This is a genomic window from Halalkalicoccus tibetensis, assembly GCF_037996645.1.
Classification (GTDB): domain Archaea; phylum Halobacteriota; class Halobacteria; order Halobacteriales; family Halalkalicoccaceae; genus Halalkalicoccus; species Halalkalicoccus tibetensis.
This window is the reverse complement of sequence record NZ_JBBMXV010000001.1, coordinates 853,991-908,500: the sequence shown is the minus strand read 5'-3', so window position 1 is coordinate 908,500 and position 54,510 is coordinate 853,991. Positions and strand designations below refer to the sequence as shown.

The 54,510-nt window shown below is 67.4% G+C and carries 59 protein-coding genes and 1 tRNA gene (1 of these 60 running past the window's edge); 33 read left to right on the top strand and 27 right to left on the bottom strand.

From position 1 onward, the window contains the following. Nucleotides 1–71 precede the first annotated feature (71 nt). The 3 genes from WOA58_RS05165 (at nt 72) to WOA58_RS05155 (ending at nt 1,424) form a co-directional block, all read left to right on the top strand. Nucleotides 72–941: a DUF5794 domain-containing protein gene (locus tag WOA58_RS05165; RefSeq protein ID WP_340603094.1), complete on the top strand. Its 870-nt coding sequence runs from the start codon at nt 72–74 to the stop codon at nt 939–941. Nucleotides 942–977: 36 nt separating this feature from the next. Next, on the top strand, nt 978–1,205 hold the full coding sequence (locus WOA58_RS05160) for a DUF5795 family protein (protein WP_340603093.1): 228 nt from the start codon (nt 978–980) through the stop codon (nt 1,203–1,205). 40 nt (nt 1,206–1,245) lie between these two features. Further along, a tRNA-Trp gene (locus tag WOA58_RS05155) sits at nt 1,246–1,424 on the top strand. A 170-nt stretch (nt 1,425–1,594) separates the two neighbouring features. Here WOA58_RS05155 and WOA58_RS05150 read toward each other — a convergent pair. The 3 genes from WOA58_RS05150 to WOA58_RS05140 all read right to left on the bottom strand — a co-directional run bounded on the left by WOA58_RS05150 (nt 1,595) and on the right by WOA58_RS05140 (nt 2,917). Then, nucleotides 1,595–1,816, bottom strand: coding sequence for a hypothetical protein (locus WOA58_RS05150; RefSeq protein WP_340603092.1), 222 nt, complete (start codon nt 1,814–1,816; stop codon nt 1,595–1,597). Continuing rightward, complete coding sequence (locus tag WOA58_RS05145) at nt 1,813–2,208, bottom strand: HalOD1 output domain-containing protein (RefSeq protein WP_340603091.1); 396 nt, start codon at nt 2,206–2,208, stop codon at nt 1,813–1,815. The genes WOA58_RS05150 and WOA58_RS05145 overlap by 4 nt, the downstream gene beginning before the upstream one ends. 64 nt (nt 2,209–2,272) lie before the next feature. Beyond that, nucleotides 2,273–2,917, bottom strand: coding sequence for a helix-turn-helix domain-containing protein (locus WOA58_RS05140; RefSeq protein WP_340603090.1), 645 nt, complete (start codon nt 2,915–2,917; stop codon nt 2,273–2,275). Between the two features lie 527 nt (nt 2,918–3,444). On the opposite strand from WOA58_RS05140, the gene WOA58_RS05135 reads away from it, so the two are divergent. Continuing rightward, nucleotides 3,445–4,470 (top strand): hypothetical protein, encoded by a 1,026-nt coding sequence (locus tag WOA58_RS05135; protein ID WP_340603089.1) that lies wholly within the window; start codon nt 3,445–3,447, stop codon nt 4,468–4,470. 2 nt (nt 4,471–4,472) lie between these two features. On the opposite strand, the gene WOA58_RS05130 is transcribed toward WOA58_RS05135, so the two are convergent. Then, nucleotides 4,473–5,141, bottom strand: a complete 669-nt coding sequence (locus WOA58_RS05130) for a hypothetical protein (protein WP_340603088.1) — start codon at nt 5,139–5,141, stop codon at nt 4,473–4,475. 121 nt (nt 5,142–5,262) lie between these two features. Between WOA58_RS05130 and WOA58_RS05125 the strand changes: the two genes are divergently transcribed. Then, nucleotides 5,263–6,300, top strand: a complete 1,038-nt coding sequence (locus tag WOA58_RS05125; RefSeq protein ID WP_340603087.1) for an LLM class flavin-dependent oxidoreductase — start codon at nt 5,263–5,265, stop codon at nt 6,298–6,300. A gap of 13 nt (nt 6,301–6,313) precedes the next feature. On the opposite strand, the gene WOA58_RS05120 is transcribed toward WOA58_RS05125, so the two are convergent. From WOA58_RS05120 to WOA58_RS05105, 4 genes are all read right to left on the bottom strand, one after another. After that, complete coding sequence (locus WOA58_RS05120; protein ID WP_340603086.1) at nt 6,314–7,330, bottom strand: PAS domain-containing sensor histidine kinase; 1,017 nt, start codon at nt 7,328–7,330, stop codon at nt 6,314–6,316. Between the two features lies 1 nt (nt 7,331). Further along, nucleotides 7,332–8,054 (bottom strand): hypothetical protein, encoded by a 723-nt coding sequence (locus tag WOA58_RS05115; protein WP_340603085.1) that lies wholly within the window; start codon nt 8,052–8,054, stop codon nt 7,332–7,334. A gap of 108 nt (nt 8,055–8,162) precedes the next feature. Beyond that, complete coding sequence (locus WOA58_RS05110; RefSeq protein WP_340603084.1) at nt 8,163–9,326, bottom strand: hypothetical protein; 1,164 nt, start codon at nt 9,324–9,326, stop codon at nt 8,163–8,165. Nucleotides 9,327–9,417: 91 nt separating this feature from the next. Beyond that, nucleotides 9,418–10,815 (bottom strand): bacterio-opsin activator domain-containing protein, encoded by a 1,398-nt coding sequence (locus WOA58_RS05105; RefSeq protein WP_340603083.1) that lies wholly within the window; start codon nt 10,813–10,815, stop codon nt 9,418–9,420. Between the two features lie 230 nt (nt 10,816–11,045). On the opposite strand from WOA58_RS05105, the gene WOA58_RS05100 reads away from it, so the two are divergent. Continuing rightward, a complete protein-coding gene (locus WOA58_RS05100; protein WP_340603082.1) occupies nt 11,046–11,285 on the top strand; it encodes a hypothetical protein in 240 nt (79 codons plus the stop codon). A gap of 29 nt (nt 11,286–11,314) precedes the next feature. Here WOA58_RS05100 and WOA58_RS05095 read toward each other — a convergent pair whose 3' ends face one another. Next, on the bottom strand, nt 11,315–11,974 hold the full coding sequence (locus WOA58_RS05095; RefSeq protein ID WP_340603081.1) for a 2,5-diamino-6-(ribosylamino)-4(3H)-pyrimidinone 5'-phosphate reductase: 660 nt from the start codon (nt 11,972–11,974) through the stop codon (nt 11,315–11,317). Between the two features lie 82 nt (nt 11,975–12,056). Here WOA58_RS05095 and WOA58_RS05090 point away from each other — a divergent pair, with 82 nt between their 5' ends. The 3 genes from WOA58_RS05090 to WOA58_RS05080 are packed head-to-tail and all read left to right on the top strand — an operon-like array spanning nt 12,057 to nt 15,771. Then, complete coding sequence (locus WOA58_RS05090) at nt 12,057–13,325, top strand: Single-stranded DNA binding protein (protein ID WP_340603079.1); 1,269 nt, start codon at nt 12,057–12,059, stop codon at nt 13,323–13,325. Beyond that, the gene (locus WOA58_RS05085; protein WP_340603078.1) at nt 13,322–15,001 is read left to right on the top strand and encodes a hypothetical protein; all 1,680 of its coding nucleotides are present in this window, start codon (nt 13,322–13,324) and stop codon (nt 14,999–15,001) included. The genes WOA58_RS05090 and WOA58_RS05085 overlap by 4 nt, the downstream gene beginning before the upstream one ends. Next, nucleotides 15,001–15,771 (top strand): metallophosphoesterase, encoded by a 771-nt coding sequence (locus tag WOA58_RS05080; protein WP_340603077.1) that lies wholly within the window; start codon nt 15,001–15,003, stop codon nt 15,769–15,771. The genes WOA58_RS05085 and WOA58_RS05080 overlap by 1 nt, the downstream gene beginning before the upstream one ends. 71 nt (nt 15,772–15,842) lie before the next feature. Here WOA58_RS05080 and WOA58_RS05075 read toward each other — a convergent pair whose 3' ends face one another. After that, entirely contained in the window at nt 15,843–16,178 is a 336-nt protein-coding gene (locus WOA58_RS05075; protein ID WP_340603076.1) for a hypothetical protein, read from the bottom strand. A gap of 47 nt (nt 16,179–16,225) precedes the next feature. Continuing rightward, nucleotides 16,226–17,215, bottom strand: a complete 990-nt coding sequence (locus tag WOA58_RS05070; RefSeq protein ID WP_340603075.1) for a hypothetical protein — start codon at nt 17,213–17,215, stop codon at nt 16,226–16,228. A gap of 186 nt (nt 17,216–17,401) precedes the next feature. Here WOA58_RS05070 and WOA58_RS05065 point away from each other — a divergent pair, with 186 nt between their 5' ends. From WOA58_RS05065 to WOA58_RS05055, 3 genes are read left to right on the top strand one after another with little or no spacing between them, the layout of a single operon-like run. Then, nucleotides 17,402–18,175, top strand: coding sequence for a helix-turn-helix transcriptional regulator (locus WOA58_RS05065; protein ID WP_340603074.1), 774 nt, complete (start codon nt 17,402–17,404; stop codon nt 18,173–18,175). Nucleotides 18,176–18,223: 48 nt separating this feature from the next. Continuing rightward, complete coding sequence (locus WOA58_RS05060; protein ID WP_340603073.1) at nt 18,224–21,067, top strand: DEAD/DEAH box helicase; 2,844 nt, start codon at nt 18,224–18,226, stop codon at nt 21,065–21,067. Nucleotides 21,068–21,112: 45 nt separating this feature from the next. Continuing rightward, on the top strand, nt 21,113–21,733 hold the full coding sequence (locus tag WOA58_RS05055) for a protein sorting system archaetidylserine decarboxylase (protein WP_340603072.1): 621 nt from the start codon (nt 21,113–21,115) through the stop codon (nt 21,731–21,733). Here the strand turns inward: WOA58_RS05055 and WOA58_RS05050 are convergent. Further along, complete coding sequence (locus WOA58_RS05050) at nt 21,730–23,835, bottom strand: CDC48 family AAA ATPase (protein WP_340603071.1); 2,106 nt, start codon at nt 23,833–23,835, stop codon at nt 21,730–21,732. The genes WOA58_RS05055 and WOA58_RS05050 overlap by 4 nt on opposite strands. A 56-nt stretch (nt 23,836–23,891) precedes the next feature. Further along, on the bottom strand, nt 23,892–25,277 hold the full coding sequence (locus tag WOA58_RS05045; protein ID WP_340603070.1) for an alpha/beta fold hydrolase: 1,386 nt from the start codon (nt 25,275–25,277) through the stop codon (nt 23,892–23,894). A gap of 139 nt (nt 25,278–25,416) precedes the next feature. Between WOA58_RS05045 and WOA58_RS05040 the strand changes: the two genes are divergently transcribed. Continuing rightward, complete coding sequence (locus tag WOA58_RS05040) at nt 25,417–25,551, top strand: DUF7128 family protein (protein ID WP_340603069.1); 135 nt, start codon at nt 25,417–25,419, stop codon at nt 25,549–25,551. A gap of 4 nt (nt 25,552–25,555) precedes the next feature. Here the strand turns inward: WOA58_RS05040 and WOA58_RS05035 are convergent, their stop codons facing one another. Beyond that, nucleotides 25,556–25,984, bottom strand: a complete 429-nt coding sequence (locus WOA58_RS05035) for a DUF5796 family protein (RefSeq protein ID WP_340603068.1) — start codon at nt 25,982–25,984, stop codon at nt 25,556–25,558. A gap of 73 nt (nt 25,985–26,057) precedes the next feature. On the opposite strand from WOA58_RS05035, the gene WOA58_RS05030 reads away from it, so the two are divergent. The 5 genes from WOA58_RS05030 (at nt 26,058) to WOA58_RS05010 (ending at nt 30,903) form a co-directional block, all read left to right on the top strand. Beyond that, complete coding sequence (locus WOA58_RS05030; protein ID WP_340603067.1) at nt 26,058–26,918, top strand: shikimate kinase; 861 nt, start codon at nt 26,058–26,060, stop codon at nt 26,916–26,918. Continuing rightward, a complete protein-coding gene (locus WOA58_RS05025; protein ID WP_340603066.1) occupies nt 26,915–27,181 on the top strand; it encodes a chorismate mutase in 267 nt (88 codons plus the stop codon). The genes WOA58_RS05030 and WOA58_RS05025 overlap by 4 nt, the downstream gene beginning before the upstream one ends. Nucleotides 27,182–27,255: 74 nt before the next feature. Beyond that, entirely contained in the window at nt 27,256–28,533 is a 1,278-nt protein-coding gene (locus tag WOA58_RS05020) for a glycosyl hydrolase (RefSeq protein WP_340603065.1), read from the top strand. 240 nt (nt 28,534–28,773) lie between these two features. Next, complete coding sequence (locus WOA58_RS05015) at nt 28,774–30,357, top strand: BCCT family transporter (RefSeq protein WP_340603064.1); 1,584 nt, start codon at nt 28,774–28,776, stop codon at nt 30,355–30,357. 42 nt (nt 30,358–30,399) lie between these two features. Then, a complete protein-coding gene (locus WOA58_RS05010) occupies nt 30,400–30,903 on the top strand; it encodes a J domain-containing protein (RefSeq protein WP_340603063.1) in 504 nt (167 codons plus the stop codon). Here the strand turns inward: WOA58_RS05010 and surE are convergent. From surE to WOA58_RS04975, 7 genes are all read right to left on the bottom strand, one after another. After that, nucleotides 30,900–31,670 (bottom strand): 5'/3'-nucleotidase SurE, encoded by a 771-nt coding sequence (gene surE, locus WOA58_RS05005; RefSeq protein WP_340603062.1) that lies wholly within the window; start codon nt 31,668–31,670, stop codon nt 30,900–30,902. The genes WOA58_RS05010 and surE overlap by 4 nt on opposite strands. Before the next feature lie 35 nt (nt 31,671–31,705). Continuing rightward, on the bottom strand, nt 31,706–33,124 hold the full coding sequence (locus WOA58_RS05000; protein WP_340603061.1) for a small ribosomal subunit Rsm22 family protein: 1,419 nt from the start codon (nt 33,122–33,124) through the stop codon (nt 31,706–31,708). After that, on the bottom strand, nt 33,121–33,858 hold the full coding sequence (locus tag WOA58_RS04995) for a prephenate dehydrogenase/arogenate dehydrogenase family protein (RefSeq protein WP_340603060.1): 738 nt from the start codon (nt 33,856–33,858) through the stop codon (nt 33,121–33,123). Before WOA58_RS04995 ends, WOA58_RS05000 begins: the two co-directional genes overlap by 4 nt. 243 nt (nt 33,859–34,101) lie before the next feature. Next, nucleotides 34,102–35,256 (bottom strand): Xaa-Pro peptidase family protein, encoded by a 1,155-nt coding sequence (locus WOA58_RS04990; RefSeq protein ID WP_340603059.1) that lies wholly within the window; start codon nt 35,254–35,256, stop codon nt 34,102–34,104. 45 nt (nt 35,257–35,301) lie between these two features. Continuing rightward, nucleotides 35,302–36,099: an ABC transporter permease gene (locus WOA58_RS04985; RefSeq protein ID WP_340603058.1), complete on the bottom strand. Its 798-nt coding sequence runs from the start codon at nt 36,097–36,099 to the stop codon at nt 35,302–35,304. After that, on the bottom strand, nt 36,092–37,033 hold the full coding sequence (locus WOA58_RS04980; protein WP_340603057.1) for an ABC transporter ATP-binding protein: 942 nt from the start codon (nt 37,031–37,033) through the stop codon (nt 36,092–36,094). The genes WOA58_RS04985 and WOA58_RS04980 overlap by 8 nt, the downstream gene beginning before the upstream one ends. A gap of 43 nt (nt 37,034–37,076) precedes the next feature. Continuing rightward, the gene (locus tag WOA58_RS04975; RefSeq protein WP_340603056.1) at nt 37,077–37,502 is read right to left on the bottom strand and encodes a hypothetical protein; all 426 of its coding nucleotides are present in this window, start codon (nt 37,500–37,502) and stop codon (nt 37,077–37,079) included. Nucleotides 37,503–37,580: 78 nt separating this feature from the next. On the opposite strand from WOA58_RS04975, the gene aroA reads away from it, so the two are divergent. From aroA to WOA58_RS04960, 3 genes are all read left to right on the top strand, one after another. Further along, nucleotides 37,581–38,900 (top strand): 3-phosphoshikimate 1-carboxyvinyltransferase, encoded by a 1,320-nt coding sequence (gene aroA / locus WOA58_RS04970; RefSeq protein ID WP_340603055.1) that lies wholly within the window; start codon nt 37,581–37,583, stop codon nt 38,898–38,900. After that, nucleotides 38,897–40,102, top strand: coding sequence for a chorismate synthase (gene aroC / locus WOA58_RS04965; protein ID WP_340603054.1), 1,206 nt, complete (start codon nt 38,897–38,899; stop codon nt 40,100–40,102). Before aroA ends, aroC begins: the two co-directional genes overlap by 4 nt. Nucleotides 40,103–40,248: 146 nt before the next feature. Next, nucleotides 40,249–40,401 carry a C2H2-type zinc finger protein gene (locus WOA58_RS04960; RefSeq protein ID WP_340603053.1) on the top strand — a complete coding sequence of 51 codons (153 nt, stop codon included), beginning with the start codon at nt 40,249–40,251 and terminating at the stop codon, nt 40,399–40,401. A gap of 281 nt (nt 40,402–40,682) precedes the next feature. On the opposite strand, the gene WOA58_RS04955 is transcribed toward WOA58_RS04960, so the two are convergent. Then, nucleotides 40,683–40,892 carry a DUF7511 domain-containing protein gene (locus tag WOA58_RS04955; protein ID WP_340603052.1) on the bottom strand — a complete coding sequence of 70 codons (210 nt, stop codon included), beginning with the start codon at nt 40,890–40,892 and terminating at the stop codon, nt 40,683–40,685. A 192-nt stretch (nt 40,893–41,084) separates the two neighbouring features. Between WOA58_RS04955 and WOA58_RS04950 the strand changes: the two genes are divergently transcribed. The 6 genes from WOA58_RS04950 (at nt 41,085) to WOA58_RS04925 (ending at nt 46,464) form a co-directional block, all read left to right on the top strand. After that, nucleotides 41,085–41,801, top strand: a complete 717-nt coding sequence (locus WOA58_RS04950; protein ID WP_340603051.1) for a DICT sensory domain-containing protein — start codon at nt 41,085–41,087, stop codon at nt 41,799–41,801. A 123-nt stretch (nt 41,802–41,924) separates the two neighbouring features. Continuing rightward, nucleotides 41,925–43,829, top strand: coding sequence for a 2-oxoacid:acceptor oxidoreductase subunit alpha (locus WOA58_RS04945; protein WP_340603050.1), 1,905 nt, complete (start codon nt 41,925–41,927; stop codon nt 43,827–43,829). Between the two features lie 4 nt (nt 43,830–43,833). Continuing rightward, nucleotides 43,834–44,769: a thiamine pyrophosphate-dependent enzyme gene (locus tag WOA58_RS04940; RefSeq protein WP_340603049.1), complete on the top strand. Its 936-nt coding sequence runs from the start codon at nt 43,834–43,836 to the stop codon at nt 44,767–44,769. 159 nt (nt 44,770–44,928) lie between these two features. Next, complete coding sequence (locus WOA58_RS04935) at nt 44,929–45,282, top strand: hypothetical protein (RefSeq protein WP_340603048.1); 354 nt, start codon at nt 44,929–44,931, stop codon at nt 45,280–45,282. 251 nt (nt 45,283–45,533) lie between these two features. Continuing rightward, nucleotides 45,534–45,962, top strand: a complete 429-nt coding sequence (gene lrpA1, locus WOA58_RS04930) for an HTH-type transcriptional regulator LrpA1 (protein ID WP_340603047.1) — start codon at nt 45,534–45,536, stop codon at nt 45,960–45,962. A gap of 28 nt (nt 45,963–45,990) precedes the next feature. After that, a complete protein-coding gene (locus WOA58_RS04925) occupies nt 45,991–46,464 on the top strand; it encodes an SRPBCC family protein (RefSeq protein WP_340603046.1) in 474 nt (157 codons plus the stop codon). On the opposite strand, the gene WOA58_RS04920 is transcribed toward WOA58_RS04925, so the two are convergent. Continuing rightward, complete coding sequence (locus WOA58_RS04920; RefSeq protein WP_340603045.1) at nt 46,461–46,871, bottom strand: hypothetical protein; 411 nt, start codon at nt 46,869–46,871, stop codon at nt 46,461–46,463. The genes WOA58_RS04925 and WOA58_RS04920 overlap by 4 nt on opposite strands. 155 nt (nt 46,872–47,026) lie before the next feature. Here WOA58_RS04920 and WOA58_RS04915 point away from each other — a divergent pair, with 155 nt between their 5' ends. Continuing rightward, complete coding sequence (locus WOA58_RS04915; RefSeq protein ID WP_340603044.1) at nt 47,027–47,911, top strand: DMT family transporter; 885 nt, start codon at nt 47,027–47,029, stop codon at nt 47,909–47,911. 3 nt (nt 47,912–47,914) lie between these two features. Here WOA58_RS04915 and WOA58_RS04910 read toward each other — a convergent pair whose 3' ends face one another. Further along, nucleotides 47,915–48,529: a DUF7504 family protein gene (locus WOA58_RS04910; protein ID WP_340603043.1), complete on the bottom strand. Its 615-nt coding sequence runs from the start codon at nt 48,527–48,529 to the stop codon at nt 47,915–47,917. Between the two features lie 113 nt (nt 48,530–48,642). Between WOA58_RS04910 and WOA58_RS04905 the strand changes: the two genes are divergently transcribed. Further along, the gene (locus WOA58_RS04905; RefSeq protein ID WP_340603042.1) at nt 48,643–49,365 is read left to right on the top strand and encodes an RAD55 family ATPase; all 723 of its coding nucleotides are present in this window, start codon (nt 48,643–48,645) and stop codon (nt 49,363–49,365) included. A 128-nt stretch (nt 49,366–49,493) separates the two neighbouring features. Next, on the top strand, nt 49,494–49,895 hold the full coding sequence (locus WOA58_RS04900) for a hypothetical protein (RefSeq protein ID WP_340603041.1): 402 nt from the start codon (nt 49,494–49,496) through the stop codon (nt 49,893–49,895). Here the strand turns inward: WOA58_RS04900 and WOA58_RS04895 are convergent, their stop codons facing one another. Then, complete coding sequence (locus WOA58_RS04895; protein WP_340603040.1) at nt 49,896–50,312, bottom strand: chemotaxis protein CheW; 417 nt, start codon at nt 50,310–50,312, stop codon at nt 49,896–49,898. Between the two features lie 150 nt (nt 50,313–50,462). On the opposite strand from WOA58_RS04895, the gene cheB reads away from it, so the two are divergent. Genes cheB through WOA58_RS04880 form a run of 3 tightly spaced genes read left to right on the top strand, consistent with a single transcriptional unit; the run spans nt 50,463 to nt 53,883 of the window. After that, the gene (gene cheB / locus WOA58_RS04890; protein ID WP_340603039.1) at nt 50,463–51,521 is read left to right on the top strand and encodes a chemotaxis-specific protein-glutamate methyltransferase CheB; all 1,059 of its coding nucleotides are present in this window, start codon (nt 50,463–50,465) and stop codon (nt 51,519–51,521) included. Continuing rightward, a complete protein-coding gene (locus WOA58_RS04885; protein WP_340603038.1) occupies nt 51,518–53,422 on the top strand; it encodes a chemotaxis protein CheA in 1,905 nt (634 codons plus the stop codon). The genes cheB and WOA58_RS04885 overlap by 4 nt, the downstream gene beginning before the upstream one ends. Further along, nucleotides 53,419–53,883, top strand: a complete 465-nt coding sequence (locus WOA58_RS04880) for a protein-glutamate O-methyltransferase CheR (RefSeq protein WP_340603037.1) — start codon at nt 53,419–53,421, stop codon at nt 53,881–53,883. The genes WOA58_RS04885 and WOA58_RS04880 overlap by 4 nt, the downstream gene beginning before the upstream one ends. Here WOA58_RS04880 and cheY read toward each other — a convergent pair. After that, on the bottom strand, nt 53,817–54,179 hold the full coding sequence (cheY, locus tag WOA58_RS04875) for a chemotaxis protein CheY (protein ID WP_340603036.1): 363 nt from the start codon (nt 54,177–54,179) through the stop codon (nt 53,817–53,819). The genes WOA58_RS04880 and cheY overlap by 67 nt on opposite strands. Nucleotides 54,180–54,230: 51 nt before the next feature. Then, nucleotides 54,231–54,510: the 3' portion of a DUF7500 family protein gene (locus WOA58_RS04870; RefSeq protein WP_340603035.1), read on the bottom strand. The gene runs 188 nt beyond the window's last position; the window shows 280 of its 468 coding nt (coding positions 189–468); the start codon falls outside the window, past its right edge; the stop codon is at nt 54,231–54,233.

Sequence of the window (54,510 nt, the reverse complement as noted above, 5' to 3'; positions counted from 1 at the left end):
AGGGTCCACCTGGACTCGCGTGCGGCGGTCGGAAGCGAGCTCCAGACCACGCGTCCCGTTGCGGTACCGCCATGAGTAGCTCCCAGCACCCTGTCGCGCTCAGGCTGGAGCGGGCGCTCGGGCTCCGGGAGGCCGTCTCGGGCCCGACGAAGCTGCTCGCGATCGTGATGGTCCTCCCGCTGATCGACGGGATCTTCCCCGCGCTGATCCTCGCGGGCGGGATCGACTCGATCGCGGGCATCGTCCAGGTGGGCCTGCTCGTCTTCGGCGGGAGCGCCGTCCTCGCGGTCATCCTCGCGGAGATGGACGGCACGCCCAGGGAGCAGGCGAAGATCGTCCTGCTGATCGGGGCCGGCCTGTTGCCGCTCGCCGCGCTGGAGGCCGCCCTCGCGCCGACGATCGCCAGCGTGCTCGACCTCGCGATCTTCGAACGGTTCGCCGCGCTGGTGATCGCCGCGATCGCCGCCAAGACCGCGAGCGCACGGATCGGCGAGTACCTCCCCTCGCCCGGCGTGATCGTCGGGCTGGGGTTCATCGCGAGCGTCGACCCCGCCGGTGCCGAACTCGTGTTGGTGCCCGATCCGGGGCTGATCCTGCGGGCGGTCGCCGCCGCGGGCGTCGGCGTCGCCTTCGCGCTGGGGGTCGCGCTGTTCGGCCCCTGGCTGCGCCGGAACCTCGACATCGACTCCTTTCGCTTCGGCAGCGCGATCGCGCTCGGTGTGCTCCCGCTGTCGCTTCTCGGGGTGGCGTTCGAGCAGGCGCCGCTGGTGGTGCTGATCGTCGCGGGCGTGCTCGCGTTCGATCCCGGGAGCGGGGTCAGCGACCGCCTGACCGGGGCGAACGACGACAACGGCGACTCCGGGTCGTGGTCCGAGGAGGACGACGGCGAGGGGCGGCCGGCGGGCTACGCGGCCGACAGCGAGCGCGAACCCTGGCTGTAGCGCGGCGTTTTTGTGGCCGGCGGGCCTGGTCGACCCATGGACCAGAACCGCGTCGTCGAGGGCCGGATGGTGAACCCGTCGGGACTCGCCGAGCTGATCGAGGACGCCGACGTGATGGAGGCCACGGAGATCGAGGACGCCGACAGGGAGTGTCCCGAGTGTGGCGGGGACGTCCTCGAAGTGGGCTACATGCCGAGCGTCAGCGAGTTCGTCACCGGCTATAAGTGCCAGGACTGTGGGTGGAGCGAGACCGATCGGGAGTAATCGAAACCCCTTTAGGCCGTTTGGTCATATCGTGGGATGCGGGGTCGTGGCCAAGCCCGGAATGGCGACTGACTCCAGAGGCACCGCGTTCGGTGACGAGACTCCAGACTGATATACAGAGCGGCCGACTGATCATCGGTTCGCGTTGACGACCCTCTGGAGTACCGAGACGCGGCCGGAGATATCAGTCGATCGGGGGTTCAAATCCCTCCGACCCCATACTTCTGCCGTCATCAGAAGATCGGATCAGGTACGCTCTCGGTACGGGGTGGCGCTGAAGCCCCTCGTCGTGAACGTCGAATGCGATCGCAAACGCCCCTGATTGTACGTTCTCTGAACACGCCACCTCCGAGTGAGAAATCGCAGCCCGGCAAAACGCTCCATTGCGGTCACGACTCGCCACGAACGAGATCGAGTTTCGCGAAATGGCCTTCTAGATAGAGCTCCACCGAGACGTCTTGGAGATCGTCATCAGTCGCGGTTCCGTCACAGTCCACCGACGAGACGACGGCGTCGATCGTCTCAGCAAACCGTCCCTCGTAGTCGATCGCCAGATCCGCAAAGATCGTCCCCGTGGCACCGTCAGTATCGACGAATTCGACGGACGTCATCTCGGATCGACCTCTATCACGCCGTGGCTGGTCGCCCTGACCTCGAAGCCGCTGTACTGAAAGCGGACCTGTCCCCGTCGTCCAGTGTCGGTCAGGGCCGGCGCGAACAGGTCGTTGAACGCGTCCGTATCGATCTCCCGGTAGAGGGGATCGAGATCCAGCGGATCCGTGTGGGTCATCGTCGCGACTGCAGCGACCACGGCCCGACTCGGTTTGTCGATCGACGGATCGTACTCCAACCGATAGACCATCTCGTCTTCGTGATAGCTGATCCCCTCCGCCGATCGGAGGAGGTATGACTCGATCGTTAGATCCGGATAGCCACCGTCTTCAACGACCGCCTCTCGGAGGGTGTCGTTCGTTCTACCACTGTGGGGCCCAGTTGCTGTCACTGCTGTCTACTAGGGCCGTTTCGCGGTTGAGCCTGGCCTTTGCTTGGGTAACAGGTTTATCCGTCTATTCGTCGGACGTAATCAACGTACTCGCAACGAGCCGTCTGGTACCCCGTTGCAGCCGCGAGGCCACGGCTTGTCTCGTGATCCTCAGTTCGTCAGCGATCGCTTGTTGCGGTACTTGCCGTGGGGAATCGTAGTAGCCACGAGCATACGCGAGCGTCAACGCCTCCCGTTGGGCGTCGGTGAGATCGGATTCCAGATCCGAATGTAACGGTGAGAGTGCATGAAGGTGGGTCAGCTCCACCGGAATGTCGTGTTCTTGGCAGTACGATCGGAAGTCAGAGAGGGTCTGCTGATCGTTCCCGCGGACATCGAACGTCCACTCGTCCTGCTTCCCGATGGCCGACACGAGGACCACGTCCGTTTCGAGAATCGCAGTCAAGACGCTCTCGTGTTCGAGGTTCCACTCGACACGGACGAGCGCGTTGTTGTCGACGGTATCAATCACCCGCGTATCACGAATACCAGGATGGTCGATGTCGCTCGTATCGATACTGGCTGCATCAGCGCCCTGTACCCAGAAGTATGGTACGATCGCTGCATCCGTCGGGATGACGCGGTCGAGCTCGATTCGTACGTCAGGGAGGGCGGAGAAAACGGCAGCCAACGGAAACTGACTATCGGTGAACGTGGCTTCGATCGCCATACATCACGTAGGTGAGACCGAGTAAAACCTCCTTGGTCAGTCAGTTATAGTGTTGCAGTTTACAGGTTCTGCTGTTTCATACCGTTTCGGCTTCCGCCCAGCAGCTCGGGCTGGTGGTGTCGAGGTCGAACAGTTACGGGTCCGCTACGGGCCGCTGACGGTCATGATCAGCGGGCCACCATCCGGCGTTTCCGGGCCGTCGGTTTCCCCGTGTTCGCTGCCTATGATCCGATCCTGGAACTGATACGGCTTCATCTATCCGAGTTATATCATCCACCGTTATATATTGAATGCACGATAAACTGAGAAATATTTTGTTATTGAACCATATTCCTTCATACTCTAGTGAACTGATCGGCATGGCCGACTCCCGCCCGGATTCCGGGATCTCGCCGACCTCTAGAGTGGTAATATATGCCATAGAGTACGGACGAGCCACTACGGGCCCAGTGATCGTTCGGGCCCGCTCGTTCGCCGCCCGTGGGCGCCATCTCAACCCATTTCAGCACGGGCCCTGTAGGTCGGCCATGGACGGGGCGTCGGACGACACGCTGCGGGGACGGAGCGGCGAGAGCCGGATCGCCCACTGGCTCTTTCTCGACGCGAACCGGTGGCTGATCGCGGGGCTGCTCTCGGCGGTCTCCTTCGTGGCGTTGGTCGCCCTCGGGGCGGCGGCGCCGCCGCTCCGGGAGGCGATGGCGAGCACGGCACCGGTCGAAACCGCCTTCCAGGCGCTCATCGCCGCACTCATCACCGGCGTCACGCTCGTCGTCTCGATCAACCAGCTGGTGCTCTCCCAGGAGATCGGCCAGCTGGGCGATCACCACCAGTGGATGGACGAGGCCATGGAGTTCCGACGCGAGGTCGAGGTGCTGTTCGGGACGATCGGCCCGCCCGATCCGGCGCAGTTCCTCCAGGCGCTCGTCGAGACCAGCGCCGAGCGGGCCGAGGCGCTCCGGGAGGCGGTCAGCGACAACGACGACCAGGAGCTGTGCGACCGGACGGATCAGCTCGTCGAGAACGTCGTCAAGAACTCCGAGGAGATCTACGCACAGCTGGAGACGGCGGAGTTCGGGGAGTTCGACGTCTTGCGCTCGGGGCTGAACTACAACTACTCCTGGAAGATCTACGCGGTGCGCCGGCTCCGGGACGAACACGGCGACAGCCTCGCGGAGGAGGACCTCGAGGCGTTCGACGAGCTGGTCGCTATCCTGACGCTGTTCGGCCCGGCGCTCGAACATTTCAAGTCGCTGTACTTCCAGTGGGAGCTCGTCGGCCTCACCCGATCGATCCTCTACGCGGCGATCCCGGCGTTGATCGGATCGATCGCGACGGTGCTCTATCTGACCCCGGAGGCGCTCCCCGGCGGGACGCTCGGCGTCGACAACATGGTGTGGGTCGTGAGCGCCAGCGCGACGCTCTCGCTGGTGCCCTTCTTCCTGCTCGCCGTCTACGTGGTCCGGATCGCGACCATCTCCAAACGGACCGGCGCGCTCGGCCCCTTCATCCTCCGCCGGTCGGAGCGAACGACCGCCATCGACTGGGAGCAGTAACGCTATCGGTGCTGCCCGCCGAGCGGCCGGGTGTCGACCCGGAGCGACCCCACCAAGAGAAGGACCGCGAGCCCGATCGAGGGGTCGATCCCCGCCGGGGCCGCGAGCGCCAGAACGGCCGCCATCGGCAGCAGGCCCAGCAGGCAGTAGCCGAACCGGCGGCGCCGCGCCCGCAGCGAGTCGGCCGACAGCGAGGGCAGCAGCGCGAGTCCCAGGGCGCTCAGCGCCAGCGCGACCAGCGCGTTCAACAACGGGAGGCCGGAAGCGGTCTCGACGAGCACGCCGCCGTAGGCCGCGAGGCTGAGCGTGCTCGAGAGGTAGACCGCGCGGGTGAGGACCGCCCGCCAGCCGGCGCTCGTCGAGAGCGTTCGGCCCGACAGGACGGGCCACGGGCGTCCGATTTCGAGATGACCGCCGCGAAACAGCGCGAGTAACAACGAGAGCGTGACGATCGAGACGACCGCGCCGGTCGCCACCTCGACCGTGTAGACCGGCGTCGAGGCGAGGATCCAGAGGGCGGGCAGGCTGAACAGCGCGGTCTGGCCCAGCCCGCCCCGGATGAGGTCGACGAAGAAGTCGTAGAACGACCGGTGGTCGTGGGCCGCCTCGCCCGTCCGCCGGTCGCCCGTCGAGTGGATCGGGCTCCCCTCGCCGCGTTCGCGCTCGCTCACACGGCCCCGTTCAGGGGCCGCCAGGATAACCGTTTGGACGGGGACTGGAGGTCGGTCGGCCGTTCTCCGAACCGCCTGCCGGGAGCCCCACCCTTAACCCGCCGCTTCTCCGAGGCGAGGTGTGGACCTATCGATCGTCGACCTCGCGCCGATCCCCGAAGGGGGGACGGCAACGGAGGCCTTCGAGAACACCGTAGAGCGGGCACAGCACGCCGAGGAGCTCGGCTATTCGCGGTTCTGGGTCGCCGAACACCACGACTTCGTCGACCGGCTCGCGAGCACCACCCCCGAGGTGTTGATCGCCCGCATCGCCGCCGAGACCGACGCCATCAGGGTCGGCTCCGGGACGGTGTTGCTCAACCACTACAGTCCCTACAAGGTCGCAGAGACGTTCGGCGTCCTCGACGCGATGGCCCCGGGCCGGATCGACCTCGGGCTCGGCCGGGCCACCGGAAACCCGGTGAGTGACTACGCGCTGCAGGCCGATCGGGACGAGCAGCGCCGGCGGACCGACGACCACGCCGAGAGGATCGAGGAGACCGCCAAACACCTCCACAACGGGTTCGACGACGACCATCCCTTCAGCCAGCTCGACGTCGCGCGCTCGCGCGACTCCGTTCCCGAGACCTGGGTGCTCGGCTCGAGCCCCTCGAGCGCCGAGATCGCCGGCGAGCTGGGGCTTCCCTACTGCTTCGCTGCGTTCATCAGGCCCGAGCCGGCCGTCAGAGCTCTCGAGGCCTACCGTGAGAACTTCGAGCCCTCGCCCTTCGGCGCCGGGCCCGACGAGCCCCGGGGCTCGATCGCGCTCAACGTGACCTGCGCCGAGACCGACGAGGAGGCCGCGCGGCTGCGCGCGCCGAGCGTGGCGGCCCACCGACGCCTCCAGCGCGGCCAGACCGACCGCCCGCCGATCCACTCCGCCGAGGAGGCCATCGAGGAGCTCGGCTCCGTGCCCGAGCCGACCCCGACGGATATCGAGCCCGGCGAGTGGCCCCGGCGGATCTCGGGCAGTCCCTCGACCGTCCGGGAACTCCTAGAACGAATGACCGAGCAGGCGGGCGTCGACGAAGTCGTCGTCCAGAACCAGATCGCCGACCCCGAGGACGTGCTGCGATCGCACGAACTGCTCGCCGAGGCGGTCGACCTGACGCCCCGGTGATGGGCGATGGGCGTTATGGGCCCTCGGCCGTTCGGAGCCGGACCTCGACGATCGCCGCCCCGTCCGGACCGGTGCCGACCCGGATCTCGCCGCCGTAGCTCTCGATCACGCTGTCGGCGAAGAAGAGGCCGATCCCGCTGCCCTGGTGGAGCTCGGCCCCCTCGTGGTCGAGAACCCGATCGCCGCGATCCATCGTGCCCTCCGGCCCGACGTCGGCGACGGTCACGAGAACGCTCGCCTCGCGCTCCTCGACGCTCACCTCGACGGCGGGACGCTCCCGGTCGCTCTGCTCGACCGTGTTCTCGAGGACCGCGGTGAAGACCGGCGCGAGCAGGTGGTCGGCCACGACCCGCAGCGACGGGACGGCCGACGAGGCGAACCGCACGCCCTCGAAGCTGCGGGTCGCGTCGATCAGTGCCTCGTCGAGCGCGTAGTCGAGCCGGACGGGCCGGTTCTCGGCCTCGGAGCTCCCCTCGAGATGGTCGACGAGATCGTGAGCCCGGTCGCTCTCGGCGCTGACGCGACCCAGCGCCGCCTCCGCCGTTTCGAGGAGGTCGAGGGTTTCCTCGTCGTCGATCCGGGCCCGCGCGCTCTCGAGGCTGCCCGTGGCGACGTTCAGGTCGTTTCGCAGGTCGTGGCGGAGGATCCGGTTCAGTACCTCCGCGGCGTTCTCGTAGCGGCGCTGTTTGGTCGTGTCGATGAATATCGCCACGTAGCCCCGCCGCCAGCCGTCGACGATCAGCGGGGCCACCGACCCGCTCCCGTAGACGATCGCACCCTCCTTCGTCCGCAGCTCGTAGTCGCCGCTCCAGGCCTCCTCGGCGATCGTCTCGACGATCTCGGCGTAGGTCTCCAGGTCGCCCGAGATGACCGTGGCGGGCTGGCCGACGAGCTCGTCGTAGTCGTAGCCGGTGAACGCCAGTCCCGCCTCGTTGACGTCCCGGACGACGAGGTCGGTGTCGACGATGAGCGCCGGGGCGTCGATCTCCCGGAAGGCGCTCTCGTACAGTTCGAGGTCGGGACCGCTCATGTCACCTATCGCCCTCGGAGCGCATCGCGAACAGCTCCGTGTAGTAGTCGACGACCGGGTCGATCACCGCCGCGAGGTCCGCCGTCCGATCGGCGTGGCCCCAGTCGTCGTGTCCCCGTACCCCCTCGACGAACCGCCGCCCCATCCGGTCGGTCGCGTCCGCCGACGGCTCCTCGACCATGGCCCGGAGCTTGATCCCGTGGGCCCCGTGGGCGGACCGCTCCCAGCGCGGGTCGCGCTGGCCGTGATACACCCAGAACCGCGTCTGTTCGGTCGCGTAGCGCCCGTCGATCCCCGCGGATCGACAGGTCCCCGCCAGAAGCCCCCTGACCCGGTCCCAGCGCTCGTCGTGAACGGGATCCGAGCCGTACGCCCCGCCCGGATCGGTCTCGAGGGCGCCCTGAAGACGCCGTTCGGGGAGCCGCCGCAGCCGGTCCCAGTTCTCGATCTCGTCCTGGACGAACAGGGCGCGCATGAACGACTCGCCGGCGGCCCGCGCCCGGGTTCGCTCGATCTCGGGGAACTCGGCGCCGTAGGCGATCGCCATCCGGTCGATGGCACGTCGGCCCACGGCCTCGGCCCGCCCTGCGTCGCCCCGTAGGAGGGCTCGTTCCCGTTCGTCCTGGAGGTGGTAGGCCTCGAGCAGCGTTCGGGCGGCGGCCGTCGCGTCGTCGGGGCGGAGGGGCGGCTCGGCGGGAGGGGTGGCTTCGTGGAGGGATATCATCGTCGCTTATTTGTGGTATTACATTATTCTCGGTAAAAATATTCCGATTTTATATAAAACAAACTGTGTTTCGTGTGCCGGTTCGATCCCGCGGCGAGGGGTGGCGGGTCAGGGGAATGCGACGCCGCCGACCGAGACGGGGTCGGCGCGCCACTCGCCGTCCTCGACGTTGGGCGTGCCGTCGGGATGGCCGAAGGCCCGCCACAGCTCCGAGAGCGCGGGCTCGAGGTCCCCGAGGACGTCGGCGTGTTCGCGCGGGGCGATCGAGGCCGTCGTCACCCGCGTGGAGTAGCGGTCGAACCCGAAGGAGGGGGCCGGCTCGAGCCCGTCCTCGTCGTATGCGAGGCGCGCGTCGGTGGCGCCGAGCACCGAGATCCAGACCGAGGCCGTCGCCGCGAATCCCATCCCCGAGAGGGCCGAAAGCGCCCCGCGGACGGCGACGGTGATCGCGGCGTCGAGCCCCGCCGTGTCGGCACCCGCCGAGGCACGGAGCAGGGGCTCGTCGCCGGCCTCGAACAGCCGCGTCGTCGCCGACTCGTAGAGCCCGTCTGTCCTGATCAGCGCGTAGCCGCAGTACTCGCCCTCCCCGCCCCGGTCGTAGGCGATCCGCAGGGTCTCGCGGGCGTCGACGGCGGGCGCGTCGGTCGCCCCGAGGACGGCAGGGTCCGCGATCCCCGAGGAGGCCCGCCGGCGTTCGGTCGAGAAGATGCCGTTGGGGACGACGTGGACGGCCACCGCCGGACCCGCCTCGAGCTCGGTCGCCTCGTCGGTGCGGGCCTCGATGGCGTCGAGGCGCTCGTCGCGAAGCTCCTCGAGGGTCGCGAGGTGGTGGGTGTCGAAGCCGAGGTTGATGTCGAGGTGGTGTTTCGCCAGCCCCGGAGCGGTGTTGTAGAGCTCGCCGATGAGGTCCTGGCGGTGGTAGAGCCGGAGGCGCCAGCCGTACTCGCGGGCGATCTCGTCCTCCGCGTCGAACTCCTGGAGACCGGTCACGTCCCGGTTGGTGACGAAGACGAACAGGCCGTACTCGTCGCCCCGTTCACGCTCGAGGCGCTTGACCTTCCGCGCCGAGGCGCGCATCGCCTCGCGCCAGTCGGTCGCGACGCTCGCGCAGGCGACGCCGGGGCGGTCGCGCATCCAGATCCGCGCGCTCCACTCGCCGGTGCCGGCGCGGAACTCCTTGGTCCGGTAGCCCCGCGAGCGGATGAACGCCGCGGCCAGGTTCTCGAAGGTCCCCTCGTCGGCGGCCTCGATAGCGTACTCGAGCTCCTTCATACGGGGCCATCGGCAGTGAGAATAGTTAACGTGGCGGTGCGCGGCCGGTCGAGACGGTTCCGTCCCGCGTCGTCTCAGTCGGAGTCGACGGTCAGGACGATGTCGAACTCCTCGTCGGCCGGGGCGGCCGGTCGTGCTCGCGGGAGGCCGCGAGCGACGCGCCGGGACAGACGTCGGTGATCTGTTCGACGACCGACCGGGAGTTCACGCCGCCCGGGACGACGACCCGGAGCCGTCCCGAGCCGTCCTCGGCCCGGATCAACCCGATCCGGACGCCCCGGTTGGCGAGCCGCGAGACCAGCGAGGTCTCCGCCAGCCGGAACTCGATGAGCCCCCTGTCGTCGTTCGTCGCCAGCACCGTCGCCTCCGCGACCGCCGGACTCTCGGTCGCCAGTTCGGTGATCCTCGCGGGATCGGCGCCCTCGACCGTGAAGAAGAGGAGCGGGTCGGCGTCGTGGGCCGAGCCCTCGTAGGTGAACCGGCAGTCGGCGCGGACCGACAGCGAGACCGCGAACAGGTCCCCCCTCTGGAGATCGAACTCGAGCTCGGTGACGCCGTCGGCGGTGAGGATCCGCCGGCTCTCGAGGGTGTTGTAGGCGTTCGCGATGGCCCGACCGACCGACTCCAGCACCACCCGCTCGTGGTCGTCGAACGCGCCGGGCCGGTCGGCGTAGACGACCAGCACCCCGTAGGTCGTCCCGCCGGAGACGAGCGGGATCGCCGCCATCGTCCCCGCCCCCTCGCGCCCGACCGACCCGTGCCAGGAGGGGTCGCCGACCGGGCCGAACCGGGCGCGCCCGGTCGTGAGCGCGTCGACGACCGGGTCCTCCCCGTGCCCCATCGACAGGCTCGCCCCGTCCGCGTCGACGTCGCCCGCCCAGGTCTCGGGGACGACCGCGTCGGACCCGGGGTCGCGATCGCCGATCCAGGCGGCCTGGTACGCGTCCTCGGCGGTCAGCCGATCACAGACCTCCCGCTCGATCCCCTCGCGGGTCGTCGCCCCGACGAGCACCCGGGTGACGTCCTCGAGCAGCCCCTCGATCCGCGCGAGGACCCGTTCGAGCGTTCGGCGCTCGCGCTCGACCTCGCGCACCCGGCGTTCGACCTCGTGTTCGGCCCGCTTGCGGGCCGTGATGTCGGTCTGGAACCCGACGAAGTGGGTGACCTCGTCGTCCCCGTCGTGGATCGGCGCGATGTCGACCCCGTTCCAGAACTCGGTCCCGTCCTTGCGATAGTTGCGCAGCTCGACCGAGACTGGCTCCTCCTCGTCGATGGCCTCGCGCATCGCCTCGACCGGCTCGGGGTCGGTCCCCTCCCCCTGAAGGAACCGGCAGTTGGTGCCGAGGGCCTCCTCCTTCGGATAGCCGGTGAGGCGCTCGAACGCGTCGTTGATGTAGATCAACGGCAGATCCTCCCGGGAGGGGTCGGCGATCGTGACGCCGATCGGGGCCTCGTCGATCGCCCGTTCGATCAGCCGATCGTCGCGCATACGGTCGGTCCGCACGGCCCGATTAAATAGGTTGACCCGGTCGGTCGTCATCGAATTATTTATCATGTTAGACCGATGATGTCGTGACGCTGGCGTGAGCCAGCGAATACGAAGGTGGATGGGGGCGATCGGGCTCGCCCCTTCTTCTATTGTCGACCCCGTGGCCGACGGGTCACCCGATCAGTTCCTCGATCAGAAGGGCTATTACCGACCGCCGCCGGACCCAGTGTATGCACGAGGAGCTACTCGAAGTGGTGATTCACTCGGCGCTGCTGGCGCTCTACAGCCTGCTCACGGTGGGGCTCGCGGCGGCGAGCGCGCTCGTCGAGTACCGGAGCTACGCGGCGCTGACGACCGGAGAGATGCTGCTGGCCGGCTGGATGGCGGCGATCGGGCTCGTCGTCCTGGTCTTCGCGTACTTCGTGCTTCGGGACAAGGCGCTGGTCGAGTACCGCTACCTGACCGGATAGCCCCTTTTCGTACCGTTCGAGACGTCGTTTCAGACCCGCCAGCGCAACAACACCCCTTCGTCCAATCGCTCGACACCCTCGAGCGATAGCTCCGGGAATCCCTCGACGAACCCCTCGCCGTCGGCGAGCGTCGGGGCCTCCCGGCCGCCGATGACTTTCGGGCCGACGAAGACCGACAGCTCGTCGACCAGCCCGGCCTCGAGCAGCGAGAAGATCAGCTCGCCGCCGCCCTCGACCATCAGGCGCTCGATATCGCGTGATTCGAGCTCCGCGAGCGCGCCTTCGAGGTCCGTCCGCTCGGCTCCGGCGACGACGACCCGTGCGCCCGCGTCCTTGAGCGCCCCGACCCGCTCTCGGGGCGCCGCCTCGCCCACGAGCAGGTAGGTCGTCGCGGCGTCGTCGAGGACCCGCGCGTCGGGCGGCGTTCGCGCCCGCGAGTCGGCGACGACCCGCGCGGGGTGGGGCGGTTCACCCCCGTTCTCACGGTCGGCGACCCGGTCGGGGTCGTCGAGCGTGAGATGAGGGTCGTCCGCGAAGACGGTCCCGACCCCGACCATGACGGCGTCGCAGTCGGCCCGGAGGGCGTCGACCCGCTCGAAGTCCTCGGGGCCGCTGATGGCGATCTGTTCGCGCCGCCGGCTCGAGAGCTTCCCGTCGGCGCTGGTCGCGGCGTTGACGACGACGTGCATACCCGCTCCTGTCGGGGGCGGTGAAAACCAGTTCCGATCCGCTGGGCGACCGTTTATACCCGGGCGCGCTCAAAAGGAGGTGATGAGCGTAGAAGACCGTGCCGAGGAGCTCGCCTCCGACCTCGGTATCGACAAAGAGGAGGTCAGAGAGGACCTCGAGAACCTGGTGTCCTACAGCGTCCCGATGGACGAGGCCGTCCAGAGCCTGCGCCGCAAGTACGGCGGCGGCTCCTCGGGGGCCGAACCCGAGTCGAAGGCCATCGGCGAGATCACCACCGACGACGGCAGCGTCACCGTCACCGCCCGGGTGCTGACCGCCGGCAAGCGCTCGATCCGGTATCAGGGCAACGAGCAGGTCATCACCGAGGGCGTGCTCGCCGACTCGACCGGGACGATCGACTACACCGCCTGGGAGGAGTTCGGCCTCTCGCCGGGCGACACCGTCACCGCGGGCAACGCCGGGGTCCGCGAGTGGGACGGCCATCCCGAGCTCAATCTGGGCGAGTCGACGTCGCTGGTCTTCGAGGACGAGACCCTCGAGGTCCCCCACGAGGTCGGCGGCGAGACGGACCTCGCGAGCGTGACGCCGGGCGACCGGGGGCTGACCGTCGAGGCCCGCGTCCTCGAGGTCGAGACCCGCACGATCGACGGACGCGACGGCGAGACCGAGATCCTGTCGGGCGTCCTCGCCGACGAGAGCGCGCGGCTTCCCTTCACCGACTGGGAGCCGAGAGGCGAGATCGAGGAGGGTGCGGATCTGCGCTTCGAGAACGTCTACATCCGGGAGTTCAGGGGCGCCCCCTCCGTGAACTGCTCGGAGTTCACCACCGTCTCGACGCTGGATCGCTCGATCGAGGTGAGCGACGGCGCTCCCCGGAGACTGGTCGGCGAGGCGGTCGAGAGCGGCGGGGCGTTCGACGTCGAGCTGGTGGGAACGATCGTCGCGGTCCGCGATGGGTCGGGGCTGATCCAGCGCTGTCCCGAGTGCGGTCGCGTCGTCCAGAAGGGGCAGTGTCGCAGCCACGGCCAGGTCGACGGCGAGGACGACCTCCGGGTGAAGGCGATCCTCGACGACGGGACCGGGACCGTTACTGCCATTCTGGGCACCGACCTCACCCGCGAGGTCTACGGCGGGGGTCTCGAGGAGGCCCGCGAGCAGGCCCGCGAGGCGATGGACCAGAAGGTCGTCGCGGACACGATCCGCGAGCGGCTCGTCGGCCGCGAATACGCCGTGAGAGGCTCGCTCAGCGTCGACGAGTACGGCGCGAACCTGAACGCGAGCGAGTTCGCGGAGGTCGACGAGCCGCCCACAGAGCGTGCGCGGGCGCTGCTCGCGGAGGTGGCCGAATGAGCTCGAACGACGGCGAGAACGGCTCCGGCGGCGACTCCGGGCCGGGCCGGCGCGAGGTCGCCCACCGGCTGTTCGCGACCGAGTTCGACGCCGCCTCGCTGGAGTACGCCGACAGCGACGAGGAGCGCGCCCCGAAGTACGTGATCACGCCGACGGGCGCGCGGGTCAACCGTCTGTTCGTCGTCGGCGTCCTCACGGAGGTCGAGCGGGTCAACGACGAGGTCGTCCGCGCCCGCGTTGTCGACCCCACGGGAGCGTTCGTCGTCTACGCGGGCCAGTACCAGACCGACGCGCTGGCCTTCCTCGAGCGGGCCGACCCGCCGATGTTCGTCGCGGTGACGGGCAAGGCCAACACCTTCCGGCCCGAGGACTCCGATCGGGTCTACACCTCGGTCCGACCGGAGAGCGTCGCGGAGGTCGACGCCGAGACCCGGGACCGCTGGACCGTCCAGGCGGCCGAACACACCCTCCGGCGGGTGAGCGAGTTCGCCGCCGCGCTCGAAGGGGACGAAAGCGATCCGGCGAGCGGGATCGCGTTGGCGCGCGAGGAGTACGGGACGACGCCCGCCTATCTGTCGGCGCTTCGCGACACCGCGCTCGACGCGGCGCGGCTCGTCGCCGGCGAGGTCGAGGAGGTCAGCTCGCCGGGGATCGCCCCCGGCGAGGACGACGGCCGGGCGGTCGATCTCACGGACCTGCGGGAGCGGGACGCCGAGACCCCCGAACCGATCGCGGGCGAGGAGGCCGACGCGGACGCTACGATTGATGCTGACGAAACGGTCGACATGGCCGACACGAGCGGTTCGTCCGAGTCGACCCCGTCGGCGGAGCCGTCGTCCGCCGAGCCCGACGTGGGAGCGGAAGCGGGGGCGGAGACTGAAGCGGAGAGCGCCGCCGAGCCGTCGGCGGAGACGGGTGACTCCGGAACGGCGGAGGCAGAGGCCGAGGATCAACCCCGAGGAGAGCAGACATCGCCGGAATCGAGCGGATCGGAACCCGACGAGGCCTCCGGAACGATCGACACGACGGAGGCGGTCGATACGACGACGGCGGAACCCGAATCCGAACCGGAGTCGGGTTCGGACGACCTCGGGGACTTCGACGCCGGCGGGTCAGAGCCGAGCGAACCCGAGCCGGAGGGGGAGGCGACGGCGGACGCCGTCGCCTCCGGCAAGGGGGAGATGTACGAGTTCGACCCCGAGGAGCGCGCCGAGATCGAGGCCGAGTTCGACATGGACTTCTCCTCGGGCAACGAGGTCGACGACGCCGGCGAGGCCGACATCGACGTACCGGAACCCGACGAGTCGGAGGCGGCGTCGGAGGAGGTCGATACGGCGGCCTCCGAGGCCGCGGAAGCCGAAGCGGGGAGCGGGAGCGAGGACGAGGCGGCCGACCCCGTGGCGAACGAACCCGAGTCCGAGCTCGAGCCTGACGCGGAGTCCGAACCGGATTCCGCTGGCGAGGCGGACGCCGAGGAGGACGTCGACGTCGAGGACCGGGCGATGGCCGTGATGGCCGAACTCGCAGACGGTGACGGCGCCGATCGCGAGGAAGTGATCGAGCGCGTCGCGAGCGAGGCCGGCGTCGCCCCCGAGGAGGTCGACGACGCCATCGAGAGCGCGTTGTTGAGCGGGCGGTGTTACGAGCCCCAGGACGACGTGTTGAAGCCGATCTGATGGCGCTCGTCGAGCCGATCCCGGGCGAACCGGCCGCGTCGGCGGAGCTCGGCCCGGAGCGCGCGCTCGTGCTCGCGGACTTCCACGCGGGGATCGAGCAGGCGCTTCGCTACGAGAACGGCGTCGAGGTCGCGAGCCGCGCCGAGCAACGCCGCGAGCACGTCGAGCGGCTGCTCGGCGAGACGGACGCCGACCGGCTCGTGGTCCTCGGCGACTTCATGCACTCGATCGGCGGGCCCGGCGGGGCCGAGCGCGGCGAGATCGAGGTGCTGCTCGAGGGGCTGTCGGTGCCGGTGACGGTGGTGAAGGGCAACCACGACGGCGACATCGAATCGATCGTCGGGGACGCGCGCTCGCCCCGAACCCCGGGGGAGATCCCCGAGGTGACGGTGACGCCCGGATCGGGATGTCGGCTCGGCGACGTGGGCTTTTGCCACGGCCATAGCTGGCCGGCGCCAGAGGTGCTCGGCGCTCGGATGGTCTGCGTGGGCCACGAACACCCGCAGGTCAGGCTGACCGACGAGGTGGGCGGCACGCGCACCGAACGGGTCTGGCTGCGGGGTGCGCTCTCCCGTGAGCCCTTCGCCGACCGGATCGAGGCATGGAGCGACACCGATCTCGTCGTCTTTCCGGCGTTCAACGAGCTGATGGGCGGGACGTGGGTCAACGTCCGCGGGGAGTTCCTCTGTCCGTTCCTGCCTGAAGGGCTCGACGGGGGGGAGGCCTATCTGCTCGACGGGACGCGTCTCGGCCTCTATCATGAGATCTGAACAGCTAGTTACGAATATTTGATACGAAATACGACGATCAGTTCTACGATCAGCCCGACGACGACGAGTAACTATGCGATCGTGAAACCCGTATCGAGATCGCTCAGAGATGCGATGAACGCCACAACCACCGGCGAAAGGAGGTAGCAACCAGCGGTAACGAGGGTCAACGGTGTGGTAAATCGTTCGTCAGTTCGATAGATGCGGAGAAACAGTCTGCCGATCAGAACTGGCGCAACGATTACTCCAAGGAATCTGACTGGCAGTTGCCATCCGGTGAGAATATCAGTGAGCCACATGAAACTGCTAGCCAGCATTGTGACTGCGAGGACGAAATGAGAAACAATGAATACGAATTCGAGAACGTCCTCGTAGGTACAGCGACCACGTGATTGATGATCTACCATAGTTGATGGTCTATATGTGTGTGTTTGCACCATTCTATTCGACGTTGTTATCCCGCGGTTCCGAACGCTATCGATAACCCAGTTATGATCGCGAGTAATAACGCTGCAAGAGCGGTGGCAAGAACTCCGGTCACAAATCTGAGCGGACCGAGGTCGAAGTCGTTTAGGAACTCGGTCGCTTGTTCTTCCAGAGCAGCAATCGTCGGAATCTCAGTATAACAGTTGGTAACGCAGATCTGTCCTGCTTCGCTTCCCAGCCAAACGCAGGTATCGAATCGGCGAAGTTGAAAACCGATCCAGAAGTCGAGATTGACCGAAATTCCACCCAAACTAGCGTCTATGAAGGTTGCATCAGCCGCGAGTAGTGGCGGTGTAGAGCCACCTACACAACTGTACGTTCGATCATCGAGAAAATCTCCGGTGCTAAAGCAAGCTTCACCGTACAGTGGAACGTCGAAGCACTCTTCAAAGCCGACTTGTTGAGTTCCGAAAGAAGCGTCTGAATCATCGAAGATTCGTGGTATCTGTCGTGTTCCTACCACTTTGGCATCCGTAACCTCACCGCTGGGCGTGATCCGCTGGGATAAAATCTCGCCAGAATCCCAGTACTGCAATGTCTTCTCATCATCCCATCGAAGGTCAAACGGAAAGCCCAGTTCAACATCAGCTACCCTGGTCAGTTTCTCTACTGACGCTGTATCAGTAATATCCTCGGGATCCTCAACATTTGGCAAATGGACGTTATCAGCAGTATTGACCCCGGTAGCAACGTATATTTGAGGATCATCTTTGAAAACAGGTGTAGTGAACGCCACGAGTGACTGTGTCGGATGTTTGGCTGTTTCAACCGCTATATCTTCAATCGTTTTATCGTTCGTTCTGTTCTCTGTATCGGTAGAGACTATCTCCTCATTTTCACCGTTGGTTTCGGTAGCAGAAATCGGTTGTGAGAGCAGTGCACCACTAACTCCTGCTGAACCAAGCAAGTTGAGTAATTGACGCTCAGTGAGTCTGTTGTTTATTTCAGACCGTTCCATTAGTCTGTATCACCAATAGTGTGTATAAGGTGGCTAATTATCTATTTAATTACTGTATAGAATTCAGAAATTTGACCCCGGGCTCCACAATCCGGTTTCCATTTCAGATCTTGTAAACCAGTACAAAATACTTACCATCGGTAGACTTATTTCAAATTGATATATACTGTTAGTATGTCTCTACAGATGGACCGGCCCGAGATCGCCGACGCTCTTCGGTGTCTTGTGGACAACGCCGAACTCGTTGAGGCGATTCATCGTGGTACCGAGCGAAAACGCGATCTCGCTGAAGCTCTCGGCGTTTCGACTCAGACTATCTACCGGAGGACGCGACAGCTTCGGGAGTACAGACTGGTCGAGAAATCTTCAAAAGGCTATCGGCTCACACCGATCGGCGAACTGCACGCTCGAATGATCTCCGACGCACAAGACGTTTCCGAGCGAATCTACGCCGGTGAGCGTCTCTTCTCCGATCTCGGGGGCGGCGTCTCGATTCCCCACTGGCTTCTCAAAGACGCCGAAATCATCTATCCGACCCGAAACAAACCACACGAACCGCTAGAGCGAATCCGAGAGAAACTCGCGGAAACGACGAACCTCAGAGGAGTGGTCTCTACGGTCATTCCTGAACATATCACCTACTCGGCCGAACGGCTAGCCGAAGGCTCCCTCCGTGCTGAAATCGTTTTCACGCCCGCCTGTATCGACGAGCTTGAAACCGAATTTCCCACCGTGTTCGCCCGGTCGCTTGGCAGGGACAGCCTCACGCTATGGGAGACGGCTCGTTCTGTTGAATTCGATCTGCTGTTCTGTGCCGAACAGGGATGGGTCGGAATCCGCGTTTACGACGGCGTCGGCAGACTGAGCGGCGTCGTGTACACCGAGTCCGAACCAGCAGCCGAGTGGACTGGCGGGATCTACCGAACGTACCGGAATACCGCCCGCCCGCTCAGCGCATAGATTCCGACAGGCAGTGCCCTTAGGTTGCTCGAATCCCTACTGAGCCCGATGAGCGAACAGCGGGCTTCGTCGGGTTCTGCGGCCTTCACACATCTCGGAAGCGAGGTCCGGGCGGCGCTCTCAGAACGGGGGTTCTCGACGCCGACCGCCCCCCAACGGGAGGCGATTCCGCCGCTCGCCGCCGGAGAGAACGCCCTGGTGATCGCGCCCACCGGCACCGGCAAGACCGAGACGGCGATGTTGCCGGTCTTCGACTCGATCTCGCAAGCGGAGGCCCCCTTTGGAATCTCCGCGCTCTACATCACGCCGCTTCGGGCCCTCAATCGGGATATGCGCGAGCGCCTCGACTGGTGGGGCGATCGGTTGGGAATCGAGGTTGCGGTGCGCCACGGCGACACGAGCGACTACCAGCGCCAGAAGCAGGCCAACGACCCGCCGGACGTGCTCGTGACGACCCCCGAAACGGTGCAGGCGATGCTGACCGGCTCGAAGCTCAGGGAGGGGCTCTCGGACCTCGAACACGTCGTGATCGACGAGGTCCACGAGCTCGCGGCCTCGAAGCGCGGCGCGCAGATGTCGATCGGGCTCGAACGCCTCGTCGAGCTCGCGGGCGACTTCCAGCGGATCGGCCTCTCGGCGACCGTCGGCGACCCCGAGGAGGTGGGATCGTTCCTCACCGGGAACCGACCCTGTGCGATCCGCGAGGTCGACGCGGGCAGCCGCCTCGATCTGCGGGTGCTGACCCCGGAGATCGAGCCGGGCGACGAACAGCTCGCCAGCGAGCTCGTCACCGAACCCGAGATGGCGAGCCACGTGCGGGCGATCCGGGAGATCGTCGAGGAGAACGAGTCGACGCTGATCTTCGTCAACACGCGCCAGACGGCCGAGGCGCTGGGATCGCGGTTCAACGTGCTGGATGCGAACATCGGGGTGCATCACGGCTCGCTCTCGAAGGACGCGCGAATCGAGGTCGAGGACGCGTTCAAGGCCGGCGAGCTCGACGGGCTGCTGTGTACGTCCTCGATGGAGTTGGGGATCGACGTCGGCCAGGTCGACCACGTCGTTCAGTACGCCAGCCCCCGGGAGGTCTCGCGGCTGCTCCAGCGCGTGGGGCGGGCGGGCCACCGCAGCGACCAGGTCTCGCAGGGCACCGTGATCGCCACCAGCCCCGACGACGCGCTGGAGGCGCTCGCGATCGTCGATCGCGCCCGGAACGGCGACGTCGAGCGGGCGGCGATCCACACCGGCAGCCTGGACACGCTCGCGAACCAGATCGCGGGGCTGGTGATGGGCCACGGCGAGATCCGAGCTAGAAAAGCCTACGGGATCGTCACCCGCGCGGCGCCCTTCGCCGACCTGCCAGAGGAGACCTTCCGGGAGGTGGTGCGGGAGCTAAGCAGCAACAGGATCCTCTGGCTCGACGAGGAAGCGGACAGCCTGGAGAAGTCGGGCGGGACGTGGCAGTACGTCTACGCGAACCTCTCGATGATCCCCGACGAGGCGACCTTCGAGGTCCGCGACGTCGCGAGCGGCCGGGGTGTCGGCACCCTCGACGAGCGCTTCGTCACCACGTTCGCCGAGCCGGGCGCGACGTTCATCCAGCGCGGGGAGATGTGGCGGATCGTCGAGATCGAGGAGGAGGAGGAGAAAGTCAGGGTGAGCCCCGTCGAGAACCCGACCGGCGAGATCCCCTCGTGGGTCGGCCAGGAGATCCCGGTTCCCCAAGCGGTCGCCGAGAACGTCGGCGAGCTCCGCCGGGTCGCGGCCCCGCAGTTTTCGGGCGGTGCCTCCCGCGAGTCGGTCGCCCGCGAGTTCGTCTCGCGCTACCCGACGGACCTCCACACCGCGAGCGAGGCGCTCTCGCCGATCGAGCGCCACGTCGAGGCCGGCCACCCGATTCCTGACGAGGACCACTTGCTGATCGAGTTCTCGGGGGGAACCGTCGTGATCAACGCCTGTTTCGGCCACAAGGTCAACGAGACCCTCGGCAGGCTGCTCTCGGCACTCCTGGGCCAGCGCACCGGCTCGTCGGTAGGGCTCGAGACCGATCCCTACCGGATCGAACTGACGGTGCCCTCGGGGCTCGCCGCCCGCGACGTCGTCGAGGTACTCGAGGAGACGGACCCGGAACACGTCGAGGCGCTGATCGAGCTCAGTCTGAAGAACTCGGACGCCCTGAAGTTCCGCCTCGCGCAGGTCGCCGCGAAGTTCGGCGCGCTCAAATCGTGGCAGGGCTCGCGGGGATCGATCTCGATGGATCGTCTGTTGGGCGCGCTCAAGGACACCCCGATGTACGAGGAAGCGATCAGGGAGGTCTTCCACGAGGACCTCGACGTGCCCGGGGCGGCCCGCGTGCTCGAACGGGTCCAGTCGGGCGAGCTCTCGGTCGATCGCGTCGGCGAGCGCACGCCGCTGGGGATCGGGGGCCGGTCGTCGAGCACCGAACTCCTCTCGCCGGAGAACGCCGACGCGAGCGTGATCGAGACGGTGCGAGAGCGGATCAGGGAGGACCGCGTGCTGCTGGCCTGCTTACACTGCAAGGAGTGGGACCGCACCCAGACGGTCGAGCGGGTGGCGGAGAAGCCCGAGTGTCCGAAGTGTGGCTCGACGATGGTCGCCGCGCTCAACCCGTGGGCCGAGGAGGTCGTCGAGGCCGTGCGGAAGGCGGACAAGGACTCCGGGGAGGAGAAGGCCACCCGGCGGGCGTACAAGGCGGCGAGCCTCGTTCAGGGCCACGGCAAGCAGGCGGTGATCGCGCTCGCGGCCCGCGGGGTCGGCCCCCGGAACGCCGCCTACGTCATCAACAACCACCGCGAGAGCGAGGACGACTTCTACCGGGACATCCTCGAGAAGGAGCGCGAGTACGCCCGCACCCAGGCGTTCTGGGATTGAAAAGCAAGCGAAAGACCCGTATGACAGGGGGTTGAATCGCGAGCCATGAAGTTCGCCTCGGGAGTCTGGTGGTACGTCGTCCCGCTGTTGTTGCTCGCCTTCCCGGCGTTCGTCGTCAGCCCGACCCTGGGGGGATTGTTCGTCGTCGCCGCCGCGTTCACGCTCTTCTTCTTCCGTGACCCCGAACGAACCCCGCCGTTCGCGGGGATCGTCTCGCCGGCCGACGGCACGGTCTCTGAGATCCGCACCGAGGGCGACCGGATCCGCGTCTGCGTGTTCATGAACGTCCACGACGTCCACGTGGTGCGCGCCCCCGACGACGCTATCGTCGAGCGCGTCGAACACGAGTCGGGCGGCTATCGCCCGGCGTTCACCAAGGAGTCCGAACGAAACGAGAAGGTCCACGTCGGCTTCGAGGACAGCGAGGTAACGTTGATCGCCGGCTCGTTCGCTCGCCGGATCACGCCCTACGTCGAGGAGGGCGACGAGCTCGGGCGCGCCGAGCGGATCGGCCACATCGCCTTCGGCAGCCGGGTCGACGTGTTGCTGCCCCCGGAGATCGGCTATCCCGACCTGGAGGTCGAGCGCGGCGAGAAGGTGACGGCGGGCGAGACGAAGGTCGCGAGCAACGGGGACGCGAACGCCGACTGGGAGTGGGGCGGCTAACCGGAGGGCTCCATCCCCTCGCGGGCCGCGTCGAAGTGCTCCTTTCTGACCCGGACCTCGTCGGCCCGCGCGGTCGCCTCCTCGGGGCCGTACTCGCTCGCGATCTCGCGGATCGCGCGCATCGAGGCCGCCCGCGAGAGCGCCGCGAGGTCCGCGCCGGTGTAGCCCTCGAGCTCCGCTGCGAGCGCGTCGACGTCGACGTCGTCGGCCAGCGGCTTCTCGCGCGTGTGGATCTCGAGGATGACCTTTCGCGCCGCCTCGTCGGGCGCGGGCACCTCGATGTGGGTCTCGAGGCGGCCGGGGCGGATCAACGCCCGGTCGAGCGCGTCCTTCCGGTTGGTCGCGGCCAGCACCACGAGGTTGGGGTTGTCCGCGAGACCGTCGAGCTCCGTCAGGAGCTGGCTGACGACCCGCTCGGTCACCTCGTGGCCCTGCCCCCGCTCGGCGGCCAAGGCGTCGATCTCGTCGAAGAAGACGATCGAGGGGGCCGCTTGTCGGGCGCGTTCGAAGACCTTCCTGACGGCCTTCTCGCTCTCGCCGACGTACTGATCGAGCAGCTCGGGCCCCGCGACGTGGATGAAGTTGACCCCGCTCTCGCTGGCGATCGCGCGGGCGAGCAGCGTCTTGCCGGTCCCTGGCGGGCCGTACAGCAACACGCCCGAGGGGGGTTCGGTCGCCGTCTTCTCGAACAGCTCGGTGTACGAGAGGGGCCACTCGACGGCCTCCTGAAGGGTCCGTTTGGCCTCGTCGAGCCCGCCGACGTCGTCAAAACTCGTCTGGGGGGTTTCCGCGACGAACTCGCGCATCGCCGAGGGGTCGACGGCGGCACGGGCGGCGTCGAAGTCCGCGCGGGTAACGGTCAGATCGGCGAGGCTGCCGCCGTCGTCGCGAAAGCGCCGGAGCGCGTTCATGCCGGCCTCGGTCGCGAGCGCGTGGACGTCCGCGCCGACGAAGCCGTAGGTGTGTTCGGCGAGCCGCTCGAGGGAGACGTCGTCGGAAAGCGGCATCCCCCGGGTGTGGACCTCGAAGATCTCCCGGCGCCCAATCGCGTCGGGGACGCCGATCTCGATCTCCCGGTCGAAGCGTCCGCCCCGGCGTAGCGCGGGATCGAGCGAGTCCACCCGGTTGGTCGCGCCGATGACGACCACGTCCCCGCGGGCGTCGAGCCCGTCCATCAGACTGAGGAGCTGGGCGACCACGCGGTTCTCGACGTCGCCCGAGTCGTCGCGCTTGCCCGCTACCGAATCGATCTCGTCGAAGAAGACGATCGCCGGCGAGTCCTCGCGGGCCTTCTCGAAGACCTCCCGCAGTTGTTCCTCGCTCTCGCCCTTGTACTTCGACATGATCTCCGGGCCGGAGATGTTGTGAAAGCTCGCGTCGACCTCGTTCGCGACCGCGCGGGCGATCAGCGTCTTGCCCGTGCCGGGCGGCCCGTAGAGGAGGACTCCCTTCGGTGCGTCGATACCCACCTGTCGGAAGAGTTCGGGCTCTGAGAGGGGCAGCTCGATCATCTCCCGGACCATGTCGAGCTCGTCGTCGAGCCCGCCGATGTCCTCGTAGCTGATCCGGCCGTCGCCCCCGCCCTCGGCGGCCTCGGCGGACTCGACGTCCGCCGGCACCGTCACCCGCGTCGAGTCGGTGATCCGCACGGTCCCGTCGGGGTCGGTGTCGGTGATCGAGAACGGCCCCACGCCGAGGCGCTCGATCCGCACCCGCTCGCCGGCCCGGACGGGCCGATCGCGCAGGTCGCGTTTCACCGCGCGCTCGACGCTTTCTGCGTCCTCCGCGGAGATCGATACCGGCGGGGTGATCGTCACCGACCGGGCGTCCTCGACGGTCTGTTTTCGCACCCTGACGGTGTCGCCGATGCTCACGCCGGCGTTCGCGCGGGTGTCGGCGTCGACCTGGACGGTGCCGCTCTCGGCGCTCGGGCCGGCGGGCCAGACCTTCGCGACGGTGGTCCGTTCGCCCTCGATGAGGACGGTGTCGCCGCTCAACACGGAGAGGGCCTGGCGGGCAGCTTCGGGCAGGCGCGCGACCCCGCGGCCCGCGTCGCGCTTTTCGGCGCCGCGGACCGAGAGGGTCACGTCTGAGTCGCTCATGTCGTCCCGTGGGGGTCGGGCCGCCTTTACCGTTCGGGCTCCCGCACTCGGGCGGTCTAGCTCGCGTCCGGGGCCGACGGGCCGAGCTCGACCCCGACGTCCGCGGGCGAGAGCACGTCCGGCAACTCCCCCTCGCGCTCGCCGGTGACGTCCGCGAGGAGCTCCCCGAGATAGGCGTTGAACAGCTCTGGGTGCTCGCTCATCGGGAAGTGGCCGATCTTCCCCATCTCGACGGCGGTCGCCCCCTCGCCGATCCCCTCGGCGGTCTCGCGGCCGTCCTCGGGCGTCGTGAGGTAGTCGTACTCGCCGTTGACGATATAGAGGGGACACTCCTCGGCGTTCACCCGGTCGAGCTTCCCGCGGTAGTCGTGGTCGACCGAGTAGTAGTAGAGGTCGCCCTTGAACACGCCCGTCGCGCCCTGCTCGTAGTGGTACATCGTTTCCCTGCGAGCCTGCTCGGGGCTCTGGGGGGCCATCAGCCCCCAGCAGGCGTAGGCGTTGACCTCCGTCGTGTTGATATGCGGGTGATCGAGCCAGTCGATGTAGAATCCCGGGCTGTGTGCCCCGCATTCGAGGCCGATCAGCGCGCGGAACCGCTCGGGATACCAGTCGGCGAGCTCGAGGGTGACGTTCCCGCCCATGCTCGATCCCATGTAGATCGGGTCCTCGATCTCCAGGGCGTCCGCGATGGCGACGATGGTCTCGGCGAACTCCTCGGCCGTCAGGGTGTAGTCCTCCTCCCACCACGGCTCGGAGGTCGGCGGGACGGACTTCCCGTGGTAGGGCAGGTCGTAGGCGATCACGCGAAAGTCGTCGGTGATCGACTCGTCTGAGAGCAGGTGGCGCCACTCCCCGTTGTTACAGCCGGCGGTGTGCTGACAGAGCAGCGGGATCCCGTCCTCGGGGCCGTTCTCCTCGTAGTAGACCCGGTGGTCGGTGCCGTCGACATCGATGTGGACGTAGTTGCCGGCGATCGGCTCGATCCCGTCGCCGGCCTCGAACGCGCCCCTCGTGGAGACGCTGCCCCCGTTGTGGGCGACCCGCATCAGCTCGAGCGTGCGCTGGAAGGCCCGCAGGTTCTGGAAGACCTTCTTGTTGTCGCCGGTGAGCTGGAGGTGGCCCTCGTCGCCGGCGACCGCGCTGCGGTAGTGGGAGGCGATGATCTCGTGGTTGAACGCCGGCGGCTTCTCGCTGACGAACTCCTCCCAGGCCTCTCGGGAGCCCTCGACGCCGAACGACCACCGGTGGTTCAGCGTCGGGTTCGGGACGACGTCCTCGATCTCCCCCTCGTTCATCCGGATCAGCGTCCGCTCGTCGCCGATCTCGACGTAGAAGTTCTCGTCGAAGGCGTCGTGTCCCCTGACCCCCAGCTCGGGATCGCCGTTGACGACCTCCCGGTACGACTCCCACCACTCGTGGCTCGCGAGTTCCGTGTCGGTCATGGTTCCTCGATCGGGGGACCACGCCGAGGCCCATAGTACTGTCCCGGAGAGTTCTTGAGGGGCGTGAACTAACAGTTATGGTCGGCAATAGCCCCGATCCGACGCAACGCATTTGGTCGGCGCCGTCGCACTGTGTACTATGGTAGTACGGACCGAACGTGACGACGGGACGTGGTACGAGTGCGAGGGCTGTGGACTCATGTTCGACGAGCAGGAGGACGCCCGCCAGCACGAGACCAACTGCGACGCCGAGGACCCCTCGTATATCCAGTGACGCGTCACTCCTCGTTGACCATCTCGTAGGAGTGCTCGCTCATGTCGTCCTCGGCGAAGACGAACACCCGCCCGCGGGCGACCTCGGGGTCGGCGTCGACGAGCACCCGATGGCCCTCCGTGCGGACCTCGACGCCGGGGAAGACCTCCTCCTCCTCGTCGGGGTCGACGAACACGCGCCCGACGCCGGTCGACTCGAGCACCTCGTCGTGGGTCTTGCGGTCGTTGACGTACAGCATCACGCCCTCGGTCTCGGTCGGGTCGGTGACGAGGACGTGGACCTCCTTTCCGGGCGGGGTTCTGAGGGTGCCCGAGACCGCCTCCGGAACGCCGTGGTAGAACACCTCCCGGCCGTCGAGATACTCGACGGCGATGCCGCTTTCGGCGAGCTCGATCCCCAGCGTCGAGGGCGAGACGTTGCTTCGCTGGCTCATATCCGTACTACGTGCCCCGGCGGAAAAGCGCCGCGTTCGAAGCCCGTAAGTACGGACCCCGAGTGGACCGGGTATGAACGGCCGGGCACACGCCCCCGCGGCGGGAACGATCCTCAACGCGCTGGCGAACGAGCGGGGCGCCGCGTTCGCGATCGACCTCGAGACCACCGCGAGCGTCGAGCTCGACGACACGAACGAGGTGCGCGGCGAGATCGACGGGGCGCCCGACGCCGACACCGCGCTGATCGAGCGCTGCGTCGAGCTCGCCCGCGAGGAGTACGGCGACGAGGCTGGAGTGGCTGAGGCCGGCGGCACGGTGCGAACCGAGAGCGAGGTGCCGCTCGCGGCGGGGCTGAAGAGCTCGAGCGCCGCCGCGAACGCGACGGTGCTCGCGACCTGCGACGCGCTCGGGATCGAGCCCGACCCGCTCGAGGCCTGTCGGCTCGGGGTGCGGGCGGCCCGCGAGGTCGGCGTCACAGTAACAGGAGCGTTCGACGACGCCTCCGCCTCGATGCTCGGGGGCGTCACCGTGACGGACAACTCGGGGGACGAGCTGCTCGCGAACGAGGCCGTCGAGTGGGACGCGCTGGTATGGACGCCCCCCGAGCAGGCGTTCAGCGCCGACGCCGACGTCGAGAGCTGTCGGAGGATCGCCCCGATCGCCGACGTCGTCTGCGAGCTCGCGCTGGAGGGGCGATACGGGCGGGCGATGTCGATCAACGGCTTCGCGTTCTGCGGGGCGCTCGGCTTCCCGACCGAGCCGATGCTGGAGGCACTCCCCGACGTCGCGGGCGTCTCGCTGTCGGGCACCGGCCCGAGCTACGTCGCGGTCGGGGACCGACACGTTTTAGCGGACCTCCGGGATGAGTGGGAGACACGGGATGGAACCACATGGCTGACAACGACCCGGACCGAGGGAGCGCGGACGGAATGAACCTGGACGAACTGCGCGAGGAGATCGAGGAGATCGACCGCGACCTCGTCGAACTGATCGCGCGACGCACCTACGTCGCCGACACCATCGCCGAGGTGAAATCGGAGCGGGACCTGCCGACGACCGACGAGGGCCAGGAGCAGCGCGTGATGGACCGCGCGGGCGAGAACGCCGAACAGTTCGAGGTGGACTCGAACCTCGTGAAGGCGATCTTCCGGCTGCTGATCGAGCTGAACAAAGTAGAGCAGCGCGAGCGGCGCTGAACCCCCGGCCGAGCCACCTTCGTTCGACCGAACGGTCAGTAGAGTTATCAGTTAATAAATACATAATATAGTTTATGGATAGACGGAAGTTCATCGGACTGGCGGCGGCGACGGCGGGAACGGGCGTCGCGCTCGCGGGCTGTACGGCCGACGACGAGGCCGAAGAGAGGACGGACACCGGGGACGACGAGCCCGCCGCCGAGGAGTCGGCGAGCGAAGTTCCCGAGGAGGGGCCGGAGCCGGAAGGCGGCGACGGCCGCCCGTACACCCATTACGATCTGGACGTCCACGACGAGCGCTCGGTGGGACGGCCCGTCTGGATCGACAAGGACGGGCGCGTCTACGGGCGCAGCGGTCCCCGCGTGGTGGTCAGCGACGACTGGTGGGAGACGACCGAGACGCTGTACTCCTTCGAGGAGGAGGGGACGACCGAGGAGTACGTCCAGATGGTGGTCGTCCCGGACAGCGGGCGGATCATCGCGTCGACCGGCGGGCGGGGTGAGACCGGCGGGACGGTCCACCTCCTCGACGAGGATCTCGAGGGCTCCGAGACGCTCTATCAGTTCGACTACGGACGCATGTCGAACGAGTTCGGCCACGCCGTCCACGAGGACGTCGTCGTCATCTCGTGCTACGGGATGTCGGATTACGAGGCGAACAGACACGCGAACGAGGTGATCCTCTCGACCGACGGCGGCGAGTCCTTCGACCTGATCCTCGAACCCGAACTGGTCACCACTGACGCGGCGAACCACCACATCCACGACGTTGAGTACGATCCGCATGCCGAGCGGATCTGGGTCGCGGTGGGCGATCACGGCAACTCCCAGCTCTACTGGAGCGACGATCTGGGCGACTCCTGGAGCGAGATCGACGACCGGGGCGCCATCACGATGGTCACGCAGGTCGCCGCCTTCGAGGACTGCGTCGTCCTCGGTACCGACGGCGTCCCCGAAGGGATCATGCGCTGGGAGCGCGACGGCCCGGACGACGAACCCGAGGGGGCGGACGACTTCGTTCGCGTCCACGTCCAGATCGATACCGACCCCGACGACGACGTGATGGAGCTGTACGCACGCCGTCGGTGGCACGTCCGCGAGGACGACGGCCGGGAGCTCTGTCTGATGCCCTTCGGCTACTCCACGATGCACGACACCGCCGAGGACTCGGTTCTCCTGGCGAGCGTCGACGGCGACGAGTGGTACGAGCTCCACCGAACGCAGACGAGGGAGATCCTGCTCACGAACGTCATGGGGCCGCTCTCGATGGACGGCGACCGGCGAACGCTGGTCTCCGACAGCAACCAGGGAGCCCACCAGATCGACGCGACGGTGCCGGAGTTCTGGACGTAGCGGCCGGCGGGATCCCGGTCAATAACGGATCCGGACGTTCGACGTCCGGCGCTCGTCGAATGCCTATCGGCCGGGACCGACACGTTCAAACGGCCGAACCGGAATTTGGGAGTACAGTGGTTCATATGGGATTCAACGCACGACGAGCGGACGCTACGATCAGACAGTGGGCGAGGACCTGCCGCCGGTTCTGGGGCGGGGGGAGCGATCGAACGCGGGTAGGCATCGGGGACGCCTGAGATGGATCGATGGGAGCCGTTCGGGCTCGAGGGGACCGACCGGGAGACGAAGGGCTTTTTCTTCGGGACGATCACCGCGCTCGCGGCGCTCATCGTCGTGGGGCTTCTCTACCCCTCACTCCTTGAGACCACGCTCAACACCGCCTTCGACTGGGTGCTGTTCAACTTCGGCTGGTGGTTCATGCTCCTGGGCGCCGTGCTGGTGGTTTTCACGTTCTTCATGGCGTTCTCCAGATACGGCCGGATCCGGATCGGCGGCGAGGACGTCGAACCGGAGTTCGACACGTTCTCCTGGATCGCGATGGTGTTCACCGTCGGGTTCGGGAGCTCGATCATCGTCTGGGGGGTCGGCGAGCCCATCTCGATCGTCACCGAGCCGCCGCCGTCCTCGCCGGTGCCGGGCGCGTCGATCGAGTCGCTCGCGCTCGCGTTCATGTTCCTCCACGAGTCGTTCCCGGGGATGGCGATGTGGTATCTCCCCTTCGCGATCGGCTTCGGGCTGATGGCCTACACGGACGGGGACGACTACCGCATCAGCTCGATCATGTCGGTCCTCCTCGACCGGGAACGGTACGGCTGGCTGTTCTGGCTCGTCGACCTGGCCGCGCTGATCGCCATCGTCGGCGGGCTCGCGACCACGCTCGGCTTCACCGCCCAGCAGCTCGCGACGATCCTGAGCGACGTCTTCGGCGCCGAGACGAACCTCATCACCTACGGGCTGTTCGCGCTCATTGGGCTGGTCTTCCTCGCGGACGTCTGGCTCGGGCTCCACGCGGGGATCCGCAACGCCGCGCGGTTCACCTTCGTGCTCATGCTGCTCACCTCGGGCCTGCTGCTCGTGCTGGGGCCGACGCTGTTCATCCTCAACCTCACGCTGGACGCGACGGGGATCTGGCTCAACAACCTCCCGCGGCTCGCGCTGTACACCGCTCCCACGGAGGGCGCACAGTGGCCCCAGAGCTGGACGAGCTTCTGGTGGGCCTGGTGGGCCGCCTGGGGGTTGTTCGTCGGGAGCTTCGTCGCCCGCGTCTCGAAGGGCCGGACGATCCGTGAGACGTTCCTCGCGCTGGTCGCCGCGCCGACGCTGCTGACCTGGATGCAACACGGAATCATCGGCGGCTGGGTGCTCGCGCCGGAGTACATCGGGCCCGTGAGCGAGGCCTTCGTCGAGGAGGACATCCCCGCGGCGGTCGCGACCGCGATCACGCTGACGCCCTTCGGGAACCTCCTCGGGGTGATGATCGTACTGATCATGGCGGGCTACGTGCTGACGACGCTCGATTCGGCGGTCTACATGCTGAGCGCGATCACCCTCGGCGAGGAGGACCCCAACGCCAGGAATCGGGCGTGGTGGGGGGCCCTGCTCACCGTGCTGGGGATCATGACGCTCAACCTGCCCGCCTTCAGCGCGATGGAGGCGTTCTCCCCCGTAATGGCGCTTCCCTTCACGCTCTTCTTCGTCGTGCTGATCTACACGAGCTACGTCACCGCCCGCCGCCACTACCGCGAGGAGTACAGGGAACCGGGCGAGCGGCCGTTCCTGGCGATCAGCCGGCCGAGCAAGGACGACGAGGAGGGGGGATAGCATCCGAGCGGCTTTGATGCCCCGCTCCGTAGTGGCCGGCGGATGGAGACGCTGTACGACGTTCTCGGCGTCGACCCGGACGCCGACCCCGAGGCGATCCGTCGTGCCTACCGCGAGCGGGTCAAGCGTCACCACCCCGACGCCGGCGGCGACGCCGGGGAGTTCCGCCGGCTCACCACCGCCCGGGACGTGCTGCTCGATAGGGAGAGCCGAAGGCGCTACGACGCGCTCGGCCACCGCCGGTACGCGCTTCGCCACCTCGACGGCGAGGAGTGGCCGGTCGACACCCCCCGAAACGCCCGGCGTCGGTCGAATGCGCGCCGGCGATCCGGGTCCGGATCGCGCCGCCGAACCGGCCGGGGTGCTCGGGGACGAAGCCGGGGCCGGCGGGACCGAAACCGACGCCGAGGGCGGCAGGATCGGTCGAGCGGCCCCGTCGACGCCGCCGTCGCCCTGGGGACCTACCGGCGGGTGCTCGTGCGGGCCGGGCTCGTCCTCCTCGCGCTGTTCTGTCTGGCGATCGTCCTCTCGGCGCTGTCGCTCTAGTACTCGTCTGCGAGCCGGTCGAGCGCCTCGTGGTGCTCGGTCGTGTGGGGGGCGGTCAGCGGCGAGACGCTGACCTCGCCGTCGGCGATCGCCCGTCGGTCGGTCCCCTCGGGGTCGTCGACCTCGCCCGCGCCGAGCGTCTCCCAGGTGAGGTCGCGCAGCGTGATCGAGTCGCCGTCCTGTGTCGCGGCCATCTCGTAGACCGTCGAGGGGCGGGTCACCCGCATCGGCGCGGGCTCCTCGCCCGCGATCGGCGCGTTGACGTTCAGGTAGTCGGCGTGCTCGAAGACGCCGCGGACGGGCGCCAGCTCGACGAGGTGTCTGGTTGCCCGGCAGGCCTCCGCGTACTCCTCGACGGCGGGCTCGCGGGGCCACTCCTCTTCCGGGATGTGGAGCGAGACGGCGATCGCGGGCACCCCACAGAAGGCCGCCTCGACGGCGGCGCTGACGGTGCCCGAGCGCCCCAGCACGTAGGCCCCGAGGTTCGCGCCGGTGTTACAGCCCGAGACCACGAGGTCCGGCGCGGGGCCCAGCGCCTCGAGGCCCGCGACGATACAGTCGACCGGCGTGCCCCCGATCGCGAAGCCGAGCTCGTGGTCCTCGACGCTCACCTCGTTCGACATGGTCCGGCCGACCGCGCTCTGGTCGTCCGCCGGCGCGACGGCGACGACGTTCGCCACCTCCGAGAGCGCGTCGTGGAGCGCGCGGAAGCCGGGGCTGTCGATCCCGTCGTCGTTGGTCAGCAGGATCTCGAGGTCGGTGTCCATACCCCCGACTCGGACGCCGGGGACGAAAAGTGCCGTTATCCGACCCGGTCGACGACCGTCTCCTCGTCGACCACGAGGTTGTAGGCCCCCTCGTCGTCGTTCCAGAGCACGAGGACCGATTCGAAGATCAGGACATCGCCGTAGCCCGCCTCCAGCAGCGGGCGGTTGAGCGACGTCTCACGGGTGAGGACGGCGTAGTGGCTTTCGGACTGGCTGCCGTCGCCCAGCAGGAACAGCGGGTTGGCACCCGGCTCCGAGAGCGAGCCGCTGAGCTTGACCGCGATGCAGTCGACCCGGTCGGTGACGCGGACCTCGCTCCCCTCGAACGGCGCGAAGCGATCGGAGTCGGCGGTCGCGTCGAGGCGCCGTCGTCCGTCGCGCCGGAGGATCGAGTAGGCGTACTGCACGTCGACGTTGGTGAACTCGCCGGTCGCCGAGTCACGCTCGCCGTGCTCGACCGCGGCGCGCTCGCCCTCGTCGAGGCGGCGCTGGAACTCGGGTACCCGGAGGTCGGGCTTGCGATCGAACGACCAGCCGTGGTCGGTCGGCTCGCGGCCGGGCCACAGCCGCAGCGTCGGCGCGAAGACCGTGTACTCCGAGCCGTCGGCGACCTCGTGTTCGACCTCCCGCAGACCGGTCGCGGTGTTCCTGTCGGCCGGCGAGAGCGCGAGCAGCGATCCATCGGAAACAAGGTGTGTGAGATACCGTTTCAGCACCGCCGCGGGCTCCGAGAGCTCGACCAGCACGTTCGCGAACAGCACGAGGTCGAACTGGCCAGGTGGCTCGAACGCCTCCGCGGTCTCGCGGTGGATCGTCGGGTGGAAGTTCCGCGGGCTCTCCGCGAGCAGGGTCTCCAATACGTCGGCGCCCGCGCTCGGCTCGACGGCGTGGTACTCGACGAGCGCGCCCTCCGCGTAGTCGGCGAGGCCGAGCGCCGGGCCGCCGACGCCCGCACCCACGTCGAGCACCCGGAGCGTCGAGGGGAGCAGCCCCCGCGAACCCAGCTCGTCGAGCGCGTACTGGGTGGCCGCGTAGTAGTCGGGGAGGTGGTAGATCGCGTAGCCGAGCGCCGCGGTCTCGTCGTACTCGACGGGGTGCTGGCGGTAGTAGCGCTCCTTGAGCCGGCGGATCTCGGTCCGGAGGGTGGCGCTGCTCTCGCCGTCGGCCCACTCGGGGCCGAAGCGCTCGACCAGCAGCTCCTCGAGCCGGTCGAGGTAGCGGTCGGGGATGGCGCTCACCCCGTCGAAGTCCGGCTCGATGGGGTCGTCGTCCGCGGGGACGAACGTGCCGTCCTCACGTTCGTACAGCCCGAGATCGAGGGCCTCCTCGCGGAGTGTCTGGCGGGCGACCGCGGGATGGGCGCCGCCCTCGACGTACTCGACCAGCTCCTCGGGGTCGATCGGGCGGACGTTCCGGAGGTACTTCGCGACGTCGAGGATCGCCTGCCGGCTCATTCTCCCGCCCCGGCCTCGCGATAGAGCGCCTCGAACCCCTCTCGATCGGCCTCGGCGACGTCGGTCGCGGCGTCGGCGACGTCGTCGGCGCCGGGGAACGTCGACTGGATGTCGGCGTAGACGGTCGGGTTGCCGCCGGTCACCGCTTCGACGAGCCCGTCGAGCCCGCGCGAGACGGGCGTCTCGAACCCCTCGGGCACCTCGTCGGCGGCGAGCGCGTAGGCCAGCACCGCCGCGTGGGCCTTCGTCTGGATCGTCTCCATGGCCGCGTCGTGCTCCTCGGGGGTGGTCTCGACGAGGCCGTTGCCGGCCGTCTCGAGGCGCTCGCGGAGCCAGTCGGCGACGGGCCCCTCGTCGGCGACGATCGGGACGTTCCCGGGGGCGTTCCCGGGCGAGAACAGCGGGTGGAGGCTGACGTGCTCGCGCTCGGGGGCGTGGGCCTCCATCGCGGCGACCGGCGCGCGCATGACGCCGCTGACGTCGGCGATCGCCCGGTCCGCGAGCGGGGCATGCAGGGCGATCGCACGCTCGACGGCCGGGATCGGGACCGCCAGACAGATCAGGTCGAAGCGCTCGGCCGTCTCGTAATCGACCGCCCGCCCGCCGACCGTCGCGGCGGCCTCGCGGGCGGCCCCTTGTTCGCGGTCGACGAACGCCACATCCGTGTCGGGGCCCCCGACTACCCCGCCGAACCAGCGCCCCATCGTCCCCGCGCCGACGATCAGTACGTCCATCGGAGCCCCCTTCTCCGCCCGGGGAAAAAGGCGTTGGCATACGCGCCGCTCTCCCGTCGCGAGCGCCGGAGAACCGATCGTTACGCGCTCGGCGGCGACTGCCCGCGGGGTCTGACGTAGCCGCACACGGGACAGGTCCGATAGCCCTGGACGTTCGCCAGCCGGACCTCGCACTCCGGACAGTTCATACCGAATCCTCGGTTCGACAGTCCATAAAGATGGGTACGACGATCGACGAATCCCTCAGAGCACGAACTCCTCGGGATAGTCGGTGAGGTTTTCGTACCCCGATTCGGTGACGACCACGAGGTCCTCTATTCGAACGCCACCGACCTCGGGGTCGTAGAGGCCGGGTTCGACGGTGATGACGTGGCCGGGCTCCAGCTCCTCGCCGCCGGGCGCGAGGCGGGGGAGCTCGTGGACGTCGAGCCCGATCCCGTGGCCCGTCGAGTGGATGAACCCCGTCTCCGTCGAGGGGTCGTCCCTGAGGGTGGGCAGGCCCGCCTCCTCGTAGACGTCACAGACCGCGTCGTGGACGTCCTCTCCCGTTGCGCCGGGCTCGATCGCGTCGAGGGCGGCGCCCTTCGCTTCGGCGGTGAGCTCGTACCACTCGCGGGCCGTCTCGGCGGGCTCGCCGACCGAGAACGTCCGGGTCATGTCGGCGTGGTAGTTCGACTCCTTGCTCTTCGGGAAGATATCGATCACGATCGTTTCGTTCGGGCGAAGCGGGCCGCTGCCTCGATCGTGGGGGTCGGCGGCGTCCGGTCCACAGGCGACGATCGTCTCGTCGAGCGCGTGGTCCCGTTCCAGCAGCTCGATCTCGATCTCCCTCCGGACCCGCTCGCTGGTCAGCTCGCGGCCGTCGTGGACCAGCAGGCCGTCCTCGACGGTCGCCTCCCGCAGGAGGGTCTCGGCGCGCTCCATCGCCCGCTCGTTGGCGCGCTGGGCCTCCCTGATGTGGTCGACCTCCGCGTCGGTTTTCACTGCGCGGATGGTCGTGAGCACGTCGTCGGTCTCGGCCGCGACCTCGATATCGCGCTCGCGGAGGCCGTCGGCGGTCGCGAGCGGGAACCGCGCGGGGACGGCCAGCGAGGAGACGTCGTGGTCCGCGAGGAAATCGGCGAGCATCCGGTGGCGTTCCTCCGTCGAGCCGTACTGGTAGTCGTAGTCCGAATAGCGCGAGACCGAGTCGGCGCGGCTCTCCTTCCGTGCGCGACCGTACTCGAGTCCGGAGACGAGCAGGTGCGTCTCGCCGTTTTCGCCGTCATAGAGGGTGAAGAACGGGTCGTGGGCGTCGAACCCCGAGAGGTATCGCTGGTCGGAGTCCGCGGAGTCGTCGTCGATCAGGTAGCCGTCGCTATCGAGAAACGAATCGAGTTCCGAGAGGTCCGGGTCCATACCTCCGCTGGGTCACGGAGGACAATAAACGGTCGATCTCGCGGGCTACGCGCCAATGTCCGCCCGCGCGAACCGGAACCGGGCGAGGAATACGAGGAGGACGGTCACGACGAGCAGCACGGCCGCGCCCGCGAGGTCGTAGCTGCCCTCGACGAGGACCGCCGTCGGGTCGTAGTAGTGGGTCGGGCTGAGGTAGCCGGCCGCCTCGAAGCCGTCGGTGCTCGCGGCGACCGACTCGATCAGGAAGAGAACGAAGACGGCGGCGATGGCGATCCGGCGCGCGACGTCCGCGCGGCTCGCGAGCACCGACAGCAGGAGGCCGATCGCCGCGCAGGCCAGTAGATACGGGATCGACAGCGCGTGGACCATCGCCAGGTCGACGGGGTCGATCGACTCGCCGATCGCCAGCACGCCGGCGAAGACGACCACCGGGACGACGAGGTTGAGCGCGAGGATCGGGACCAGGAGGGACAGAAACTTCTCGACGAGCACGCGCGAGCGCGAGACCGGCAGCGAGAGGGTGAGGTCCATCCGGTCGCGCTCGACGTCCTCCGCGATCAGCCCGCCGGCGCTGTAGGCGAAGTAGAGGCCGAGCAGGAGCAGCCAGACGAACTGGTAGATCTCGACGGCGAGGAATCCCTCGATCGTGCTGAGGGTGGCGATCCCGAACGCCTCCTGGACCGCCGGCGGGTAGGCCTCGAGCATGGCGTCGATGTCGACGTCGGCGCCCGCCAGTGACGGGAAGAACGCCACGAACACGAGCGCGAGGACGGCGATCCCCGCGGTCAGCGCGGCCGTCCCCTTGGCCCGCTTGCCGGCCTCGTAGCGGGCGATCTCAAGCATCCGCGCCCTCCAGTTCAGTAACGGATCCGGCGGCTCCCTCCTCCGCCGTTTCCGCGTCGACCTCCCCGTAGTAATGCATGAACACGTCCTCCAGGGGCGGCTCGCCGATCTCGACGTCGATCACGTCGTGCTCGGCGAGGTGGCGAAGCAGCGCGTTGTACTCGCCGGTGTAGGTGAAGCGAAAGCCGTCGGCGATGGGCTCGACGCCGACCATCCCCTCGATCGTAAAGGCGGCCCGGGAAACGGGATCGGCCAGCCGGACCCGCACCCGCTTGCCGCCGCGGCTCAGCAGGTCGTCGACGTCCTCGAGCGCGACGAGCCGGCCCTCCCGAAGGATCCCGACCCGGTCACAGACCTGGCGGACCTCGCTCAGGACGTGCGAGGAGAAGAAGACCGTCGTCCCCCGCTCGCGCTCGGCCCGGATGAACTCGTGGAAGCGCTCCTGTTTGAGCGGGTCGAGCCCCGAGGTCGGTTCGTCCATGATCACCAGGTCGGGGTCGTGCATGAACGCCTGGACGATCCCGAGCATCCGCTCGTTGCCCGTCGAGTACTCGCGGATCGCCCGCTCCAGGGGCGGGTCGAACAGCTCGAGCAGCTCCCCGCGGCGCTCGTCGCCTTTGATCGCGGCGTGGTGATCGAGCACTCGCTCTCCGGTGAGACCCTCGTCGAAGCCCAGATGGGCGGGCAGGTAGCCGATCCGCCGTTTGGCCTCGATCAGCGCGCCCTCGTCGGTGACCTCGGCCCCGAGCACCCGCGCGGTGCCCTCGGTCGGCGAGAGCAGCCCCAGCAGGGTGCGGATGGTCGTCGTCTTTCCCGCACCATTGGGGCCGAGGAAGCCGAAGACCTCGCCCTCCTCGACCGCAAAGGAGAGCGAGTCGACGCCGACCACGTCCCCGTAACGCTTCGTCAGCCCCTCGCATTCGATCGTCGGCATGCCGTGAAGGATATCGCGCCCGACGAATAGCCGTTCCGGCGATTCACCGGCCGAGTACCTTCACCTCGATCCGATGGGGGCCCTCCGAGGTATCGAGTTCGACCGTCTCGACGAACGCCCCCCTCGCGCGCTCGCGCCACTCCTCGACCCGTTCGACGTGGCGATCGTGGTGGAGCTCCGTCGAGTAATCGAGATCGGGATCGTCGCGGATCTCGGATTCGGTGTCGGCGGGCTCGGGGTAGGGCGGGAGCCGTTCGGGGTCGAAGAGGTCGGCCGGCCGGAGGTGGATCGCCTCCGATCCCTCGTTCGCGTCGCCGGGCAGGTGGAGTCGGGCGCGCATCCGCCCGTTGAACGGCGGGGTGATCCGCAGGACGGGGCGCGTGGCGCTTCGCTCGCTCGCCTCGTAGGCCGAGACGGCGTCCTCGGCGGTGACGGCGATCGAGCGGATCGTCCGGGGGTCCGACGCCATTGGTCCGATCTACGCGCCGACGGCCTTGGCGTTGTCGCCATCGGTACTGTGATACGACGGGGGGACCTCGCCCCGCGCATGGACGTCACGATCACGCCTTCCTCGCTCCGCGGGTCCGCGCGGGCCCCGCCCTCGAAGAGCTACACTCACAGAGCGATCCTGGCGGCGGGCTACGCCGACGGCGCGCTGGTCAGGGAACCGCTCGACAGCGCCGACCCGCACGCGACCGCCCGCGCGGTCGAGGCCTTCGGCGGCGACGTGAGCGAATCGGACGACGGTCTCGCGGTCGAGGGCTTTGCAGGTAGGCCCGACGTGCCCGACGACGTCATCGACTGCGCGAACAGCGGCACGACGATGCGACTGGTTACGGGGACTGCCGCGCTCGCCGACGGCCTCACCGTCCTCACCGGCGACGACTCGCTCCGCTCGCGCCCGCAGGGCCCGCTTCTCGACGCCATCGGGGGGTTGGGCGGCCGGGCCGAGAGCACCCGCCACAACGGGCAGGCACCGCTGGTGATCGGCGGGCCGATCCCGGGTGGCGAGGTCTCGATCCCCGGTGACGTCTCCTCACAGTACATCACCGCGCTGCTGATGGCCGGCGCAGTGGCCGAGGAGGGGATCGAGATCGAGCTCGAGACCGAACTCAAATCCGCGCCCTACGTCGACATCACGCTCGAACTCCTCGCGGAGTTCGGGGTCGAGGCCGAACCCGTGGGTGCCGACGGCGGCGAGGTCCGCTCGGCGGGCGCGTCGGGCTTTCGGGTCCCCGGAAACCAGTCCTACGAGCCCGAGGGCGGCGAGTACCGCGTCCCCGGCGACTTCTCGTCGATCTCCTACCTGCTGGCGGCGGGCGTGCTGGCCGCCGAGGAGGGGTTGACGGTCCGCGGTGCCAAGCCGAGCGCGCAGGGCGACACCGCGATCGTCGAGATCGTCGAGCGCATGGGCGGGGACGTGGAATGGGACCGCGAGGAGGGGACGATCGAAGCCTCGAAAAGCGATCTATCGGGCGTGGAGGTAGACGTCGGCGACACGCCCGACCTCCTGCCGACGATCGCGACGCTGGGGGCTGTGGCGAACGGCGAGACGCGGATCACCGACTGCGAGCACGTCCGCTACAAGGAGACCGACCGCGTGAGCGCGATGGCCGACGAGCTGGGGAAGATGGGTGCGAGCGTCACCGAGCACGAGGACGAGCTCGTGATCCACGGCGACGAGTCGGAGCTGTCGGGGGCAACCGTCGAGGGCCACGACGACCACCGGATAATCATGGCGCTCTCGCTCGCGGGGCTGGTCGCCGAGGGCGAGACGACGGTTCGGGGCGCCGAACACGTCGACGTCTCGTTCCCGGACTTCTTCGACGTGCTTTATGACCTCGGGGCCGCCATCGAGGAACAATGAACGGGAACTCGTTCGGCAGGCTGTTCCAGGTGACGACCTTCGGCGAGAGCCACGGCGAGGCGATGGGCTGCACCGTCTCCGGCTGTCCCGCGGGCCTCGAACTCTCTGAGGAGGACATTCAGGGCGACCTCGACCGGCGAAAGCCCGGCCAGTCGATGATCACCACGAGCCGGGGCGAGGCCGATGCCGTCTCGATCAAGAGCGGCATACAGGACGGCTACACCACCGGGACCCCCATCGGGATGGTCATCGAGAACAAGGACGCCCAGTCCGGCAAGTACGAGCCCTTTATCACCGCGCCCCGACCCTCCCACGGCGACTTCACCTACTCGGCGAAGTTCGGCACGCGCAACTGGGGCGGCGGCGGGCGTTCCTCCGCGCGCGAGACCGTCAACTGGGTCGCGGCGGGCGCGATCGCGAAGAAGATCCTCGCGGCCCAGGGCGTCGAGATCAAGGCCCACGTCAACCGGATCGGAAGCGTCGAGGCCGAGGGCGTGAGCTTCGAGGAGATGCTCGAGCACAGCGAGGAGAACGACGTCCGGTGTGGCGATCCCGAGATAGCTCGGGAGATGCAGGAGCTGATCGAGGAGTACCAGGGGGCGGGCGACTCGATCGGCGGATCGATCGAGTTCGAGATCCGCGGCGCTCCCAGAGGACTCGGCGCGCCCCGCTTCGACTCGCTTCCCGCTCGGCTCGGGCAGGCGATGATGAGCGTGCCGGCGACGACCGCTTTCGAGTTCGGGCTCGGAAAGGAGGCCAGCGAGTACTCGGGCTCGGAGCGAAACGAGGACTGGGAGTTCGACGACAGCGAGGCCACCGCCTCGGAGGGGACGAGCGGGGAGCGAAGCGACCCGCGAGCGCGGGGTGACCCCGTCCCCGTCGGCAACGACCACGGCGGAATCCAGGGCGGGATCTCTACTGGCCAGCCGATCACCGGCGAGGTGACGCTGCATGCCCCGACCTCGATCCCCAAAGAGCAGACCACGGTCGACTGGGAGACGGGCGAGGAGAAACAGGTGCAGGTGATCGGCCGCCACGACCCCGTCCTGCCGCCCCGCGGCGTCCCGGTCGTCGAGGCGATGTGCGCGCTGACGATCATCGACTTCATGCTCCTCGGGGGGAGGATCAACCCCGACCGACTGGACGGGCAAGCCGGTGAGTACGACACCGGCTACCACCCGCGCAGCCCCGACAACGAGTAGCGGATCGGCGCCCCGTCCCCGCTCCGGGCGGGACGTTCAGCCGGCAGTTAACAACTGCTACCGGTGCTGTAACTATTAATTAGTATCTCGACTCGCGCACCTCTTAACAAGTCTTTTTATGCTCTCGGTCCTGAGTTAATAACGAAATGGGATACACCTGTTCCAGCTGTGACGCGGAGTTCGGATCGGCAGCGGCGATCAGCCAGCACGTCGGCCTGCACCACAACACCTGTGCGGAGTGTGACGAGCAGTTCGACGACGTGGACGGGCTCCGGGAGCACATCCACGGATCGCACTGAGGGGACGAGGGCCTTTTTCGACGTTCGTCGCGCGACGCGCCGAGCGGGAGCGTCCTCGAGTCAGGCGAGCTCCGACGCCCGATCGCGCAGCGGCGGCTCGATGGCGGTGTCGTCGGCGAGTCCCGCCAGTTCGTCGCGCCCTGCTCACGTCCTTCTTCCCCGCCCGTTGAAACGTCCCGTTGGTGCTCATGGGTTGAGTCGTGGTTTCCCGAACGCGTCCGTCTCCCCTGTCCGTTCGCTCGATACGCCTCGACGCCGTCGGTCACGCATCGGTGGTCGTCTCACAGCATCTCCTCCATCGCGACGTACGAGCCCTCCCGTGCGGTGATCCACTCGGTCGTTCCCAGCGGCTCCTCCGCGACCAGCGGGAAGATCGTACACTCGTCTGGACGCCCCTCACACGTCTCGACGATCGATCGACATTCGATCGGCGGGTAGTGGTCGTCCGGGTCGATACGGTGGCCGTCGATGATGGGTTCTGTTTCGCTCACGTGGCTGAGTCGGCGGTGGTCGCTTCGCGATCGCGCGTCGATGCGCTACGGCGATAATAACTCCATGCCCGTAATTATTAATACTTGCGGCAGGGTGGCGGCGTCGGTCGGGGAGATCGGGGGGACGGATCCGTGAGACCCGAGCGGAGGGGACAACCGCTAAGTCGCCGCCGCCGTTTGGGCCGGTACGGAATGTCACTCACCGAACTCATCTCGGGGGTCGAGGCCCACGAGAAGACCCTGACCGTCTACAACACCGACGGGGACACGGTCGGGGAGTTACGCGAACGGTTCGCGGACAGGAACCTCGTCGTCGAATCGGGGACGGTCGAGACGGGGCCGGACCGGTTCGTCGTCCTCGGCCACGAGGGGGAGTTCCTCACGGCCGTCGGGATCGACGAGCTGCTCGCACGGTCCGGATCGGAACGGGCGGGCTTCGGCGGCGATCCCTACCGGCCGATCCTCGATCATCTCGACGAGACGCTGTTCACCTCCTACGGCCACCGGGAGATGCTCGCGGCCTCCCGCGAGATCGAGGACCGGGCCTGGCGGGTCGGCCGGGGCGAGCTCCACGCGGGCTTCCAGCGGCTCTCGACGCTCCGGACCCAGCTCGACGTCTACAACGCACTCGCACGGCGCGACGGGCTGGCGATCCACACCTACGCGATACCGGACGTGGAGGCCCCTCAGGGGGCCGATTTCTCCGTTCATCTCGACGAGAGCGACGAGGTCGCGTCCGTCTGGTGTGTCGCGTTCGACGGCGGCGGGACCGACCGGAAGAAGTGTGCCCTGCTCGCCGAGGAGCGATCACCGCGGGCGTTCTACGGTTTCTGGACCTACGATCCCGACACGGTCGATTACGTGATCGATCACCTCTCCTCGACGTACGCCCGCCCTGACACCGGCTGACCCCGAAACCGGCCGATGGCGTCGCGCATCCTTCATTATCGATCCTTGCTAATGGATGGCAAAGGCTTTACTTCACTCACGGCGAAGTGGCGTCAATGGCCCACACGGGCCGGGACTTCACATATGGCTGATAACGAACTCATCTGGCGAATCGCTGGTGGTTCCGGGGACGGGATCGATTCGACGAGCCAGAACTTCGCGAAGGCCCTGATGCGATCGGGGCTCAACGTATTCACGCACCGACACTACCCATCGCGGATCCGGGGCGGGCACACCTACGTCGAGATCCGCGCGAGCGACGAGCCGGTCAGCTCGCGGGGGGACGGCTATAACTTCCTGCTGGCGCTCGGCGACTCGTTCGCTCGCAACCCACAGGACCACGCCTACTACGGCGAGGAGGAGGTCAAACCCCTCAGCGAGAACCTCGACGACCTCCGCGAGGGTGGCATCATCATCTACGATTCGGGGCTGATCGACGTCGAGGACGTCCCCGACTTCGAGGAGCGCGCCGAGGAGAACGACTGGCACGTCTTCGACCTCGACCTCCGGAGCATGGCCCGCGAACACGGCCGCGAGGTCATGCGCAACACGGCCGGCGTCGGCGCCACCGCGGCGCTGCTCGAGATGGATCTCGACGAGATCGAGAACCTGATGGAGAGCGCGATGCCGGAGAAGATCCTCGAGCCCAACCTCACCATCCTGCATGAGGCCTACGACATGATGGTCGAGGACTACGAGTTCGAGCACGACCTCCGGGTCCCGACGGGCGAGCACGACGAGGAGCAGGTGCTCGTTTCCGGGTCGAACGGCGTCGCCTACGGCGCGCTCGACGAGGGCTGTCGGTTCATCGCGGGCTACCCGATGACCCCTTGGACCGACGTCTTCACGATCATGTCCCAGCACCTGCCGAAGTTCGGGGGGATCTCCGAGCAGGTCGAGGACGAGATCGCCGCCGCGGCGCTGGCGCTCGGCGCGAGCCACGCCGGCGTCAAGGCGATGTCCGGCTCCTCGGGCGGCGGGTTCGCCCTGATGAGCGAACCGCTCGGCCTCGCGGAGATGAGCGAGACGCCGATCGTGCTGGTCGAGGCGATGCGTGCGGGCCCCTCGACGGGGCTTCCCACCAAGCCCGAACAGGGCGACCTCGAACACGTCCTCTATACGAGCCAGGGCGACTCCAACCGCGTCGTCTTCGCGCCCGGAACGCCCCAGGAGGCCTACGAGCAGACCCGGGCGGCGTTCGAGATGGCCTACGACTACCAGATCCCGGCCATCGTCGTCATCGATCAGAAGCTCTCGGGCGAGAACCAGAACGTCCCCGAGAGCGCCTTCGATCAGGAGCCCAACCCGTCGCTGGGTCCGACGCTCACCGAGGCCGAACTCGAGGACGCCCCGCACGACCCGACGGGCAAGTTCCAGCGCTTCAGCCACGACGACCCCAACGACGACGGCGTCCGGCCGCGCTCGCTGCCCGGCCAGAAGGGGGGGCGCTTCCTCGTGACCGGCAACGAGCACAACGAGTCGGGCCACATCGAGGAGGACCCCGACAACCGCGTCACGCAGATGGACCTGCGGATGAAGAAGCTCGAGTCCATCCGGGAGCGCCTCGACCACGACCCCGAGACGTCCCATCAGACCTACTTCGGGCCCGACGAGGCCGACTACGGCATCGTCACCTGGGGATCGAGCCAGGGCGCGGTCAAGGAGGCCGTCGAGCGGCTCAACGACGAGGGTCACTCGGTGAAGGCGATCGGCGTCAGCGACCTGATGCCGTTCGCCGAGAAGGAGGTCACCGAGTTCCTCGAGAGCGTCGACGAGGCGCTGGTCGTCGAGATGAACGCCACGGCCCAGTTCCGCGGGCTCACCCAGCGCGAGCTCGGCCAGTTCGGCGAGAAGCTGACCAGCCTGCTGAAATACGACGGCAACCCGTTCGAACCCGCCGAAATCGTTGAAGGGTTCGAGATCCAAATAGCGGGTGGGACCGAGGCACCGAGCGCGAACACCAGACTCGAACCAGCGGTAAGCGACTAAAACAATGAGTGCATTCAACGCAATCGGAGAGGAACGAGATATCGACCGCGAGGAGTTCACGCCCGGCATCGAGCCCCAGCCGACGTGGTGTCCTGGCTGTGGTGACTTCGGCGTGCTCAAGGCGCTGAAACAAGCCCTGCCCGAAGTGGGCCGGACCCCCGAGGAGACGCTGCTCTGTACGGGGATCGGCTGTTCGGGCAAGCTCAACAGCTACCTCGACTCCTACGGCTTTCACACGATCCACGGGCGCTCGCTGCCGGTGGCGCGGGCCGCGAAGCTCGCGAACCCCGGCCTCGAAGTGATCGCCGCCGGCGGCGACGGCGACGGCTACGGGATCGGCGGGAACCACTTCATGCACACCGCCCGGGAGAACCACGACATGACCTACATCGTGTTCAACAACGAGATCTTCGGCCTGACGAAGGGCCAGACCTCGCCCACCAGCCCGAAGGGCCACAAGTCCAAGACCCAGCCCTCCGGCTCGGCGAAGGATCCCATCCGCCCGCTGTCACTGTCGCTCACGTCGGGTGCGAGCTACGTCGCCCGGACCGCCGCCGTGAACCCCAACCAGGCCAAGGAGATCCTGAAGGAGGCGATGGAGCACGACGGCTTCGCGCACATCGACTTCCTCACCCAGTGTCCGACCTGGAACAAGGACGCGAAGCAGTACGTCCCGTACGTCGACGTTCAGGAGTCCGACGACTACGACTTCGACGTCAACGAGCGCGACGAGGCCCAGGACATGATGTACGAGGCCGAGAACGTCCTCAAGGAGGGGACGGTGCTGACGGGCCGGTTCTACGTCGACGAGGACCGCCCCTCCTACCAGCAGGAGAAACAGGAGATCGGCGAGATGCCGGAGGAACCGCTCGCCGAGCGGTACTTCGACGACGACTACGAGTGGGAGCGTAGCTACGACCTGCTCGACCGGCACAGGTAGCGGGCACGCTTTTTTAGCCCCATAGTACTTATTTCTCTTCGTTCTGGATATTTACAGGTGATAGGAGACCGTGTTATTTCAAGACGGTCGTTTCTGACGTCGGCTGGTGTCGCAGCCGTGTTCGTATCGGGATGCTTAGGAGAGAACAACGACCGATCCGTGGAGGTCGAATCCAGTACGATCGAAGCGACCAGTAGAGCCTGCTCGTCCGACCGACAACAGTCCGTCGAGATAGTCGTTGAGGGTGAGACAGTCGTGCTGAGAGGGATGATCGAAACAGGGAGTATGAACGACGCGCTGAGTCTCTTGATATACACGTCGCTGAATGAGAACGCCGAAGGAATTGCTATCGCCGAGATACAAACCTTCACAACGGAGGAGACGGAGAACGATTGCAGGGTGGAGACACACTATAAAAGCGAGATCGCGTTCGAGCGGAAACCAACGCTCCTCAGGGTGACTCATTACCCGCACAACGGTGTGCCAGAACGGATCGATCAGTTCAGCGTATAGTTTCCTGTCCGCTCATGATCTCTTTTCTTATCTCTTTTCCGCTCTTCGGATAGTGGTTTGATAGATACCGGCGGATTTTCAGCACTATACACGTGACTACTGTCGATACTTTCTTCTAAAATAACATCGTCCACTTCCGATCCTGGGTCCAACTTAACCCCAGTACTCTTTCGCCTCATCAGACATTTTCCCGGAGAGATCCAGGCTTTCCGGTTCGCAAGGTATTTTTTCACCGACGCAAAAGTGGGTGTGTGGCGACGAATTCGACAGCGGACCGGATCCTATCGGTCCTCGAGGAGGACGCCCAGGCGTCGTACGCGGAGATCGCGCGCCGGGCGGGGGTCTCGAAGCCCACGGTCCGGAAGTACATCGACCAGCTGGAGGGGGACGGCGTCATCGTCGGCTACTCCGCCGACGTCGACCCCAAGAAGCTCTCGGGGCGCTCGATCGCGATGGTCGGGATCGACGTCGAGAGCGAGCGCTACGTCGAGGCGACGCGCGCGCTCGGCGAAATCGACGAGGTCGAGGCGCTGTACTCCTCGTCGGGCGATCACATGCTGATGGCCGAGATCCGCGCGACCGACGGCAACGAGGTCGGCGAGATCATCAGTGATGAGATCCTCTCGGTCGACGGCGTGACGGCCGCCCACCCCTCCTTCCTCCAGGAGCGCCTGAAGTAGTTTTACGGGTTCGGCCCCAACGACCGGCATGGCGACTTACGAACGGGAGACGTACGTGGACGCCTCGCTCGAGGACGTCTGGGAGTTTCACTCGCGAATCGACGGGCTCGAGGCACTCACCCCGGGCTGGATGGGGCTTTCGATCCTGGCGGTCAGGGGCCCGGACGGCGAGCCCGATCCCGAACTCCTCGAGGCCGGCTCGGAGATCGACATGCGGCTGGGACCGCTCGACCTCCCCGGTAACTCGTGGACTTCGGTGATCACCGAACGGACGAGCAGCGACGAGCGCGGGCTGTTCAAGGACGAGATGCGCGGCGGCCCGTTCGCCCGGTGGGTCCACGTCCACCAGTTCCGCCGCGAGGGCGAGGGCACGAGGATCCGGGACACGCTCCACTACGAGCTGCCCGACCCCGCGCGAGCCACCTCCCCGTTCGCGGTCGTCGGCTTCGAGCCGATGTTCCGGTATCGCCACCGGAAAACGAAGGAGCTTTTGGAGGGTTAGCGCCGTTCGACGACGAGGATCTCTTCGGGAGAGTTCCCGGTTCTGACGTAGCGCTTCGGGTCGCGTTCGAGGGCAAAGACGGCCAGTCGAATCACGATCCGTCCGGAGGGAAGCGATGCCCGCAGTACCGGCCCGGTTCCGGTGATCGTCACGTACGGCGGGGCGGCGACCGGCGCTGCGGAAAGCGACTCGCCGAGGGCGTCGACGGCACTCGCGAGCAGGGCGGGATAGGTTTCGAGAACACCCGCGTGATCGAGGATCGCTTTCAGCGGGGAGACGACCTCCTCACGCCCAGTCGCCGGGCCGGAACGCGACTGGGCGACGGCGTCGGCACAGTCGATGGTCGCATCGAGCGTCTCGGAATGGTTCGAGAGGAGGTGATCGCGGACGCGGGCGGGGCCGTTCACGGTTGCGGGTCGCGCGGGAGGATCTAATCAGTTCCCCCACTGTAGCGCTCGCCACAGTATATAATAAATGAAATAGCTGGCTTTCGGGACAGGGTGTTTGAGTCCTGCCGATCACACAACGGACGATATAAGCGCCCGCCGGGCGACCGTCCTCCGTGGCTCGGATCTCGCCGCCGGTCGCGCTCGCGCTGTCGATCCTCGCGCTCAGCACGAGCGCGATCCTCGTGCGCTGGAGCGGGGCGCCGAGCGTCGTCGTCGCGTTCTATCGCGTCCTCTTTACCCTTCTCCTGCTCTCGCCGCTCGCGCTCGTTCGCCACCGGGCGGAGTTCCGCTCGCTCTCGACCCGCGACGGCGCGGTCGCGACCGTGACGGGGGTGGCACTCGCGATCCACTTCGCCGCGTGGTTCGAGAGCCTGAACTGGACGAGCGTCGCCGCGAGCGTCACGCTGGTCCAGACCCAGCCCGTCTTCGTCGCCGTCGGCGCCTATCTCCTGCTCGACGAGCGGGTCACCGTCCGCACGGTCGGCGGGATCGTCCTCGCGATGGCGGGCGCGGCCGTCATGTCGGTGAGCGACCTCCTGGCCGGGACGGCCTTCGCGGGAACGGCCCTCTACGGCAACGCGCTGGCCCTGCTGGGTGGCGTCATGGCCGCCTGCTACGTGCTCGCGGGCCGATCGCTGCGCCAACGGGTCGCCCTGTTGCCGTACGTGAGCGTCGTGTACGGCGCCTGCACCTGTACCCTGCTCCTCGTCGCGCTCGCGGGCGGAGACCCTCTCACGGGCTATCCGGCCCGCGAGTGGGTGCTCTTCCTCGGGATGGCGATCGGCCCCGGCGTGTTCGGTCACACTGTAGTGAACTGGGCGCTCGCCCACGTCGACTCGAGCGTCGTCAGCGTCTCGCTGCTCGGCGAGCCCGTCGGGGCGACGCTGCTCGCGCTCCTCCTGCTCGCGGAGGTCCCCGGTGGCGCGACCGTCCTCGGCGGAGCCGTCGTCCTCGCGGGGATCGTCGTCACCGCACGCGCACAGCGACTGGGGACGTGAGCCTCAGAAGGCGGTCCAGTCGCTCGGCTGGGGGTCGATTCCCTTGATCCGTGCCTCGCGGCGCCCCTCGTGTTCGCGGGTCTCGACGACGCCGTCGAACGGATCGAGGACCGTGCTCACGACCTGTTCGTCGTGCATCGTCGGGTCGAACGTCGCGAGACAGAGCCAGTCCGCCCCCCGGACCTGGCCGGTGAACACCTGCAGGAACCGATAGACCGATCGCAGCTCGGAGTAGACCAGCAGCGGCGACAGCGAGTGGAGGCCGACGCGGACCCCGGCATCGACGCGCTCCTCGACGAAGTCGGTGAAGGCCGTGCCGATACGGGTCAGGTTCCCCGCGCCGGGGACGTATCTGGTGTCGTCGTCGTCGGTCGTCTCGACCCCCTGGGTGTGACTGGCACAGTCGACCACCGAGAGTCGCTCGGAGGGGGCGAACCCCGCGTAGTCCTCGCGAAGCGTCGCCGCGTCGGTGTCCGTGGCGATCGCGATGGCGGGGCCCGCCGCGAGCAGCTCGACGAACAGGTCGTACTTGCCGGTCATCGGCGGGCCGGAGACGAGGATCGCGGTCCCCCCGGAGACGGAGTCGGTCATCCCCCCGACGTCCACCTGATAGCACATATCGGAAGGAGAGCCACCACTGCCATATATCTTTTATAGAATTACAGAAAAATTCCATTATCTGATAGTCATTCAACGAATACGACTAATACAATGAAGCAATATCAGCCGACATGGTAGAGTTGACGGAGACGGGGATCGAGGGGCTCGATTCGATCCTCAACGGTGGGCTGGTGTCCGAATCGACCGTGTTGATCAGCGGCAACCCGGGGACGGGGAAGACGATCCTCGGGATCGAGTATCTCTACAGGGGAGTGACGGAGTTCGACGAGACGGGGGTGTATCTCACCTTCGAGGAGGACGCGAGCGACATCCGGGAGGCCGCCGAGTCGATCGGGTTCGACGACTGGGGCGACCTCGTCGAGAGCGGCGACATCACGGTCTACGGCAAGGAACTCCTCCTACGCGAGGAGGACTTCTCGTCGACGCTCGACGAACTGCTCGCGGAGCTCGGACGGACCGACCACGACAGGCTGGTCGTCGACTCGCTGACGATGCTCTCGTTGTTCTTCGACACCGAGCGCGAACAGCGGACGTACCTGCTGAAGTTCTCCGACATCCTGAAGCGAAACGGGCTGACGAGCCTCTTCATCAGCGAGCAGGGCTCCCGGTTCCCCGACGCGGAGGTCGGCCTCGAGAACTTCCTCACCGACGGCAACGTCTATCTGATCCAGACGCCGACCGACTCGGGAGTCAACCGCTACGTCTGGGTGGCGAAGATGCGAAAGCGTCCGATCGAGACCGACATCTTCCCGATGGAGATCGGCTCCGGCGGGATCGACGTCCACGATCGCGCGAGCGGCTTCTCGCTGATGGGCGACGAGGACGTTCTCTGAGGGGTCCTATCAATAGTATTTTATATCATCCGATAGTATAGTTCAAACAACGTGTTTGATATCGACCAGTTCAGCGAACGGCGCCGGGCGGACGGCAGAAGAACGGTACGAGTAGGGAGCGGGTCGTCATGACCCCGACGGTTCGGATCGTCGCGGCCGCGAGCGCGCGTTCCGAACGGTACGCCGCCGCACTCGACGTGGAGCGACGCCACGCGGCCGAATGGAACCCGGACGCCGTCGACGGGTCCGTCGACGTGGTGCTGTTCGATCCCGCCACCGTCGACCGGGGAACGATCGCCGCCGATCGGGCGGATCGCGGTTGGTCCTACCGGGCGATCCCGATGGACGGCGATGTCGAGGCGACCGCCCGGCGGGTCGAGCGCGCGGCCGACGGGCGCCGCCTCGAGCGCGCGATCGACGGCCGGTTCGACGCGATCTCGCGTTCGGTCCCGGAGGCCGATCGACCGTCGGTGTCGGTCCCGGCGTCGCTCGACCCGGAGTCGTTCCGGGAGCTCTACGAGGCGCTCTGATCAGGCCGCGACTGATCGCGGCGAGACCCAGATCACGAAGGCGTCCTCGCGCTTGACGATCCCCTCGATCGCCTCGTCGTCCAGCGGTGAGTCGTCGACCGACTCCGGGTCGACCGGCACGACCTGGTCGACTTCGTCGACGATCCAGCCGATCGCGCCCTGGGTGTCGGTCTCCTCGGGGTCGAAGACGATGATCCGTTTCTCGTCCCCGGTCGAATCGATCCCGAAGACGCTCTTGGGGTCGATGATCGACGTCGTCCGCCCGCGGAGATCCATCACGCCCTTGACGTGGGGCGGGGAGTTGGGGATCCGCGTCAGTTCGTCCGTGTCGACGATCTCGGCCACGTAGCCGATATCGACGCAGTAGGTCTCGGCCCCGAGGTCGAACTCGAGCATCTGGGTTTCCTCGTCGTTCATACCTCCCGTTCGGCCCACCTATATGTAAAAATAGCTATGTTATTATCAGGAACGGTAATCACCCGGTTTAGCGGGTCGGCGCTTATCAGACCTGATCTTTTATCAGAATATATTATATATCACCTATTCGTACATGGTGTAACTGCGAATATGAGTGCCTCCACAGCGACCCCGACACGCGCGGTGGTCGTCGACGACTCCTCGTTCATGCGGACGGTCATCGGTGACATCCTCCGAGAGGACGGCATCGAGGTCGTCGCGGAGGCCGACGACGGCGCGGCCGCCGTCGAAGCGGTCTCGGAACACCGACCCGACGTCGTGACGATGGACATCGAGATGCCCGGCGTCAGCGGGCTCGAGGCCGTCGAGCGGATCATGGCGACGACGCCGACGCCGATCCTGATGTTGAGCGCCCACGCGGGCGAGCGCGCGGACGTGACCTTCGAGGCGCTCGATCGGGGGGCGGTCGACTTCTTCACCAAGCCCGGCGGCGAGGTGACCGCGGGGATGCCCGCCGTCGAGACCCAGCTCCGGCGGGCGGTGCGATCGGTCGCGAACGCGGACCTCTCGGTCGATGCCGACGCTCCGACCGCCGATCCGGCGGTCGAACCGGCCCGGTATCTCGAGAACCCGACGGTCATCATCGGGGCCTCGACCGGCGGGCCGGGCGTGGTCGAGCGGGTGCTCTCGGAGCTGCCGATCGCGGCCGACGCGCGGGTGCTGGTCGTCCAGCACATGCCCGACGCCTTCACCGCCCGCTTCGCGGAACGCCTCGACGGCTGTACCGACTACGCGGTGCGCGAAGCGACCGATGGCGCACGGATCGGCGGCGGCGAGGTCCTCGTCGCGAAGGGCGGGCGACACCTGACGGTCCGAAACGAGGCGGGCGGACGGCTGCGCGTCGCGCTCACCGGGGACCCGCCGGAACACAACGTCCGCCCGGCGATCGACGTCACGATGCGGACCGCGGCGGCGACCGTCTCGAGCCCGCTCACGGGGGTCGTCCTCACGGGCATGGGTCGCGATGGGACGGCCGGCCTCCAGCGCATCAAGGAGGCGGGCGGACGGACCGTCGCACAGGACGAGGAGAGCTCGGCGGTGTTCGGCATGCCCCGCCGTGCGGCCGAGGCGGGCGCGGTCGACGTCGTCTCGGGGATCGACGGGCTCAGCGAAGCGATCGTCGGGACGATCAGCGAGGACATACCATGACAGACGACCACACAGACGCCTTCCTCAGGGAGGCAGACGAACGTATCACGGACCTGAACAACGCGCTGTTGACCTTCGAGGCCAACCCCGACGACGGCGAGGCGATGGACGAGATCTTCCGGACCGCCCACACGCTGAAGGGGAACTTCGGGGCGATGGGGTTCGAGGCGGAGAGCCGCCTCGCCCACGCGCTCGAGGACCTGCTCGACGAGCTCAGGGGCGGGCGCCTCGAGGCGAGCCCCGACGTGATGGACCTCGCGTTCGACGGGGTCGACGGCATCGAAGCGAGCGTCCGGGCGATCGAGGACGGCGAGGGCGGTGAGGGAGCGACCGTCGACGTCGACCCGACCGTCGAGGCACTGCGCGCGGCGATCGAGAACGGCGGGGCCACGGGCGGCGACCGAGCCGTCGAATCCGGGTCGGCCCCGGACGAGCCGCCCGCCGTCGATCCCCTGTCGGACGATTGCGGCGAGGACGAGACGGTCTACCGTGCGGCGGTCGAACCCCGGGAGGGCGAGATGGCGGGCGTCGAGGCGATGCTCGCGGCCGAGGCGATCGCCGAGGCGTTCGAGCCCGTCGCCTTCGAGCCGGGGATCGACGAGGTCGACGGGCCGTTCTCGGTTTCGGTCGTCGCCCGGACGGAGGAGGAGGTCCTGGCGGTCCTCGAGGGGATCGAACGGGTCGCGAGCGCGACCGTCGAGGCGGTCGAAACGACGGAATCGGAACCGGAGGCGAACGACGGGACGCCCGGGAAGTCGGAGCCGGAGATCCGGTCGGTTCGGGTCGACGTCGACCGGCTCGACGAGCTCCACGGCATGGTCGAGCAGCTGGTGACCAGCCGGATCAAGCTCCGGCGTGCGGTCGAGGAGGGGGAGACCACGGGTGCCGGTGACGCGATCGACGAGCTCGACAAGATCACCACGAACCTCCAGAACGTCGTCATGGACGTCCGGCTCATCCCCCTCGAGAAGGTGGTGAGCAACCTCCCGCGGCTGGTTCGCGATCTCGCGCGCGAGGAGGACAAACGGATCGACTTCTCGATGGACGGCGAGGACGTCGAGCTCGACCGGACGATCCTCTCCGAGCTCTCGGATCCGTTGATGCATATCCTCCGGAACTCGATCGATCACGGCATCGAACCGCCCGGGGAACGCTCGGAGGCGGGCAAGCCCGAGACGGGGACGATCGAGCTCCGGGCGACGCGCGACCGCGACAACGTCGTCATCGAGCTCGAGGACGACGGCCGGGGGTTGGACCGCGAGGCGATCGAGGCCAAGGCGGTCGAGACCGGGATCCACACGGAACGCGAGCTCGCGACGCTCGAAGCGAGCGAGGTCTACGAGCTGATCTTCCATCCGGGCTTCTCGACGGCCGAGGAGGTCACCGACGTCAGCGGTCGGGGCGTCGGCATGGACGTCGTCCACAGCACCGTCGAACGCCTCGACGGTCGGATCGACGTCGAGAGCGAACCCGGCGCGGGCACCCTCGTGCGGCTCAGGCTCCCGGTGTCGGTCGCGATCGTCAACGTGCTGTTCGTCCGCGTCGGCGCCGAGAGTTTCGGCGTTCCGATCAAGGCGGTCGACGAGATCGGCCGCACCGACCCGGTCCGGACGCTGAACGGTCAGCCCGTCGTGGACCACGACGACGAGCTCTACCCGGTCGTCGATCTGGGCGACGTCCTCGACGTCGAGGGGGCCGACGGCGACGGGCGGATGCTCGTCCGGATCAGGAACACCGAGCGGTCGATCGCGCTGCGCTGTGACGACGTCCGTCGACAGGAGGAGGTCGTCGTCAAGCCGCTCGAGGGCGTCCTGAGCGGCACCGCCGGGCTCGGCGGGACGGCAGTGCTGGGCGACGGCAAGATCGTCCCGATCCTCGACGTGCGGACCCTTCCATCATGAGCGAAACCACCGCGTTCGATCGGCTGCTCGTCCTGCTCGAGGAGGACCTCGAGTTCACCTCGTCGTACTACAACGACGCCTACCTCGGTCGCCGGATCGACGCGCGGATGCGTCGCGTGGGGATCGACGAGTACGACGGCTACGGCGAGCTCCTCCGGTCGGACGACGACGAACGCGCGGCGCTGCTCGACTCGCTTTCGATCAACGTCACCGGGTTCTTCCGGAACCCGACGGTGTGGAACGGGATACGCGACGTCCTCCGGACGATCAGCGACGGTTCGGGGCCGACCCGGGTCTCGGCGCCGGTCATCTCCGAGAGGGACGCGGCGGCCTGTTCAGCGCCGTCGTGGGCGAGCCGGCGAACCAAGTCGAGGGAGTCGATATCGACGCGCATCTATGCGGGCACGACGTCCTCGATGGCCTCGAGGACGCTCGGTTTCTGGAAGGGCTTGGTGATGTAGCCGTTCGCGCCGGCTTTGACCGCCATCTTCATCTTCTCCTCCTGGCCGACGCTGGTACACATGATGACCCGTGCGTCGGGATCCGAGTCGGTGATGGCGGTGGTCGCCTCGATCCCGTCCCGGATCGGCATGACGATGTCCATCATCACCAGATCGGGCTCGTGCTCGCGATACAGTTCGAGGGCCTCGACGCCGTTCTCTCCCTCGGCGACGATCTCGTAGTCGTCGGCCAGGATCTCCCGCAGCAGGCTCCGCATGAACTCCGAATCGTCGACGATCAGAACGCTAGGTGGCATTGTTCTACAGCATAATGTTTGAATAGATATATAAATTGAACTGACCGATTATCAGCGCTGAGTCTCCGAGAGCGCGTCGAGGAGCTCCCCGATCGAGTCCTCGGTCGTGAGGTCGTGGCGTTCCATCGCCGTCTCGACGGTCGGGCGCGGGCCGATCGGGAGCTCCGATTCGGCGACGAGGATCCCGAGCACCCGCTCGGGGTCGAGGTCGTCGTCGATCTGCGTGGCGTACCAGCGGACCAGCTCGGAGAAGAGGTCGACGATGTCGTTCGACCGGGTGCGGTACCGCGAGTCGTCCCCGTCGACGCTGACCTCGAGGTCGATACCGTAT

Bases quoted from the DNA above. Each gene is read 5' to 3' on its own strand.
- cheB (WP_340603039.1), top strand. From the start codon at position 50,463: ATGAGTGCCTCCACAGCGACCCCGACACGCGCGGTGGTCGTCGACGAC.
- WOA58_RS05000 (WP_340603061.1), bottom strand. From the start codon at position 33,124: ATGAGCCGGCAGGCGATCCTCGACGTCGCGAAGTACCTCCGGAACGTC.
- WOA58_RS05135 (WP_340603089.1), top strand. From the start codon at position 3,445: ATGGACGGGGCGTCGGACGACACGCTGCGGGGACGGAGCGGCGAGAGC.
- WOA58_RS05040 (WP_340603069.1), top strand. From the start codon at position 25,417: ATGGTAGTACGGACCGAACGTGACGACGGGACGTGGTACGAGTGCGAG.
- WOA58_RS05150 (WP_340603092.1), bottom strand. From the start codon at position 1,816: ATGACGTCCGTCGAATTCGTCGATACTGACGGTGCCACGGGGACGATC.
- WOA58_RS05160 (WP_340603093.1), top strand. From the start codon at position 978: ATGGACCAGAACCGCGTCGTCGAGGGCCGGATGGTGAACCCGTCGGGA.
- WOA58_RS05035 (WP_340603068.1), bottom strand. From the start codon at position 25,984: ATGAGCCAGCGAAGCAACGTCTCGCCCTCGACGCTGGGGATCGAGCTC.
- WOA58_RS05100 (WP_340603082.1), top strand. From the start codon at position 11,046: ATGCACGAGGAGCTACTCGAAGTGGTGATTCACTCGGCGCTGCTGGCG.
- WOA58_RS05030 (WP_340603067.1), top strand. From the start codon at position 26,058: ATGAACGGCCGGGCACACGCCCCCGCGGCGGGAACGATCCTCAACGCG.
- WOA58_RS04975 (WP_340603056.1), bottom strand. From the start codon at position 37,502: ATGGCGTCGGACCCCCGGACGATCCGCTCGATCGCCGTCACCGCCGAG.
- cheY (WP_340603036.1), bottom strand. From the start codon at position 54,179: ATGCCACCTAGCGTTCTGATCGTCGACGATTCGGAGTTCATGCGGAGC.
- WOA58_RS05110 (WP_340603084.1), bottom strand. From the start codon at position 9,326: ATGAAGGAGCTCGAGTACGCTATCGAGGCCGCCGACGAGGGGACCTTC.
- WOA58_RS05095 (WP_340603081.1), bottom strand. From the start codon at position 11,974: ATGCACGTCGTCGTCAACGCCGCGACCAGCGCCGACGGGAAGCTCTCG.
- WOA58_RS04995 (WP_340603060.1), bottom strand. From the start codon at position 33,858: ATGGACGTACTGATCGTCGGCGCGGGGACGATGGGGCGCTGGTTCGGC.
- WOA58_RS04925 (WP_340603046.1), top strand. From the start codon at position 45,991: ATGGCGACTTACGAACGGGAGACGTACGTGGACGCCTCGCTCGAGGAC.
- WOA58_RS05075 (WP_340603076.1), bottom strand. From the start codon at position 16,178: ATGGTAGATCATCAATCACGTGGTCGCTGTACCTACGAGGACGTTCTC.
- WOA58_RS05020 (WP_340603065.1), top strand. From the start codon at position 27,256: ATGGATAGACGGAAGTTCATCGGACTGGCGGCGGCGACGGCGGGAACG.
- WOA58_RS05060 (WP_340603073.1), top strand. From the start codon at position 18,224: ATGAGCGAACAGCGGGCTTCGTCGGGTTCTGCGGCCTTCACACATCTC.
- WOA58_RS04985 (WP_340603058.1), bottom strand. From the start codon at position 36,099: ATGCTTGAGATCGCCCGCTACGAGGCCGGCAAGCGGGCCAAGGGGACG.
- WOA58_RS04960 (WP_340603053.1), top strand. From the start codon at position 40,249: ATGGGATACACCTGTTCCAGCTGTGACGCGGAGTTCGGATCGGCAGCG.
- WOA58_RS05090 (WP_340603079.1), top strand. From the start codon at position 12,057: ATGAGCGTAGAAGACCGTGCCGAGGAGCTCGCCTCCGACCTCGGTATC.
- aroC (WP_340603054.1), top strand. From the start codon at position 38,897: ATGAACGGGAACTCGTTCGGCAGGCTGTTCCAGGTGACGACCTTCGGC.
- WOA58_RS05120 (WP_340603086.1), bottom strand. From the start codon at position 7,330: ATGAGCGGTCCCGACCTCGAACTGTACGAGAGCGCCTTCCGGGAGATC.
- WOA58_RS04895 (WP_340603040.1), bottom strand. From the start codon at position 50,312: ATGAACGACGAGGAAACCCAGATGCTCGAGTTCGACCTCGGGGCCGAG.
- WOA58_RS05010 (WP_340603063.1), top strand. From the start codon at position 30,400: ATGGAGACGCTGTACGACGTTCTCGGCGTCGACCCGGACGCCGACCCC.
- aroA (WP_340603055.1), top strand. From the start codon at position 37,581: ATGGACGTCACGATCACGCCTTCCTCGCTCCGCGGGTCCGCGCGGGCC.
- WOA58_RS05140 (WP_340603090.1), bottom strand. From the start codon at position 2,917: ATGGCGATCGAAGCCACGTTCACCGATAGTCAGTTTCCGTTGGCTGCC.
- WOA58_RS05105 (WP_340603083.1), bottom strand. From the start codon at position 10,815: ATGCGCGACGATCGGCTGATCGAACGGGCGATCGACGAGGCCCCGATC.
- WOA58_RS05080 (WP_340603077.1), top strand. From the start codon at position 15,001: ATGGCGCTCGTCGAGCCGATCCCGGGCGAACCGGCCGCGTCGGCGGAG.
- WOA58_RS05055 (WP_340603072.1), top strand. From the start codon at position 21,113: ATGAAGTTCGCCTCGGGAGTCTGGTGGTACGTCGTCCCGCTGTTGTTG.
- WOA58_RS04910 (WP_340603043.1), bottom strand. From the start codon at position 48,529: ATGTGCTATCAGGTGGACGTCGGGGGGATGACCGACTCCGTCTCCGGG.
- WOA58_RS05065 (WP_340603074.1), top strand. From the start codon at position 17,402: ATGGACCGGCCCGAGATCGCCGACGCTCTTCGGTGTCTTGTGGACAAC.
- WOA58_RS05165 (WP_340603094.1), top strand. From the start codon at position 72: ATGAGTAGCTCCCAGCACCCTGTCGCGCTCAGGCTGGAGCGGGCGCTC.
- WOA58_RS04900 (WP_340603041.1), top strand. From the start codon at position 49,494: ATGACCCCGACGGTTCGGATCGTCGCGGCCGCGAGCGCGCGTTCCGAA.
- WOA58_RS05045 (WP_340603070.1), bottom strand. From the start codon at position 25,277: ATGACCGACACGGAACTCGCGAGCCACGAGTGGTGGGAGTCGTACCGG.
- WOA58_RS05085 (WP_340603078.1), top strand. From the start codon at position 13,322: ATGAGCTCGAACGACGGCGAGAACGGCTCCGGCGGCGACTCCGGGCCG.
- WOA58_RS05025 (WP_340603066.1), top strand. From the start codon at position 26,915: ATGAACCTGGACGAACTGCGCGAGGAGATCGAGGAGATCGACCGCGAC.
- WOA58_RS05115 (WP_340603085.1), bottom strand. From the start codon at position 8,054: ATGATATCCCTCCACGAAGCCACCCCTCCCGCCGAGCCGCCCCTCCGC.
- WOA58_RS04905 (WP_340603042.1), top strand. From the start codon at position 48,643: ATGGTAGAGTTGACGGAGACGGGGATCGAGGGGCTCGATTCGATCCTC.
- WOA58_RS04945 (WP_340603050.1), top strand. From the start codon at position 41,925: ATGGCTGATAACGAACTCATCTGGCGAATCGCTGGTGGTTCCGGGGAC.
- WOA58_RS04885 (WP_340603038.1), top strand. From the start codon at position 51,518: ATGACAGACGACCACACAGACGCCTTCCTCAGGGAGGCAGACGAACGT.
- WOA58_RS04880 (WP_340603037.1), top strand. From the start codon at position 53,419: ATGAGCGAAACCACCGCGTTCGATCGGCTGCTCGTCCTGCTCGAGGAG.
- WOA58_RS04990 (WP_340603059.1), bottom strand. From the start codon at position 35,256: ATGGACCCGGACCTCTCGGAACTCGATTCGTTTCTCGATAGCGACGGC.
- WOA58_RS04980 (WP_340603057.1), bottom strand. From the start codon at position 37,033: ATGCCGACGATCGAATGCGAGGGGCTGACGAAGCGTTACGGGGACGTG.
- WOA58_RS05070 (WP_340603075.1), bottom strand. From the start codon at position 17,215: ATGGAACGGTCTGAAATAAACAACAGACTCACTGAGCGTCAATTACTC.
- WOA58_RS04950 (WP_340603051.1), top strand. From the start codon at position 41,085: ATGTCACTCACCGAACTCATCTCGGGGGTCGAGGCCCACGAGAAGACC.
- surE (WP_340603062.1), bottom strand. From the start codon at position 31,670: ATGGACACCGACCTCGAGATCCTGCTGACCAACGACGACGGGATCGAC.
- WOA58_RS05015 (WP_340603064.1), top strand. From the start codon at position 28,774: ATGGATCGATGGGAGCCGTTCGGGCTCGAGGGGACCGACCGGGAGACG.
- WOA58_RS04940 (WP_340603049.1), top strand. From the start codon at position 43,834: ATGAGTGCATTCAACGCAATCGGAGAGGAACGAGATATCGACCGCGAG.
- WOA58_RS05050 (WP_340603071.1), bottom strand. From the start codon at position 23,835: ATGAGCGACTCAGACGTGACCCTCTCGGTCCGCGGCGCCGAAAAGCGC.